Origin of the sequence: Halobacillus sp. Marseille-P3879 (assembly GCF_900240285.1) — a bacterium.
GTDB lineage: Bacteria > Bacillota > Bacilli > Bacillales > Halobacillaceae > Halobacillus_A.
Window position 1 is genome coordinate 346,029 of the sequence record NZ_OESS01000003.1, and the last position, 57,671, is coordinate 403,699.

Annotated in this window: 49 protein-coding genes and 1 riboswitch (2 of these 50 cut by a window edge); of the genes, 45 read left to right on the forward strand and 4 right to left on the reverse strand. The window is 43.6% G+C overall.

The window, feature by feature from the left end; genetic code table 11:
- From C1A12_RS16200 to C1A12_RS16230, 7 genes are all read left to right on the forward strand, one after another.
- On the forward strand, positions 1 to 693 hold the 3' portion of the coding sequence (locus C1A12_RS16200) for a sigma-54-dependent Fis family transcriptional regulator (RefSeq protein WP_101845476.1). The gene continues 1,125 nt to the left of window position 1, outside the view; only the last 693 of its 1,818 coding nucleotides appear in the window; the start codon falls outside the window, past its left edge; its stop codon occupies positions 691 to 693.
- Between the two features lie 136 nt (positions 694 to 829).
- Positions 830 to 2,026 (forward strand): iron-containing alcohol dehydrogenase, encoded by a 1,197-nt coding sequence (locus C1A12_RS16205; protein WP_101845478.1) that lies wholly within the window; start codon positions 830 to 832, stop codon positions 2,024 to 2,026.
- A gap of 25 nt (positions 2,027 to 2,051) precedes the next feature.
- Complete coding sequence (locus tag C1A12_RS16210; protein ID WP_101845480.1) at positions 2,052 to 3,395, forward strand: GntP family permease; 1,344 nt, start codon at positions 2,052 to 2,054, stop codon at positions 3,393 to 3,395.
- Between the two features lie 21 nt (positions 3,396 to 3,416).
- Entirely contained in the window at positions 3,417 to 4,877 is a 1,461-nt protein-coding gene (locus C1A12_RS16215) for a CoA-acylating methylmalonate-semialdehyde dehydrogenase (RefSeq protein WP_101845482.1), read from the forward strand.
- A gap of 184 nt (positions 4,878 to 5,061) precedes the next feature.
- Entirely contained in the window at positions 5,062 to 5,997 is a 936-nt protein-coding gene (locus C1A12_RS16220) for a YafY family protein (RefSeq protein WP_235001637.1), read from the forward strand.
- A gap of 137 nt (positions 5,998 to 6,134) precedes the next feature.
- Entirely contained in the window at positions 6,135 to 6,455 is a 321-nt protein-coding gene (locus tag C1A12_RS16225; RefSeq protein WP_101845483.1) for a hypothetical protein, read from the forward strand.
- Between the two features lie 74 nt (positions 6,456 to 6,529).
- Complete coding sequence (locus C1A12_RS16230; protein WP_235001638.1) at positions 6,530 to 7,120, forward strand: DUF4352 domain-containing protein; 591 nt, start codon at positions 6,530 to 6,532, stop codon at positions 7,118 to 7,120.
- Positions 7,121 to 7,455: 335 nt separating this feature from the next.
- Here C1A12_RS16230 and C1A12_RS16235 read toward each other — a convergent pair whose 3' ends face one another.
- Positions 7,456 to 7,848 carry a (deoxy)nucleoside triphosphate pyrophosphohydrolase gene (locus tag C1A12_RS16235; protein ID WP_101845486.1) on the reverse strand — a complete coding sequence of 131 codons (393 nt, stop codon included), beginning with the start codon at positions 7,846 to 7,848 and terminating at the stop codon, positions 7,456 to 7,458.
- 114 nt (positions 7,849 to 7,962) lie between these two features.
- Here C1A12_RS16235 and C1A12_RS16240 point away from each other — a divergent pair, with 114 nt between their 5' ends.
- The 3 genes from C1A12_RS16240 (at position 7,963) to C1A12_RS16250 (ending at position 10,295) form a co-directional block, all read left to right on the forward strand.
- Positions 7,963 to 8,286 (forward strand): nucleoside triphosphate pyrophosphohydrolase, encoded by a 324-nt coding sequence (locus tag C1A12_RS16240; RefSeq protein WP_101845488.1) that lies wholly within the window; start codon positions 7,963 to 7,965, stop codon positions 8,284 to 8,286.
- 22 nt (positions 8,287 to 8,308) lie between these two features.
- Positions 8,309 to 9,292 carry an HNH endonuclease domain-containing protein gene (locus C1A12_RS16245; protein WP_101845490.1) on the forward strand — a complete coding sequence of 328 codons (984 nt, stop codon included), beginning with the start codon at positions 8,309 to 8,311 and terminating at the stop codon, positions 9,290 to 9,292.
- Between the two features lie 181 nt (positions 9,293 to 9,473).
- Entirely contained in the window at positions 9,474 to 10,295 is an 822-nt protein-coding gene (locus tag C1A12_RS16250; protein WP_101845493.1) for a carbonic anhydrase, read from the forward strand.
- 130 nt (positions 10,296 to 10,425) lie between these two features.
- Here the strand turns inward: C1A12_RS16250 and C1A12_RS16255 are convergent, their stop codons facing one another.
- Complete coding sequence (locus tag C1A12_RS16255) at positions 10,426 to 10,962, reverse strand: hypothetical protein (protein ID WP_101845495.1); 537 nt, start codon at positions 10,960 to 10,962, stop codon at positions 10,426 to 10,428.
- A 449-nt stretch (positions 10,963 to 11,411) separates the two neighbouring features.
- Here C1A12_RS16255 and C1A12_RS16260 point away from each other — a divergent pair, with 449 nt between their 5' ends.
- The 33 genes from C1A12_RS16260 (at position 11,412) to C1A12_RS16420 (ending at position 52,807) form a co-directional block, all read left to right on the forward strand.
- Complete coding sequence (locus tag C1A12_RS16260; protein ID WP_101845497.1) at positions 11,412 to 12,941, forward strand: response regulator transcription factor; 1,530 nt, start codon at positions 11,412 to 11,414, stop codon at positions 12,939 to 12,941.
- 11 nt (positions 12,942 to 12,952) lie between these two features.
- Complete coding sequence (locus C1A12_RS16265; RefSeq protein WP_101845499.1) at positions 12,953 to 14,773, forward strand: sensor histidine kinase; 1,821 nt, start codon at positions 12,953 to 12,955, stop codon at positions 14,771 to 14,773.
- Positions 14,774 to 14,882: 109 nt separating this feature from the next.
- On the forward strand, positions 14,883 to 16,187 hold the full coding sequence (locus C1A12_RS16270) for an ABC transporter substrate-binding protein (RefSeq protein ID WP_101845500.1): 1,305 nt from the start codon (positions 14,883 to 14,885) through the stop codon (positions 16,185 to 16,187).
- Between the two features lie 144 nt (positions 16,188 to 16,331).
- The gene (locus C1A12_RS16275; RefSeq protein WP_101845502.1) at positions 16,332 to 17,261 is read left to right on the forward strand and encodes a carbohydrate ABC transporter permease; all 930 of its coding nucleotides are present in this window, start codon (positions 16,332 to 16,334) and stop codon (positions 17,259 to 17,261) included.
- Positions 17,258 to 18,085 carry a carbohydrate ABC transporter permease gene (locus C1A12_RS16280; protein WP_101845503.1) on the forward strand — a complete coding sequence of 276 codons (828 nt, stop codon included), beginning with the start codon at positions 17,258 to 17,260 and terminating at the stop codon, positions 18,083 to 18,085. Before C1A12_RS16275 ends, C1A12_RS16280 begins: the two co-directional genes overlap by 4 nt.
- 18 nt (positions 18,086 to 18,103) lie before the next feature.
- Positions 18,104 to 21,208 carry a glycoside hydrolase family 2 TIM barrel-domain containing protein gene (locus C1A12_RS16285; RefSeq protein ID WP_101845505.1) on the forward strand — a complete coding sequence of 1,035 codons (3,105 nt, stop codon included), beginning with the start codon at positions 18,104 to 18,106 and terminating at the stop codon, positions 21,206 to 21,208.
- A 157-nt stretch (positions 21,209 to 21,365) separates the two neighbouring features.
- Positions 21,366 to 23,987, forward strand: a complete 2,622-nt coding sequence (locus tag C1A12_RS16290) for a glycosyl hydrolase 53 family protein (protein ID WP_101845507.1) — start codon at positions 21,366 to 21,368, stop codon at positions 23,985 to 23,987.
- 136 nt (positions 23,988 to 24,123) lie between these two features.
- Positions 24,124 to 26,193: a beta-galactosidase gene (locus C1A12_RS16295; RefSeq protein WP_101845509.1), complete on the forward strand. Its 2,070-nt coding sequence runs from the start codon at positions 24,124 to 24,126 to the stop codon at positions 26,191 to 26,193.
- The gene (locus C1A12_RS16300; RefSeq protein ID WP_306417015.1) at positions 26,193 to 27,953 is read left to right on the forward strand and encodes a glycoside hydrolase family 35 protein; all 1,761 of its coding nucleotides are present in this window, start codon (positions 26,193 to 26,195) and stop codon (positions 27,951 to 27,953) included. The genes C1A12_RS16295 and C1A12_RS16300 overlap by 1 nt, the downstream gene beginning before the upstream one ends.
- Before the next feature lie 124 nt (positions 27,954 to 28,077).
- Positions 28,078 to 28,821 carry an IclR family transcriptional regulator gene (locus C1A12_RS16305; protein WP_101845513.1) on the forward strand — a complete coding sequence of 248 codons (744 nt, stop codon included), beginning with the start codon at positions 28,078 to 28,080 and terminating at the stop codon, positions 28,819 to 28,821.
- A 14-nt stretch (positions 28,822 to 28,835) separates the two neighbouring features.
- Positions 28,836 to 29,789, forward strand: a complete 954-nt coding sequence (locus C1A12_RS16310) for a sugar kinase (RefSeq protein ID WP_101845515.1) — start codon at positions 28,836 to 28,838, stop codon at positions 29,787 to 29,789.
- A 33-nt stretch (positions 29,790 to 29,822) separates the two neighbouring features.
- Positions 29,823 to 30,455 (forward strand): bifunctional 4-hydroxy-2-oxoglutarate aldolase/2-dehydro-3-deoxy-phosphogluconate aldolase, encoded by a 633-nt coding sequence (locus C1A12_RS16315; RefSeq protein ID WP_101846503.1) that lies wholly within the window; start codon positions 29,823 to 29,825, stop codon positions 30,453 to 30,455.
- On the forward strand, positions 30,442 to 31,590 hold the full coding sequence (gene dgoD, locus C1A12_RS16320) for a galactonate dehydratase (RefSeq protein WP_101845517.1): 1,149 nt from the start codon (positions 30,442 to 30,444) through the stop codon (positions 31,588 to 31,590). The genes C1A12_RS16315 and dgoD overlap by 14 nt, the downstream gene beginning before the upstream one ends.
- A gap of 61 nt (positions 31,591 to 31,651) precedes the next feature.
- Positions 31,652 to 33,013 (forward strand): GntP family permease, encoded by a 1,362-nt coding sequence (locus C1A12_RS16325; protein ID WP_101845519.1) that lies wholly within the window; start codon positions 31,652 to 31,654, stop codon positions 33,011 to 33,013.
- A 436-nt stretch (positions 33,014 to 33,449) separates the two neighbouring features.
- Entirely contained in the window at positions 33,450 to 34,646 is a 1,197-nt protein-coding gene (locus tag C1A12_RS16330; RefSeq protein ID WP_101845521.1) for an ROK family transcriptional regulator, read from the forward strand.
- Between the two features lie 86 nt (positions 34,647 to 34,732).
- Positions 34,733 to 36,037: an extracellular solute-binding protein gene (locus C1A12_RS16335; RefSeq protein ID WP_101845523.1), complete on the forward strand. Its 1,305-nt coding sequence runs from the start codon at positions 34,733 to 34,735 to the stop codon at positions 36,035 to 36,037.
- On the forward strand, positions 36,034 to 36,972 hold the full coding sequence (locus C1A12_RS16340; RefSeq protein WP_235001639.1) for a carbohydrate ABC transporter permease: 939 nt from the start codon (positions 36,034 to 36,036) through the stop codon (positions 36,970 to 36,972). Before C1A12_RS16335 ends, C1A12_RS16340 begins: the two co-directional genes overlap by 4 nt.
- The gene (locus C1A12_RS16345) at positions 36,969 to 37,811 is read left to right on the forward strand and encodes a carbohydrate ABC transporter permease (protein WP_101845525.1); all 843 of its coding nucleotides are present in this window, start codon (positions 36,969 to 36,971) and stop codon (positions 37,809 to 37,811) included. The genes C1A12_RS16340 and C1A12_RS16345 overlap by 4 nt, the downstream gene beginning before the upstream one ends.
- A 37-nt stretch (positions 37,812 to 37,848) precedes the next feature.
- Complete coding sequence (locus tag C1A12_RS16350; protein ID WP_101845526.1) at positions 37,849 to 40,953, forward strand: alpha-mannosidase; 3,105 nt, start codon at positions 37,849 to 37,851, stop codon at positions 40,951 to 40,953.
- A gap of 354 nt (positions 40,954 to 41,307) precedes the next feature.
- Positions 41,308 to 42,324: a Gfo/Idh/MocA family protein gene (locus tag C1A12_RS16355; protein ID WP_101845528.1), complete on the forward strand. Its 1,017-nt coding sequence runs from the start codon at positions 41,308 to 41,310 to the stop codon at positions 42,322 to 42,324.
- Between the two features lie 189 nt (positions 42,325 to 42,513).
- Positions 42,514 to 43,776: an ammonium transporter gene (locus tag C1A12_RS16360; protein WP_101845530.1), complete on the forward strand. Its 1,263-nt coding sequence runs from the start codon at positions 42,514 to 42,516 to the stop codon at positions 43,774 to 43,776.
- A gap of 24 nt (positions 43,777 to 43,800) precedes the next feature.
- On the forward strand, positions 43,801 to 44,763 hold the full coding sequence (locus C1A12_RS16365; RefSeq protein ID WP_101845532.1) for a DUF294 nucleotidyltransferase-like domain-containing protein: 963 nt from the start codon (positions 43,801 to 43,803) through the stop codon (positions 44,761 to 44,763).
- Positions 44,760 to 45,482, forward strand: a complete 723-nt coding sequence (locus C1A12_RS16370) for an exonuclease domain-containing protein (protein ID WP_101845534.1) — start codon at positions 44,760 to 44,762, stop codon at positions 45,480 to 45,482. The genes C1A12_RS16365 and C1A12_RS16370 overlap by 4 nt, the downstream gene beginning before the upstream one ends.
- Before the next feature lie 264 nt (positions 45,483 to 45,746).
- On the forward strand, positions 45,747 to 46,283 hold the full coding sequence (locus tag C1A12_RS16375; RefSeq protein WP_101845536.1) for a 3-dehydroquinate synthase II: 537 nt from the start codon (positions 45,747 to 45,749) through the stop codon (positions 46,281 to 46,283).
- An 86-nt stretch (positions 46,284 to 46,369) separates the two neighbouring features.
- Positions 46,370 to 46,816 (forward strand): YueI family protein, encoded by a 447-nt coding sequence (locus tag C1A12_RS16380; protein WP_101845538.1) that lies wholly within the window; start codon positions 46,370 to 46,372, stop codon positions 46,814 to 46,816.
- A 121-nt stretch (positions 46,817 to 46,937) separates the two neighbouring features.
- Positions 46,938 to 47,048, forward strand: a riboswitch (TPP riboswitch).
- A 170-nt stretch (positions 47,049 to 47,218) separates the two neighbouring features.
- Positions 47,219 to 47,830 carry a thiamine phosphate synthase gene (locus C1A12_RS16385; protein ID WP_159462215.1) on the forward strand — a complete coding sequence of 204 codons (612 nt, stop codon included), beginning with the start codon at positions 47,219 to 47,221 and terminating at the stop codon, positions 47,828 to 47,830.
- Complete coding sequence (gene thiO / locus C1A12_RS16390; protein WP_101845542.1) at positions 47,814 to 48,947, forward strand: glycine oxidase ThiO; 1,134 nt, start codon at positions 47,814 to 47,816, stop codon at positions 48,945 to 48,947. The genes C1A12_RS16385 and thiO overlap by 17 nt, the downstream gene beginning before the upstream one ends.
- Positions 48,931 to 49,134, forward strand: a complete 204-nt coding sequence (gene thiS, locus C1A12_RS16395; protein WP_101845544.1) for a sulfur carrier protein ThiS — start codon at positions 48,931 to 48,933, stop codon at positions 49,132 to 49,134. Before thiO ends, thiS begins: the two co-directional genes overlap by 17 nt.
- Before the next feature lie 2 nt (positions 49,135 to 49,136).
- Positions 49,137 to 49,901 carry a thiazole synthase gene (locus C1A12_RS16400; protein ID WP_101846507.1) on the forward strand — a complete coding sequence of 255 codons (765 nt, stop codon included), beginning with the start codon at positions 49,137 to 49,139 and terminating at the stop codon, positions 49,899 to 49,901.
- Positions 49,901 to 50,917, forward strand: a complete 1,017-nt coding sequence (locus C1A12_RS16405; protein WP_101845546.1) for a ThiF family adenylyltransferase — start codon at positions 49,901 to 49,903, stop codon at positions 50,915 to 50,917. Before C1A12_RS16400 ends, C1A12_RS16405 begins: the two co-directional genes overlap by 1 nt.
- Before the next feature lie 127 nt (positions 50,918 to 51,044).
- Positions 51,045 to 51,494, forward strand: coding sequence for a MarR family winged helix-turn-helix transcriptional regulator (locus C1A12_RS16410; RefSeq protein ID WP_101845548.1), 450 nt, complete (start codon positions 51,045 to 51,047; stop codon positions 51,492 to 51,494).
- A gap of 5 nt (positions 51,495 to 51,499) precedes the next feature.
- Positions 51,500 to 52,117 (forward strand): class I SAM-dependent methyltransferase, encoded by a 618-nt coding sequence (locus C1A12_RS16415; protein ID WP_101845549.1) that lies wholly within the window; start codon positions 51,500 to 51,502, stop codon positions 52,115 to 52,117.
- Between the two features lie 66 nt (positions 52,118 to 52,183).
- A complete protein-coding gene (locus tag C1A12_RS16420) occupies positions 52,184 to 52,807 on the forward strand; it encodes an SGNH/GDSL hydrolase family protein (RefSeq protein WP_101845551.1) in 624 nt (207 codons plus the stop codon).
- 52 nt (positions 52,808 to 52,859) lie between these two features.
- Here the strand turns inward: C1A12_RS16420 and C1A12_RS16425 are convergent, their stop codons facing one another.
- Together C1A12_RS16425 and C1A12_RS16430 are read right to left on the reverse strand one after the other, a co-directional pair.
- Entirely contained in the window at positions 52,860 to 53,513 is a 654-nt protein-coding gene (locus tag C1A12_RS16425) for a hypothetical protein (protein ID WP_101845553.1), read from the reverse strand.
- A gap of 373 nt (positions 53,514 to 53,886) precedes the next feature.
- The gene (locus C1A12_RS16430; protein ID WP_159462216.1) at positions 53,887 to 55,011 is read right to left on the reverse strand and encodes a polysaccharide pyruvyl transferase family protein; all 1,125 of its coding nucleotides are present in this window, start codon (positions 55,009 to 55,011) and stop codon (positions 53,887 to 53,889) included.
- Between the two features lie 218 nt (positions 55,012 to 55,229).
- Between C1A12_RS16430 and C1A12_RS16435 the strand changes: the two genes are divergently transcribed.
- Positions 55,230 to 56,198, forward strand: coding sequence for a LacI family DNA-binding transcriptional regulator (locus C1A12_RS16435; protein WP_101845556.1), 969 nt, complete (start codon positions 55,230 to 55,232; stop codon positions 56,196 to 56,198).
- A gap of 38 nt (positions 56,199 to 56,236) precedes the next feature.
- Positions 56,237 to 57,671, forward strand: partial view of a beta-galactosidase gene (locus tag C1A12_RS16440; protein WP_200816608.1) — the 5' portion only. The gene runs 866 nt beyond the window's last position; 1,435 of the gene's 2,301 nt are visible here — the first part of the coding sequence; it begins with the start codon at positions 56,237 to 56,239; its stop codon lies off the right edge, out of view.

The window sequence follows — 57,671 nt, forward strand, 5'->3', positions numbered from 1 at the left end:
CCGGGAAAATTTGAAATGGCAGCCAATGGTACGCTGTTTCTAGATGAAATAGGAGAAATGCCGCTGATGATGCAGACGAAGTTACTCCGAGTGCTTCAAGAAAAGGAAGTGGGTCGTGTAGGAGGCGTACAGGAACAGGCTGTTGAAATGCGGATTATTGCCGCAACTAACAAAGATTTGCAGAGGATGGTGGCAGACGGGGAATTCAGAGAGGATCTCTATTACCGGATTAACGTAATTGAAATGCCGATCCCGCCGCTTCGTGAACGGTCGGAAGATATTCCTGAGTTAGTCTCTTCTTATTTAAATGTTATCTGTACAAGACATGGGATGAAAGAGAAAACTTTAACGTCTGACGCAATGGCCAATTTCATCCACTACAAATGGCCGGGAAATATACGAGAGTTGATCAATACTTTAGAGAAACTCGTGGTGTTAGTCGACAAAGACATTATTGGTTCAGCGGACCTGCCAGAATTCATGACGAATCAATTAAACTTCCAAACAGAGCAGGCAGGGACCCAGGGGTTGATTGATCAAGCAAAAATCTTAGGCAGTGAGAGGGAAAAAGAGCTCATTCGATCAATGTTACGCAAAACGGCAGGAAATAAATCTCAAGCAGCTAAACAACTGGGCATTCATCGAACCACACTCTATCAAAAATTAAAAAAATATCACTTGAATGAAGTGTAGTGTAGGGGTGTCGCGACAAAACGTAGCGACACCCCTACACTTAATTTTCGTAGAAAGCGCTGTCATAGCGTTTTAATTTTGGCATGGTTTTTGCATCTATATAAGTGAACACATTAAAAAGGGGTGGAAAGGTTACATGGAAAGTTATGCTGTTTTACGAATGCCGCAAACGATCAATTATGGTCGTCATGCGTTTGAAAGAGTAGGGGAAGAAGCTGCTGAAAGAGGACAGAAAGCATTGATCATTACTGATAAAGTAATGCAGGAACTTGGTTACGTCAGTGAAGGACGTGATTATCTCACCAAAGCGGGTGTAGAAAGTATTATTTACACCGGTGTTGACTCGGAGCCGACGGACACTTATGTCGCTGAAGCCCTGGAAATGTTTCGCCACCATAGGTGCGATATCGTCATTTCTATTGGGGGCGGAAGCTGTATTGATACAGCAAAGGCTGTAGCTGTACTGGCAAAGAACGGGGGATATATTGGAGATTACATGGGCGGTAAAAATACAGCTCAGTTTGCCCCGGCTCCTCACATTGCAATTCCAACGACTGCGGGTACCGGTTCGGAAGCGACAGATGTAACGATTATTACAAACATTTCAAATGACGTAAAAATGATGATCAAGCAGCCTGCCTTTATGCCGGATGCAGCAATTGTAGATCCGTTATTAACTTTGTCGTCACCTAAGCATGTTACGGCAGCCACAGGGATTGATGCGCTCAGCCATGCAATTGAAGCTTACATTTCCCGTAAAGCTCACCCAATGACAGACATGATCGCACTGTCAGCTATGCGGTTGATTGTTACTACTATCGAAACAGCATATGATACCGGAGAAAACCTGGATGCAAGAGAGTCCATGTCACTCGGTTCTATGCAGGCAGGAATTGCCTTTTCTAACTCATCCGTATGTCTTGTTCACGGGATGTCGAGACCAATCGGTGCCTTATTTCACGTGCCGCACGGGTATTCAAATGCGATGCTGCTTCCTGTAATATTGGAGTACAGCAAGGAATATTCAATAGAAAGACTAGCTGATCTCGGCAGGATTTTCGCTAAAGAAGAGGAGAATCTCACAGATGAAGATGCCGCACAATTAGCAGTAGATTCTGTCAAAAAGCTTTGCTTGAAACTGAATATACCGAATCTATGTGGATGGGGTATTGATAAACAGGAATTTGAAAGCGTTATCAGCAAAATGGCATCTGATGCACTGGCAAGCGGAAGTCCAGCGAACAACCCTCGTATACCTGAACAAGCTGAAATTGAAGAGCTTTATAAGGATTGTTTTGAATACGATTTTTCGTCAAAAAGCAAAGTAGGCTGACGAGTTAACAGAGGGAGAGAGGTATATGGACTTCATCGGAATGTTGGGACTGCTTGCGTCCCTTGTATTGCTAATCTATCTAACTATGAAAGGGATAAACATTATCATCGCTGCCCTTTTAAGTTCAATCGTGATAGCGGTGAGTGGAGGAATGAATTTGGAAACCGCCATAACAGAAGATTATATGGACGGTTTCACTGGCTATTTTGCTTCCTGGTTCCTCGTCTTTTTACTTGGAGCGATATTTGGGAAGATCATGCAAGAAACAAAGTCGGCTGAAAGTATAGCCCAATGGATCAAAAGGACCTTTGGCGCCAAACGAGCTGTTTTCGCAGTAGTAACAGCTGCAGCAATTATGACGTATGGCGGTGTAAGCTTGTTTGTTGTCGGCTTCGCCGTTTACCCGATCGCTGTGTCGTTGTTTCGGACAGCTGATTTACCACATCGCTTCATTCCGGCGGCATTAGTTTTCGGATCAATATCATTTACGATGACGGCACCAGGTTCCCCTGAAATCCAAAATATTATTCCAACAGATTTCTTTGAAACCACTCCTACTGCCGGTGGCTTTATTGGTGTACTTATTGCTCTCCTCATCATGACTTCCGGAGGTTTATGGCTGGGAAGAATGGTGAAAAAAGCTTCCGCATCGGGGGAGACGTTTATGCACCCATCAGAAGTGGCGGCTGCGAAGAACGAAATGGCATCTGCTGCAGAAGCAACAACGCCTGAGCCGGAAATTGCCGTTGATTTACCCAATGTCATTATCTCCGTGCTGCCTCTAGTGAGCGTGATTGTACTGTTAAATATTATTGGGCAGTTCATGAACCCGACAACAGCCTTGCTGATCGCATTAACTGTGGGAATCATCCTGGCGTCTACTACGATGAAAGCTTTTCTGACCGAATTTTGGGGGGCAATGGCCAAAGGAACTCAAAATGCGCTGATTGCTCTTGCCAACACTTGTGCTGTTGTTGGATTTGGAAGTGTGGCTGCTAAGATTTCCGCTTTTGATTCTTTAGTAGAGGGACTTGTAAATATGCCTGGTCCCCCGCTGTTAGGCCTTGCGATAGGAGTAACGGTCGTTTGTGGTATTACCGGATCAGCTTCTGGAGGGCTTGGAATTGCCCTGCCCATCCTGTCTCCCATTTATATGGCACAGGGACTTGATCCAGGATCGATGCACCGGATTTCCGCTTTAGCTTCCGGCGGTATTGATTCCCTCCCGCATAACGGGTATGTAGTGACTACGGTACGCGCCATTTGTGGAGAAACACACAAGCGGGCCTATAAACCTATCTTTATGTTAAGTGTAGTGATACCGCTGACTGCTATGTTCTTAGCTGTAATTCTATATTCCATTTTTTAATATATATTAGGAGGATTCAAAATGACTCAAACAACAGTAAAAACGCTTCAAAATTATATTGGCGGCGAATGGATCGATGCCCGTACTGATGAAAAGGAAGAGGTATATAACCCGGCGACTGGAGAAGTAATTGCCTATGTGCCGATTTCTTCAAAAGAAGATGTAGATCATGCTGTTAAGACAGCTGGTGCTGCCTATCAAGAATGGAAGGAAGTATCCGTTCCTAAACGAGCACGCATCCTGTTTAAGTATCAGCAGCTTTTAGTTGATCACTGGGATGAACTGGCGGAAATTGTTACCATCGAAAACGGAAAAAGTTTTAAAGAAGCGAAAGGAGAGGTGCAGCGTGGTATTGAGAACGTTGAATTTGCAGCGGGTGCTCCATCCTTAATGATGGGCGAGCAGTTGCCTTCCATTGCGGAGGGACTGGAATCTGGTGTCTATCGTTATCCAATCGGTGTCGTCGGTGGGATCACGCCGTTTAATTTTCCAATGATGGTCCCTGCCTGGATGTTCCCGATGGCTATCGTTACAGGCAACAGCTTCATATTAAAGCCGTCAGAGCGTACGCCATTGCTGGCAAATCGCTTGGCAGAATTATTGGAAGAAGCAGGACTGCCGAAGGGCGTTTTCAATATTGTACATGGCGCACATGATGTAGTGAACGGCTTGCTGGATAACAAAGGGGTCGCTGCCATTTCCTTTGTTGGCTCTCAACCCGTAGCAGAATACGTGTACAAGCGAGGCACCGAAAATCTTAAACGAGTTCAAGCGCTTGCCGGAGCAAAAAACCATTCCATCGTCTTAAGCGATGCTAATATGGATAATGCGGCCACTCAGATTCTAAATGCAGCTTTCGGTTCTGCTGGGGAACGTTGTATGGCGGCATCAGTAGTAGCAGTCGAAGAATCCGTAGCCGATGAATTTATTGATCTTCTCAAGCAGAAAGCAGATGAAATCAAAATCGGAAACGGTCTCGATGAAGGTGTGTTTCTTGGACCGGTCATTCGCGATAATCATAAAGAGCGGACTTTGAATTATATCGAAACAGGCGAACAAGAAGGAGCTAAGCTTGTACGTGACGGCCGTACTGATGAAGATGCCCGCAGGGAAGGGTATTTCGTCGGACCAACCATCTTTGATCACGTTACAACGGAAATGAAAATCTGGCAGGATGAAATTTTCGCTCCTGTATTATCTATTGCTCGCGTTAAAGATTTAGAAGCTGCTGTGGAATTAACCAATCAATCACGCTTTGCAAACGGCGCATGCTTGTTTACGAAAGACGGCGGCAGTGTTCGTCAATTCCGTGAAACGATTGATGCAGGCATGCTCGGTGTTAATATCGGTGTTCCAGCGCCAATGGCATTCTTTCCTTTCTCAGGATGGAAAGATTCCTTCTACGGTGATCTGCACGCTAATGGAAAAGACGGATTGAAGTTCTATACACGTCAAAAAGTATTGACGTCACGCTGGGTGTAAACTTCCTATAATAAGGGTCTGGCTCTACTTGGGCCAGACCTCTTTTATTAAAAACGCCGGCTTAATTCCTCAGCGTGGACCTGATTTGTTATAAAAATAGTAGCAGAATTTTGGAAGTTTTTGTTACAGTGATAATAGACGCAGGGGTATCTATCCGAAATGTCTGGCAGGAGGTTTTTACATAATGGAATTAAACAGTAATACACGACTGCTTAAGCTGCGTGATATTTTATTTGAAGAAACAGATGAATTTCATGAATTAAGCATGGATGAAATAGTGGAAAAGATGAAGCTGACGTTTGGCCCGGAGGCTTCCTTTGATCCCAGGACGCTGAAACGGGACATGGAGATCCTGGAGGATACAGGCTTCGAAGTCATCAAGAATACAGGCTGTTACGGGAAGGTGTTCTACAGCTTTCAAGACCGTGTGTTTGAGACATATCAGCTCCGCCTTATCAATGACGCACTCTTATCGGCTAAATTCATCACAGAAAAAGAAAAGAAAGAACTTATAGAAAAGACGAAGCAGCTCACGAGCAAACACATTGCCAAAACACTGCCTGATCCGATGCTGTTTTCCCAGTCAGCCAACGACGACTACCAGCTGGTCAAGCTGAGCATTGATCACGTGCACAGGGCTATTTCCGAGCGGAAAGTGCTCCACTACCAATATGGTAAATATAATATGAAGAAAGAATTCGAATACCACAGGGATGGAAGTACATATGAGGTGGAACCCTACGCCCTCATTTGGCAGAACGATTTTTACTATTTGATCGGGCGCTTTAAGGAAACAGGTGAGATGCGTCATTACCGTCTGGACCGCATGCGGAACATCCGCCTGTCAGAAGAGCGATTCCAGCGTGGTCAAGATTTTAACACACAAGATTATGTGAATCAGAGCTTTCATATGTTTGCGGGAGAGAACGTATGGATGAAAATCGAATTCGATCAGTCGCTGATCAATGTGGTTCTCGACCGATTCGGTCACGACGTCTCCATCCAGCCTTCAGGGGATCATCGCTTCATCCTATCCACCAAAGCAAAAATGAGCACAGGCCTCGTTAACTGGATCAGACCTGGGGAAGAAAAGCCAAAGTGCTCTCTCCCGAGTCCTTAGCGGAGGAAGTAAAAGAAGAAATCGAAGCCATGTATGAAAGGTACAAAAGTGAATAGAGAACATGCGTTGGGTGCACAAATTTTTGTGCACCTTTTTCTTTATTCTATAGATAACAAGAAATTAAGGGGGTAACACAAATGAAAATTTGGGTAGCTGTTTTAGCTATACTCGGTGGAATGGCAGGGATTATAAGTGGATTCCTGGTCACGGCAGGAGGTGAAATGTTCGGGGAAAGTCAAATGTCCGATGATGGAGCAGCCGTATTCTGGCTGTCGGCGCTCGCCATCTTCTTAGGATTTATCGCGTGGAAATTTAAGAAAGTCGGAGGCATAGGGCTCATCGCCATTTCACTCTACGGATTCTACGCCAACGGATTATTCTTCATCTTCGCGTTTATATTTCTGTTGATCGCAGGAATTCTGGCATTAAATATTAAGAAAAAAGAAGCTGCAGTTTAGAAAATAAGGGAGGAATTAAACATGATTAAGAGAAAATACTCAAGTGGGGTTTAATTGCCATTGTAGGATTAGTCGTGATAGGTGCGTTCATCGGGGACGATGAAGACGAGGCGACAGGGGAAGAAAATACGGAACAAAGTGAAAACGAACAAACTAGTGAAGAAAAAGAAAGCAGCGATGAAAAAGAAGCAGAAGAAGCTGCTGCAGAGAAAGAAACAGAATCAAACGATGAAGAAGAAGTCAAGAATGTAGGAGTAGGTGAAGGTGCTGAAATTGCAAATACTACATTTACAGTTAACGACGTCGAAGAAACAAGTGAGATCGACAGCGGCAATGAATTTATCGAAAACGCAACAACAGATGGAAAATATGTAATAGCTGATGTAACGATTCAGAATGACAAAGATGAATCTCTTACAATCGATTCTAGTTTCTTTTCGATTAGCGCTGATGGAGCGGAATACGACCCTGTTACTGATGGAGATGTAATAATGGCAATGTCTGAAGAAGATGATTTCTTCCTGGAACAGATCAATCCTGGCTTATCTAAGAGTGGTAAAGTGGTCTTTGAAGTGTCTGCTGATGTGGAGTTAGCTGATACTACTCTTCATGCGCAGACTGGGTTCTTTGGGACTGAATCGATCGAGATTGATCTTAATAAGTAAATAATTTGAATCTGTGCTCCATATTCAATGGGGTACAGATTTTTATCCAAATATGATCAATTTTTGTAAGGATTTCATTTAAGTTATAATTCTACTAATACATAAGTTTGTCGATATAAATAGCCATTCAACATATTTCGAAGGTAGGGTTTAACTAAATGGAACAAGCAAAGAAGTTAATTGTGAACACTGAATCTACTAACCTAAAGCAAACACTCTGGCTTATAAAGGTGAGCGTCCCATAGAAGTTCAACTAAAGCTAGAACAGGGCATCCCGCATCAGCTTTATGTAGAGCTTACTGAAAAAGTATAGTATTCTTTTACGTAAAAGAATACTATTCCTTAATGAGTTCGTCCACAGCAGGTATATCAGCAGGGGCCCAAACTAGAGACTTTAAGTTTTCTCTACCCATCCAAATAAGTTTAGAATGCTCACTTAAAGTGGGCTCACCCTCTAAAAGTTTGGCTTTTAGAGCAATAAGATGAATGATAAATGTTTCATACTCATGAATATTCTCATTGAATATTTCTTTCGCAGCAATGTCACAAGATAGTTCTTCCTTTATTTCTCTTTCTAAAGCTGTATGTAAATCCTCTCCATCTTTTACCTTCCCGCCAGGAAATTCCCACATATTCGGAATGGTCATTTCCGGGGAACGCAAAGTGCAAAGTACTTCCTGTTCATTGTTTTCAATTATAGCTGCTACTACTTTTACTGTTTTCTTCATGATTGATTTCCTTTCTTGCTTTTTTGTTTATGATAGCATAACTATTTTAATTTACTAAAGTAATTAAAAGTGAATTGGAAAAGCCTAAAGGGAAAAAGATAGGAGGTTGTTTCTTTGCCGATTCATCATAAACTTGTTCGCGACAGAATTCCTGAAATTATTGAAAAGACCGGAAAAAGCTATGAAACTCGCGTATTAGATCAAGACGAATACATACAATCACTGAAAACAAAACTCCAGGAAGAACTTCAAGAATACCTGACCTCGGTAAACGATAAAGAAGCTACAGTGGAATTAGCAGATCTATTAGAAATAATACATGTCTTATCGCAAATACATGGCAATTCTATTGAGGAAGTTGAAGCTATCCGCAAGCAAAAAGCTGAAGAGCGAGGATCCTTTAAAGAAAAGATATTCTTAATAAGTGTCGATGACTGAGCGAAGCTATTGGAGTGAGTAAATGAGTCACAAATTAAGAGTGGGAGAATTAAAAGCTCTCTATTTAACTGAAGAAGAGGTATGGCGCATCTTTACGATAGTGTTAACGACAAAATCAAAAAAATCAGCAACTTATAAGTTTGGATTGTTAAAAGCGATGATCGAAAACCTTTATCAGGTAAATGAAGAGGGGAAAGTTACCTACGATCAGTTGGCTTATTCTTTTACAAAAGTCTACTGGAACCTGGTGATCCATCACGAACTTGAACAGGGAACAAGAGGGTCTGCCGTTGTAACTAAGTTAATGGAGGTCAAGCGAGCTTATAATATTCCTAAAGAAATGACTTTTGATAAATTAGACGCATCTATTCAGCTAGTGGCAGCAAAACGGGTGAAAGCTGTTATGAAGGCAAATGTATTTGGTGCTCTTTATGGAGATACTCAGGGCTCGTTTTATGCATTTGACCATAAAACAGAACAGTTCAAGTTTAACAAGGCTGTGTTAACATTTATGAGAAAATATCAGCGTTTGTTAATAGACTTAGTGAATTATCATATGGCGAAAATGATTGAGCAACTAAATGACGTACCTCATATTAATTATTTGCTGGATAAAGTAGAAAGTATTGCAAAACGCTCGACGCTAAAACCGTTTGAGAAAGTGTTAGTGCAGTACTTTGAGAAAACCTGTTTTTATTGTGGAAAAGAACTTCACAAAAGCTCGATTCAAACCCATGTGGATCACTTTATACCATGGTCATTTGTTCAGTCCGGTCAACTTTGGAACCTGGTTTTAACATGCAGTAAGTGTAACACTTCTAAAAATGATAAGTTGGCTGTCCGGAGTTATTTAGATGATATGATTGATAGAAATGAACGTATGATAAATCAACCAGAACTAATTGCAAGCAAGAACGAATTAGTAACTTACAATAAAGAAAAAATAATCCATTTGTATGATTACTCGATACAGAACGGCTATGAGAACATCTGGGTTCCAAGTTAAGAGAGAAACAATAAGGAAAAGACAGAATCACTCTACGTGGTTCTGTTTTTTATTTAGAAGATTTCACAAAAACTTTTAGTAGTATGGCCTAGATTTACCCCAAAGAAAAAGGGAAAACTCACTATCGGTTGGATATTTATGTACATATAAGATAATTTTTCAAGAAGGAGAGAGGAACACAATGTCAGTAAAATTACTCACTTATCCCGTATTCACTGCACTAATAGCCCTGACTATAGGAGGCTGCCAGGAGCAGACGAGGGAAACAGGAGCACCGGAAGAAGAAGAGCAGACTACCAGGGAAAATAATGAAGAGAGGCCTGGATGGTCATATAAAGGGGAGACTGGGCCTGACAACTGGGGAGAGCTCGACGAGGCCTATGCTGCTTGTGCCAATGGAAAGGAGCAGTCTCCTGTGAATATAGACTCTGCTCAAGTGGAGGAAAAGGAAGAGAGGGAAGACCTTGAGATTAACTATCAATCCTCATCTTTTTCTCTAGCGAACAACGGACATAGTATTCAAGCAAACTCGGCAGGTTCCGAGAATCATCTTGTCATAAATGACGAGGAATATGAACTTGCGCAATTTCATTTTCATCAACCTAGTGAGCATTTGTTTAATAGTGAACGTTATGAGATGGAACTCCATCTTGTCCATGAATCGGAAAACGGAGACGCTGCTGTGTTAGGTGTTATGATCGAAGAGGGCGAAGAAAATGATACATTATCGGGTCTTTGGGACGAATTGCCTTCAGAAGAAACGGAAGACGATGTCAACTTGAAGAGTCCCGTGGATCTTCCAGAGCTTCTTCCGGAGGATCAAACGACCTTCCATTATGAAGGCTCTCTTACTACGCCTCCTTGTACGGAAGAAGTGAAGTGGATGCTTTTTGAAGAACCGATTGAAATGTCAGAAGACCAAATTCAGGACTTTAAAGAGATCTATCATGAGAACCATCGTCCGGTACAACCCTTAGAAGACCGCGAAGTTATTAAAAATTAAGAGATTCATTAGAAGCTTTAAAATGGTCTTCTGATTGTTAAGCTTAAAATCAAAAAAGCCTTCTCTGATGGGAGAAGGCTTTTTATAATGATAAAGTGTGAACTTTCGATCATTAGGTGGAGCTTTTTTATTACCAATAGTAAATAGGGACGGGGTAAAAGAAGTATGGCGGCCCTGGATAGGGGCTGCCTCCAATGGTACGTGATTGCCCTTGACCGCCTCCCATTCCTGGAAAGCCCGGCATTCCACCTTGCCCCTGCCCATTGCCCTGGCCTGGGAAACCTGGCATTCCACCCTGCCCATTACCCTGACCTGGAAAAGGGAATTCGGGCATCATGCCGCCTTGACCGTTTCCATTTCCATTACCCTGACCGGGGAAAGGCAGCTCGGGTAACATATCCATGCCTGGCATGCCTTCTTGGCCATTCTCTCCATTCCCGTTCCCATTGCCGCCGTCGTCCTCTTCTTCCTGTCCTTGAGGGGCTCCTGGCTGACCGGGTCCTTGAGGGAGAGGGAAACATACAACAGAGAGTTCTTCATCCTCCTCAGTGGTTATTGTTCCTTCCATTCCGCCTTCGAATTCGGACTGATCCTCCGGAATACAGATATAGCCTTCCTGCTGACGCGGGCCCCAATGTGGGGGGTGGTAAGGATTGTAGTAATACATAAATTATTCGCCTCCTTGATATACATTCTCATCCTATTCATTTAATTAAGTTTGGGCACCATCATCTATAAATTAGTTTTAATGAGCTGTGAGATATTCAAGGAATAGAAAGGGTTGTCGAAGTTATAAACCTCTATGTTGTGGAGAGATAAAGGGGTTATGGGATAAGGTGTCCGATGGCTTCCTTAGGGAATTTTTTAGATAGCTGTTCTGTGCCGCGTTAGCGAACCTTAGGATAGAATCTATTACCACCTTGTCATCAAATAGAATACTAGTTTACGACCTATAAGAAAGCCATTACAATAAAAGTATCAGAAAATTTTAAAATTCAGTTGAGACCTGTAACACTTTCTGAATAGATCACTAAAAATTATGTACACCTGTTTTTTTGAAAGGCGTGGATCCTGATTCTCAAAAAGACAAGGCGCTACCTTAAGGGAGAGATTGTTATGAGCGGTCTGTACAAGGTTTTAGTTGTAGATGATGAAATGCTGATCAGGCAAGGAGTGATCAATTATATTGATTGGGAAAAAGAAGGTTTTCAAATAATTGGGGAGGCTTCAAATGGAAATGAGGCCCTTCAACTAATCGAGGAATTACGTCCTCACCTGGTCATTACGGATGTAGTTATGCCTGGGATGGATGGGATTGAATTAGTGCGGGACGTCAAAGAGCAGTATCTAGATATTGAGATTGTGGTGTTAAGCAGCTTTGAAGACTTTGAGTATGTCCGTTCGACGTTTCAGTGTGGAGCGGCCGATTATATTCTGAAACCGAAGCTGAATGGAGAGGAATTAATAAAGACGCTGCGTAAGGTGATGCCTGAGTCCAGGCGCACGGAGAAAGTGATTCAAAGTGCCCCTTCGATAGATGTAGTTTTGCAGAAGTGCCTGGCTGGCTCTTCGTTAATGGTCAGCGAGGAGGAGCTGCTTGAAGATCTTTCATATAGTCACTACAGCCTGATCGCTGTCTGCGGACGGGATGATGAAAGCGAATTTTTCAAAGAATTGAGTGGGATATTCGAGGAGCAGCTCTCTGCCTGTGAAACTTTTTTTGTCCCTGCTGATGTAAGCGGTATCAATGCAGTGCTGGTGAATTTTAATAGGGAACACCTCCAGTCTGTGAAGCAATGTGTAACCTGGCTGGCTGAGGCTGAACGTGAGCTCCGGGCAAGCTGGATAATGAGTGTTCCATTCTCTTCGATTCTAGAATTGAAAACTATCTTTGAAGATCAATTATTAAAGATGAAGGATTATTTATTCTATCTAACGGAGGAGCCGGTTTTAATCTATGATGATCTTCCTGAGATTCCGGAAGCAGGGAAACCTTTTGATTTAGGGAGGTTTCTAAGTCTATTTAAGCAGAAGAAATTCGAGGTTGCGATTACTTCTTTAAACGAGCATGTTGACGTTCTTAGGCGTCAATATACGAAAGATATCTTTGAATTTAAGTCTTGGCTTGAGAACATTATGTTCAATGTCATTGTACTGCTGGACAATATGAATTACGATGTGGACGAAATTGAGACGATGAAATATCAGTATTTCTCAGATATTAATGAAGCATCTCATGCAAATAAGGCGGTGACTGTCTTTCATACCTTTATTGATGAGGTAAGACGTATTGTGCAGATTGAAGACAGTAAGAGCTGCCCTCCTGATATGAAACGGCTGCTGCAATTTATTGAGGATCATTATGCTGAGCCGCTTTCACTGACGACCTTATCTGAATCATTCCACTTCAACCCCTCGTATCTATCCAGTTATTTCAGCACTCATCTGAACATTGGTTTCAGCGATTATTTAAATCAAGTGAGAATTGTCAAAGCGAAGCAGATTCTTGAGACGAGCTCTGTCTCGGTCAGTATGGTCAGTGAAATGGTCGGTTACTCAGATCCGAGCTACTTCTGCAAAGTCTTTAAGCGAATGGAAGGATCATCACCTGGGAGTTATCGTAAGCAGGCCCCAGCACTGAATTGAGGATCAGTCGAATGAAAAAAATACTGAACATTCTTCAACATAATAATTTATTTATTAAAATGTTTCTCGTCATGGTTATTAGTATTATTTCTGTCTCTCTTCTAATTACCTTTAGTACAATCCGGATGTCGAACAATCTGTTTATGGAGACGTTCAGCATTACAAATACGAAGGTGCTGAATCAGATTAAGCAGCAGTTCGAACAGTTCAGCTACTCTGTGGTTGTTACTTCAATGGACGTAGAGAACAACGCTACAATTAAGCGGATGTTAACGGAAGAGTATGTCAGTTCGGTTGATGCGTCTACTTCCTTTTACTCAATAAAAGAGCAGATGGAAAAGCTGTACTCCGACCGCCCGAACGAAGCGAACATGATCATCCTCGGAGAAAATGAGCGTCTGTTTAATATGAAATATATGAATTGGTCTGTTACCGGGGATGACTTAATTGATCATCGAATCACGAAAAACACAAAAGAGAATCCCAATCAGATTCTTTATCAATTCGTTGATGGCGGTGAGATTACGAATGGCAGCCCGATGGTAGTAGCGACAAAGGCGCTTACGGAGAGGTCTACTAATAACATTTATGGATATTTGTATATCCCGATTCGTGAGCAGGATTTAAGAGGATTCTATGAAGACTACACAAGTCAGGGAAATAGCGTCATGTTAGTGAATGGCAGCGGGAAAATCATCTCGAGTGACGATGAGCAATTGATCGGTCAGGACTCTCCTGATCTCCTTCAACTTGCTGAAGAAACCGAAGAACAGAGCCTGGAGTACCAGGAAGCCAACGTTTTGGGAAAAGACCAGCTGGTGCTGACCTCGGCTTTACCGGCACTGGATTTGTATATCGTCAATCTCGTGGATCAGGAGCTTGTCATTAATAACCTTGTAAATACTAAAGAGATCGCTTTAATCAGTACCGTGATTGTGCTGCTGGCCTTAGTGGTCGTATTTATTATCTCCAGGAGAGTAACGAATTCAATCAGCCGCCTGGTTAAGCAGATTTCCAACATGGCCAAATATGATTTCAGTAAACCAGTGAAAGAGAGTGGGGGCTATGAGGCGAGAAAGATCGCGGATGCCTTTAACTATATGCTTAATGAATTGCAGGAGCATGTTGATGTGCTGATGAGGTCGCAGCGGAAGCAGCGCAAATCGGAGCTTGAGGCCCTGCAGCATCAGATTAATCCACATTTTCTTTATAACACGTTAACGTCGGTGAAACTGCTGGTGAAGGATGGAAAAAAAGAGGCCGCTTTTGAGACGATTGATGCGTTAATCCCGCTGCTTCAGAATGCACTTGGCAATGTGGATGAGACAATTACTGTAGAGCAGGAAGTAGCCAATATTAAGAACTATGTATTGATCAACCAGACGAGATATGGAGATCGGATTAAAGTAAATTCGCTCATCTCTCCCGACTGTCTTCATTATCATCTGCCGAAGCTTGTTATTCAGCCATTTATTGAAAACGCCTTTTTCCATGCTTTTACAGATAAGAAACAGGGCTTTATTCAAATCATGATAGCACAGCGAAACGATAAACTTGTATGTGAAGTGATTGATACGGGAGATGGCATGCGAATCGACAGGATCGACAGCAAAGAAGGGAAGAGGCAGCTGTTCAGCGGGATTGGCGTCCGTAATGTTCATGAGCGGATTCAATTATTGTTTGGTGAAGAGTATGGGGTGGAAATATCGAGTGAGCTGAAGAAAGGAACCAAAGTAAAAATTATTCTGCCTCTGCTGGATGAAGATTCTAAAGATAGTACCATAACTAAAAATAGTACCAAAAAACATTATCTTGATGGAGGAAACTTCTAAAAATAATTAAATGATTTTCTAAAGATCGTTCTAACGGTCTTTTTTTTTCGATGATATGCTTTAATTAAGCGTAATGATAACGCTTACATTTAAGGAGGGGGTAGAAGTTATGAAGGAGTTTCAATGGAAGAAGAGCTGGTTGTTTGCTTTTGCTTTACTAACACTTTTCGTTTTGGCAGCTTGTTCTTCTGATGAAGAGAGCGGAGCTTCAGGTGAGGGAGATCCAGAGGATGACCCGGATACAATTACGGCCTGGGCGTGGGATCCGAACTTTAACATTGCAGCACTAGAGATTGCTGAGGAATCATACGACGAAGATATTGACTTTGAAATCATTGAAAATGCACAGGATGATATTGTTTCGAAGTTAAATACGGGCCTCAGCTCCGGTACGATGAAGGGGATGCCGAACATTGTATTAATCGAGGACCAGCGGGCGCAAAGCTTCCTGCAGTCCTACCCGGATGCGTTCTTCCCGATTGATGATTACATTAATCCGGACGACTTCGCTGCGTACAAGCTGGCCCCGACGAGTCTTGACGATAAGCAGTATGGGCTTCCTTTTGACACTGGAGTGACTGGATTGTTCTTCCGTACAGACTACCTGGGAGAAGCGGGGTATTCGATGGAAGACTTAACAGATATTACTTGGGAGGAATATATCGAGATTGGGAGAGACGTGAAAGAGACGACAGGGAAAGATATGATCTCTCTTGATCCAAATGACTTAGGGATTATTCGTGTCATGATTCAAAGTGCAGGCGAATGGTACGTTGATGAAGACGGAACAACGGTCAATATTGAAGGGAATGAACCGTTAAGGCAAGCGTTTGAAAATTATAAAGCGATGATGGAAGCCGATTTCGTGAAAGCCAATTCTGATTGGAGTCAATTCATCGCAGCTTTTAACAGCGGCGATGTGGCCACTGTTCCAAGCGGGAACTGGATAGGGGCCAGTATCGAGGCTGAAGAATCTCAAGCTGGAGACTGGGCTGTAGCACCGATTCCGCGCTTGGACATGGAGGGTGCGGTCAACGCATCGAACCAGGGCGGGAGTTCCTTCTACGTATTAAACGTACCTGGAAAGGAAAAAGCAGCTGAGTTTCTTGGTAAAACATTTGGCGAAAGTGAAGAGTTCTATCAGGAACTAGTGACTGACGTTGGGGCTCTTGGCACGTACACGCCAGCATCTGACGGAGAAGCGTACCAGGAAGAAAATGACTTCTTTGGCGGTCAGTCTCTTATTTCAGATTTCTCTACATGGGTGGAAGATATTCCGAGTGTAAACTATGGCATGCACACGTATTCGATTGAAGACATTTTAGCTGCTGAAATGCAGAACTATTTAAAAGGCAAGAGTCTGGATGACGCATTAGCTGATGCGCAGGCCCAGGCGGAAGCACAGTTGAAGTAACTTCAACTCAATCTTAAATTACAGGTTAAATGAGAAACGATTCGTTTCCTAACATAAGGGATTCTGCGAAAGATGCTAGAACTTTCAAAGAATCCCTTTCTTTCAAACCTGGCTTGTCGTATGGCGTAAGGAGGAGTCGAAAACATGAGTAAAGCGATAGATAATGCAAGTACCCCCTATGCCGGCAGCAGCAAGAAATCAGCCGGTGCCCGGTTTAAAAAGAATTACATTGGATGGCTGTTTATTCTGCTGGCTGTGGCGGGCATTGGGTTATTTTATTTCTATCCCATGATCAGGGCCCTGCTGCTTTCCTTTCAGTCAGGAATGGGGTCAAACCTTGAATATGTTGGTTTAGATAACTATGTACGTCTATTCAGTGATCCTACCTTTATTGCAGCATTGACGAATACATTCATTTATCTGCTCGTTCAAGTTCCCGTAATGATTCTTTTGGCTTTATTTTTTTCTGTACTGCTGAACGATGCCACGTTGAAATTTAAAGGATTCTTCCGGACGGCGATCTTTCTGCCGTGTGTAACCTCGCTTGTAGCCTACGCGGTTATTTTTAAATATTTATTCGGAGTGGATGGTTTAATTAATCAGTTTCTGCTTGATTTATCATTGATCTCCCAGCCACTCAACTGGTTGTCTGATCCTGTCCTGGCCAAAGTTACGATTATTGCCGCGATTACGTGGAGATGGACGGGCTACAATATGATTTTCTATTTATCTGCCTTACAGAATATCGATCGTTCGATGTATGAAGCGGCGAAGATTGATGGAGCGACATCTTTTCAGCAATTTTTCTATATTACTGTGCCGATGTTGAAGCCGATTATCTTATTTACTTCAATTATTTCCACGATCGGCACGCTGCAGATCTTTGATGAGATTATGAATATTACCAATGGCGGGCCCGGGAATGCAACACTGTCGATATCGATGTACATTTATAACCTTTCGTTTGAATACAGTCCTGATTTCGGTTACGCGGCTACTGTATCTTACGTCATTGTGATATTGATCGTTATATTATCGCTCATTCAGTTTAAAGTGGCAGGTGATGATAAATGAGAAAGTTAAGAAGAATCGGAGTGTATACCTTTTTAAGCATTGCTTCGCTGATATCTATTTTTCCATTCTTATGGATGCTCGTCAGTATGACCAACAAATCCGTCGATGTAACGCAGGGCCGGCTGCTGCCGGGAGGGCATTTATTCGAAAATCTAACAGTTCTGTTTGAGTCTGTTAATATGGTAACAGCATTAGTCAATTCGACCATTATTGCTGTCATTACTACCTTTTTAACTCTATTGATCGGGTCTCTTGCCGGCTATGGATTTGAAATCTACCGGACGCCGGGCAAGGATCGCATCTTTAATGTTCTTCTGTTGTCGATGATGATTCCATTCGCCGCAATTATGATTCCTCTCTATCGTATGTTTGGCGGCGTCTCTGGAACGATTCCGTTCTTAGGGATTGATACGCTGGCTGCAGCGATTCTCCCAACGATTATTACAGCGTTTTTTATCTTTTTCTTCCGGCAGAATACGAAGATGTTTGCGAAGGAATTGGTGGAAGCGGGCAGGATTGACGGCTTAAGTGAACTGGGAATCTTTTTCCGTGTGTACCTGCCGACGATGAAGACGACGTATGCAGCTGCAGCGATTATTGCTTTCATGAACAGCTGGAATAACTATTTATGGCCGCTGGTCGTGCTGCAGTCTCCGGAAAACCAAACGATTCCATTATTAATCTCGAATCTTGGGGCTGGGTATTCGCCTGATTATGGCGTCATCATGACGGCCATTGTCATCGCGACGCTTCCAACGGCGCTGGTGTTCTTCATCATGCAGAGACATTTCGTAGCGGGCATGATGGGATCGGTGAAAGGATAACTTGAGGAGGTTGAAAACATGTCAGTGAATGATTGGGAAAATATCCAGGTATTGCAGCGAAATCGCAGGAAGGAGCGAGCTCACTTTATTCCATTTGCGGACAAAGCAAGTGCGTTAACGTTCCAGAGGGAGAAGTCGCCCTCTTTTAAACTATTAAATGGATTATGGAAGTTTCAATACGCAGAGAATCCGGATCTTGCGCCGGAATGGTTTTACAAAGAAGACTATGACACAGGGGATTGGGAGGAGTTGTATGTCCCATCTTCCTGGCAGATGCACGGCTATGGCAGGCCGGCTTACACGAATGTTGTCTATCCATTTCCAGTCGATCCGCCGTTCGTTCCAACTAAGAATCCGACGGGGTCATACGTGCGTGATTTCTGGGTGACGGAGGAGTGGCTCGGTCAACTAGTAACCTTACGCTTTGAAGGGGTGGACAGTGCTTTTTACGTCTGGGTAAACGGCGAGCGCGTCGGCTACAGCCAGGGAAGCCGGATCCCCTCTGAATTTGATCTTTCTCCTTATTTAAAGGAAGGGAAAAACCGGCTGGCTGTCCAGGTTTATCAATGGTCGGACGGCTCCTATATTGAGGATCAGGATATGTGGTGGCTGAGTGGGATTTTTCGTGATGTATATTTACTGGCGGTCCCTAAGGTGCACATCGAGGATTATTTTGTAAAAACCAGTTTTGATGACAACTATGAGCATGGCACGCTGCGTGTAGAGACTGTTATTGAAAACAGCAGTAATGATGATGTTTCTCGCTATACCCTTAAGTATGATTTACAAGATGCGGACGGGCAGGACGTGATAAATGAACGCGAAACTGTTTCCATTGCTGCCAACAGTACGAAAACAGTGGTCCGTAAGTTTTCCATTCAGAGTCCATGTAAATGGTCAGCAGAAAATCCTTATTTGTATAAGCTGCTGCTTTCATTAAAAAAAGGGGAAGCAGCCGAAGTAATTCCAGTCAATGTGGGGTTCCGTTCCATAGAGCTGAAGGATGGATTGTTCTTAGTAAACGGCAGGGCAATTAAGCTAAAGGGGGTCAATCGCCACGATCACCATCCTGACTTCGGGCGGGCAGTGCCCCTGGAGTGGATGGAGGAAGACGTCAAGCTGATGAAGCAGCACAATATTAACGCTGTACGGACGGCTCATTATCCGAATGATCCACGGTTTTACGACTTATGCGACCGGTACGGCCTTTATGTCATTGATGAGGCAGATCTGGAAACGCACGGTTTTGAAGTGATCGGCAATTGGGATCAGCTCAGTGACGACCCCGATTGGGAAGAGGCTTATATCGACCGGATGAAGCGGATGGTCGCAAGGGATAAAAATCATCCTTCCATCATCATGTGGTCGCTTGGAAATGAGTCCGGTTTTGGAAGAAATCATGAGGCAATGGCAGCCTGGGCGAAGGATTATGACGATACGAGGCTCATTCATTATGAAGGAGAGTGCCGGGCAATCACGAGATCTGAAAGCACCTATGACCCCAAAAGGGACCCGGAAGCTTCAGATGTGTTTACGACGATGTATACCTCGGTTGAAGTTATGGATGCTTTAGGAGCAAGAGATGATTTAAGCAAGCCGCACATTTTGTGTGAATATGCGCATGCGATGGGGAACGGTCCAGGCGGGTTGAAAGAATATTGGGAGACGTTTTATAAATACGACCGGCTCCAAGGCGGCTTTGTCTGGGAGTGGCTCGATCATGGTATCCGCCGGGTAACCGAAGACGGGGAGGCATACTTTGCGTACGGAGGGGACTTTGGGGAGGATGTACACGATTCGAACTTTGTTATCGACGGTCTCGTGATGGCTGACCATACCCCTTCTCCAGCGCTTAAAGAATACAAAAAAGTGATCGAACCTGTGCTCATAGAATCGGTGGATTTGGAAAAAGGGAAAGTAAAGATAACGAACCGTTATGACTTTGTTTCACTCGATCATCTGCATGCGGCCTGGACCGTTACTGCAGGAGAAGAAGTGATCGAGGGCGGCACTATCTTATGCGAAGGAATCGAAGCGAATTCCACTGACCAGGTGACTTTGCCTTATAACATTGACCAATATCATGGAGCGGCAGAAGACTATTGGTTAAATGTTGAATTTACACTTGCCCGTGACATGGCCTGGGCAGAAACTGGACATCAGGTGGCCTGGGCTCAGTACGAACTCCCTGTTCAAAAGGCAGAGTCTATAGAAATCGGTTCGGCCCGCGAGCCTTTATCAGTGGAAGAGTCAAATCACGTGCTTACTGTTCAAGGTGAGGATTTTATTGTCCGCTTCAATAAAGTATTCGGAAGCTTGAGTGAATGGAAGCATCAAGGGATCGATTTAATTCAAACAGGTCCCGTCTTAAATCTATGGCGGTCCCCAATTGATAATGACCTGTGGGCTCAGGCTCACTGGAAGGATACACCTTCCTTTACAGATTGGAAGAAGCACGGTCTTCACACGCTGCGGCATCGAATAAGTTCCGTCAGTTACCACGAAAATGGAGACCATGAAACGGAAATTATAGTGTCTGCCCGCGTGGCTCCGCCTGTTTTAAACTGGGGGTTAAACGTGACTTATACGTATACAATTGATTCGAGCGGAAGGATCGGTATTGATGTAAAAGGCGAGCCTTCTGGTGAACTGCCGCAAACTTTTCCACGCCTTGGACTGAAGCTGGAATTGCCTTCAGTGCTGGATGAAGTGAAGTGGTATGGCTGCGGGCCTGGTGAGTCGTACATTGACAGTAAACAGGCGGCTCGATTTGGCGTCTGGGAGAAGAAGGCAGAAGAATTCTATACCCCTTACGTCTATCCTCAGGAAAACGGCAATCGGCACGACGTTCGCTGGGCTGAAGTAAAGAGCGGGAAGGGGATCGGAATTACCTTTGAGGCTAAGCCTTCGTTTAATTTTAACTGTCAGTACTATACAATCGAAAACCTGGAAAAAGCGCAGCATACCTATGATTTAGTCAAACAGGATTTTCTGACCATTTTAATTGATCACAAGCACCATGGTCTAGGCTCATCAAGCTGTGGGCCGGATGTGCTTGAGAAGCACCGGTTAAGCAGCGGAGCTTTTCAATTTGGCATAGGTATGAAGCCAGCCTTTCATTAATCCCGGCTAAAAAGACATAGATACTGCATCAAGACTACCTGCTCCTTATCCTGCCGCGAGGACAGGTAGTTTTATTTTTGATCAAGGAAGGAGGAGAACAGCCGGACGTATAGAGAAAGGGGAGTTACAAATTTAAAAGAAGGAGATTAAAGCAAATATGAGATTGAAAAAACTCAGTTTTGCCATCATGACGGTTATGTTCCTTTCGCTTGCTTCAGCTGCTTCAGCTGATTCCTCTCCTGTAGAAATTAAAGGCGGAGATTTTACGATGGAGCCGGGTGAGTTTTCTATGCTGCAGTTCAATGCGGAAGACGGTATAGAAATCGAGGATTATTCCTGGAAAGCAAGCAATCACCATGTCGTGGGTTTAGATGCAGATACAGGAAGAATGGATGCTGTAGGCACGGGAGAAGCGACTATTACATTGAAGGCAGTGGACAAGAGTGGCGAAGAGCATCGGGTAAGCAGTGATGTGGTTGTTCAAGGAAGAGAAGCGCCCCTCGTTGAGCCAATCCCCGAGCTTCAAAACAATAACAGACCTGACTTTATGATGGGCGCCGACGTGTCTTCTTTACATCAAATGATGGAAGAGGAGAAAAGCTTTTATCATTTAGACGGACAGGAAGCTCATTTGTTGGATGTGCTGGAAGAAAACGGGGTGAACTGGGTCCGGTTAAGAGTATGGAATGATCCATACGACGAATATGGAAATCCTTATGGAGGGGGGAATAGTAATTTAGATACGACCATTGAACTGGCCAAACAGGCAAAGGAAAGAGGAATGAACCTGTTTGTAACTTTTCACTACAGTGACTTCTGGGCGCATCCCGGACAGCAGATCGTACCAAAGGAGTGGGCCGATTTACCAGGAGATGAGCTGGCGGAGGCGGTTGGGGATTTTACGACCGAATCCTTAGAGAGAATGAAAGAGGAAAACGTTTATCCGAACATGGTTGGTATCGGGAATGAAACCAACAGCGATATTTTAGAACAGTCCTTTAATCTCACTTCAGACGGTGATATGAACCCGGCAGCCGTCGATATTTTTAAAGCGGGTACAGAAGCCGTCCGCAGCACGGATCCTCACGCCGATGATCCAGAAAACAAAGCATTAATTTCTTTTCATCTGGCGAATGGGAATAATTCATGGCTTTATAACAGCTTTGCTTCCGCTATGGAGAAGAACAATGTAGACTATGATGCTCTTGGTGCCTCCTACTATCCATCCTGGCACGGGAGTTATGATGAAGTGTTAAATAACTTAAATGATATCACGCAGTCTTATGGAAAGGATGCCTTTATTGCGGAAACCGCATATCCGTGGACCGTTAATGAAAATGCCGGGGATGATACTCCGCAGAATTTTAAGCACGGCGATATCAGCACCGTGGGCTTAGCTGCATCGGTCCAGGGACAAGCTACGGCTTTGCGGGAAGTCCTTAACGTAGCGGCATCCATTAATGATGAAAAAGGACTCGGTGCCTTTTATTGGGAGCCTGCCTGGCTGCCTGGGAACACGACAGGATGGGCTGCTCCTTATGGAACCGGATGGGAAGTAGCGGGCTTATTTGATATTAACGGTCATTCCCTTCCCTCTGTGGAGACGTTCAACCTGGTGAGAGGGGATCAGATCATGCCTGAGGAGGCGGACGAATATGCTTACGGCTGGGAAACGGAGGTTGTTATAGAAAAAGGACAGGACCTTGAGATGCCTGAAGAGATCAATGCCGTGAAAAACAACGGCATGATGGGGGAAGGCAAGCGTACGATTGATAAGCAGCCGGTGGAATGGAACGAAGAGGGTGAAGCCGAGGTAGACATTAATGTACCTGGGGAATACATCGTGTTTGGCAGCGTTGCTGGTAAAGAGGAGAATGCCTTTGCCCATGTGATTGTAAAAGACAACGAATCTTCTGCCGCAGCAGAACCTGTCTTTAGTGTACCGGATGGCAGCGAGATCGATGTAGTGGACGGGGACGGCTATTCTTACTCAACTAGACATGTTGTCGAAGAAGGCAGCTATATCGAGCTCGATACGGAGACCGCAAATGCCGGAATTTCCTTTACTCTGGACGGATCTAGTCCAATTGATGGGTCAGGTTCCACAAAACAATTGGCAGGTGCCCCATACATTAAGGATTATGATTCGATTCGCACGTATGCCGGACCTATTCAAATCTCTCAAAATGTTACCATTCAGGCCGTCGCTAAGCGGAGTGGACACAACTATGTATCTGGCCAGTGGGGTTCAGAACGGACAATATTAGAAAACAGTCCAATTGCGAGGGCCAGCTACAAAGCGATCTACGACTACAGTGACGACTTATTGGCGAACGGCGGCTTTGAAAGTGGAGATCTCAGCGGCTGGAAATTAAAAAGCAAGGCCTCAAACTCTGCCGTCATGACAGCAGAAGAGGATGTGACGGAAGCTTATGCCGGGGATCACTACTTTAAATTCTCTATTAATAAAGGAGAAAGCCTGAACCTGAGGCAGAAAGCGAAAAAGCTTCCTAAAGGGGATTACAAGTTGTCTCTATACGCCAGAGGAGACAACCAGACATCTGAGGAAACAGACATGAAACTCTCTGCTTTTACTCAAGGAAAGAAATACAGCGGAACTGTAGAAACGATTGCGGTCCCTGAAGGCGAAATGATATGGAGAAAGTATTCAGTTGACGATATTCAAGTTAAAAACGGGAACCTGGAAATTAATTTTGATGCAGAAACAATCGGGTCATATACAGGCAGCATTGATCATGTGGTTTTAGAAAAACAGTAAGTGAACGTACCTGCGGGGCAAGGACGTGCAAAAGCGTTGTTTGATGTAGAACAAGGAAGAAGACAGTCCGCCATTCCAGCGGCAGGCGGACTGTTCTTCATTTCAATCATTCTATAATGATAAGAAAGGTGATTAGATGAAGGAAAAATACAATCCAGTCAGTGCAAAAATTCCAAAAATGCTTCATGGAGCAGATTATAATCCTGAACAATGGGAGCGATACCCTGGAATAGTGGAAGAAGATATCAGATTAATGAAACAAGCGAAATGTAACGTAATGTCGGTTGGAATATTTTCCTGGGCCAAGCTTGAGCCTGAGGAAGGAGTATTTCATTTCGATTGGCTGGACCAAGTGCTTGACCAATTAGTCGAGAACGGAATTTACGTGTTTCTAGCTACCCCAAGCGGGGCAAGGCCGGCATGGATGTCTGAAAAATATGAAGAAGTGCTTCGAGTCAGCGATAACCGGGTGAGAAATCTGCACGGGCTCAGGCACAATCATTGTTATACCTCTCCGGTGTACCGTGAAAAAGTCTCCCTCATGAACCGTAAACTGGCTGAAAGGTATTCTGAGCATCCGGCCGTCATTGGCTGGCACATTTCCAATGAATTCGGAGGAGGGTGTCATTGTGACTTATGCCAGGAGGCCTTCCGTCACTGGCTGAAGGAAAAATATAAAACGCTTGATGAGTTAAATCACAGCTGGTGGACGACGTTCTGGAGTCATACATATACCTCGTGGGCTCAGATTGAATCCCCGGCTCCACACGGTGAAACGATGGTGCACGGTCTGAATCTGGACTGGAAGCGTTTTGTGACCGATCAGACGCTTGATTTCTATAAGCATGAGGTGAAACCTTTAAAGACCAAAAACCCGGACTTACCCGTAACCACCAATTTTATGGAAGCTTTTGAAGGATTAAATTATGCCAAATTTGCACAAGAACTCGACTTTGTCTGCTGGGATTCTTACCCTACGTGGCACGACCTGGAGGGTGATGTTCAACAGGCCGCCTGGGTGGCGATGAATCATGATATGTTCCGATCGATTAAAGACGGACAGCCGTTTTTATTAATGGAAAGCACACCAAGCCTGACAAACTGGCAGCCGATCAGCAAGCTGAAGCGCCCGGGTATGCATTTGCTGGCTTCGATACAGGCGGTGGCCCATGGTTCAGATTCGGTTCAATACTTTCAGTGGCGAAAAAGCCGTGGGTCGAGTGAGAAGTTCCATGGCGCTGTTGTGGATCACTCCGGAAGTGAGCATACCCGCGTGTTTAAGGATGTCACCAAAGTCGGTGAGACGCTGGATCAGCTGGATGATGTAGTCGGAACAAGGGTGGAAGCTGAAGTTGCTGTTATCTTTGACACCGAAAATCGATGGGCGGTGAAGGATGCTCAAGGACCGAGAAACGAAGGAGTGAATTATGAAAAAACGGTAGCCGCTCATTACGAGGCATTTTGGAAACAAGGAGTGGCTGTTGATGTTATCGATATGGACAAGGATTTCTCCGGCTATAAAATAGTGGTGGCACCAATGCTGTATATGGTCAGACCGGGAGTCGGTGAGAGGATTGAGGAGTTTGTGAAGCAGGGCGGGACATTTGTTGCGACGTATTGGTCAGGGATTGTGAATGAAAATGATTTAACTTTTCTCGGAGGCTTCCCTGGTCCACTCCGCACCACCCTCGGCATCTGGTCTGAAGAAATAGATGGGCTTTATGACGGCCAGACGAATGGAGTCACAATCGGCACAAATAACTTAGGACTCAGTGGCGAATATACGGCATATGAGTTATGTGATTTAATTCATTTAGAAGGAGCAGAAGCCTTAGCATTCTACAAGGATAACTTTTACGCCGGACGCCCTGCTCTTACAGTTAATCAACTTGAAAAGGGGAAAGCTTACTATATCGCTTCCCGCAATAAACAGCCGTTTCATTATGACTTTTACGCGGCCATTATTGAAGAAGCTGGGATTAGAAAAACGATACCAGGCACGCTGCCGGAAGGAGTATCGGCACAGCAGAGGACGGACGGCAAATACGACTATATTTTCCTGATGAACTTTGGGGATGCCGAAAAGAATTTAGAGATTCCAGGTAGTGGCTTCACTTATTTGATGGACGGGAAATCAGTGGAGGGGCAAGTAAACCTGTCTCCTTTTGGACTTTCAATTTTAAAAAGGGAAAAAGGTGGATTATGATGCTGCAAGCTAAAGACGGACAATTTTATTTAGATCAGGAACCCTTTCAAATTCTTTCCGGCGCCATGCATTATTTCCGCACGGTCCCGGAACACTGGGAAGACAGGCTGCAGAAGCTTAAAGCGTTAGGATTAAATACAGTAGAGACTTATATCGCCTGGAATGTGCATGAACCGAAGAAAGGAGATTTTCATTTTTCCGGTCTGGCCGATATCGAGCAGTTCATCCAGCTGGCCCAGGAGTTGGGATTGTATGTCATCATCCGCCCTTCTCCTTATATTTGTGCAGAGTGGGAAATGGGCGGGCTGCCCTCCTGGCTGCTGAAGGATCATTCGGTCGTGCTGCGCAGCAGTGACACTCGTTTCTTAACCCACGTAGAAGATTATTATGATGTGCTGCTTCCTAAGTTCCGCCCTTACCTCTTTCAAAATGGCGGGCCTGTCATAGCGATGCAAATTGAAAATGAATACGGAGCTTACGGAGATGATCAAAGCTACCTTGATTTTTTCAAACAGCAGTATGAAAAACATGGAATCGATACGTTTCTTTTTACCTCAGATGGTCCTGAATTTATTACTCAAGGCTCCCTGCCCGACGTAACAACCACGTTAAACTTTGGATCTAAGATGGAGGCTGCTTTTGAACAATTAGAAAAAATGAAGCCGGGTTCCCCTAAGATGGCAGCTGAATTCTGGATCGGCTGGTTTGACTATTGGACGGGGAAGCATCATACAAGAGAAGCAGAAGATGCAGCTGCTGTTTTTAAAGAGCTGATGGAGAAGAAGAGTTCGGTGAATTTTTATATGTTTCATGGAGGAACGAACTTCGGTTTCATGAATGGAGCAAATCATTACGATCTCTATTACCCTACGATTACAAGCTATGACTATGATAGTCTTCTGACGGAAAATGGAGACATTACAGAAAAGTACCGTGCAGTTAAACGAACCTTAAGCAACTATATAGACGTTCCTGAAGATTATATCAGTACAGTTTCAGCAAAAAGTTACGGAACGGTCTCATTGCAGGAGTCTCTCAGTTTATTTGATACACTTGATCAGATCAGCCGTCGAGTGGAGAATGTTACGCCCCTTCCTATGGAAGCGATTGATCAGTCGTATGGTTATACACTTTATCGTACGACAGTCAACAGGCAGGGTGATTTAAGTATGGGAATCGACGCGTTCCATGACCGGGCTTACGTTTATATTAATGGAAAATATGAGACCATTATTTATAAAAACGACTCAGAGCGGAAGGTGGTACTGACTTTTCCATCCGAAAGCAATACGCTCGAAATCTTAGTAGAAAACATGGGCAGAGCGAATTATGGAGAACACCTTTCAGACAGGAAAGGGATTACACACAACATTTGGCTTGGGGAGCAGTACTTTTTTCATTGGGAAATGTTTGTGATTGAATTAGACATTCTTCCTGACAGCTATGAAGGAGATGGAGATGCAAGGTATCCGAAGTTTTTCAGGGGAACCTTCGATGCTGAAGGCTTACACGACACATTTATTGACAGTGCCGGCTTTACGAAAGGAAATGTGTTTATCAATGGATTTAATTTGGGAAGGTATTGGAATACAGCCGGTCCCCAGCAAAGACTTTATCTTCCCGGCCCTTTATTAAAAGAAAAGGGGAATGAATTGGTCATTCTGGAGTTAGAGCAGACTTGCACCCAAGAAGTTCAGCTGCTTAAGCACCATAAGCTTAACTCAGAAAATTTAACAGTAAAAGGCAGTTCCATGGATTAATGAGGAACTGCTTTTTTTCTTGCTGTTTTCTATTGATGAAAGCGTTTTATTATGATAGAGTTATGGACAATTATTCATATATGAAAATTCATTTTACATATGTGAATTTAGGAGGGGGTGCGGGATGACGGTTAAATCAGCTGACCGTGTGATAGATATTATAAATTTATTAAAAGATTACCCGGGCGGACTCTCTTTAAAGGAAATTGCTGCTAAGCTCTCACTGCCGCAGAGCAGTACGTTTCATTTAATTCAGACGCTCCACAACAGACAGGTGCTGGCTGCGACAGAACGAAAAATGTACAAGCTGGGTCCGAAGCTGATTCAAATTGGAACAAAGGCACTGGAGACGCTCGACGTCAATGCGGAGGCTCAGCCTCATCTCCGCGAGTTAATGGAAAAGGTGGAAGAAACCGTCTTTATGGCTGTGCTGCTGGAGAAGGAGCTTGTCTACGTGGCCAAAGTAGATAACCACCGATCAGTGAGGACGAGCGCTCAAATCGGGATGAGGAAGCCGTTGTACTGTACTGGACTTGGTAAGGCGTTTTTAGCGTTTTTGCCGGATCGGGTAAGTGAAAATTTGCTCTCTTCTATTAATATGGAAGCAATCACGAATAACACGATTACAGATCCTGAAGTTCTTCAAGCTCAGTTTCCTAAGTTCCGGGAACAGGGATACGCAATTGATGATGAAGAAAATGAAAGCGGTTTATTCTGTCTCGCGGCTCCAATTTACAATGCAGCAGGTGAGATGATTGCCGCTGTCAGTGTGGCTGGGCCGAAGAGCAGAATGTCCCCTCGGCATTCGTTCATAGCAGAAGAACTGCTGCACACAGCGAAGGTCATCTCACAACGCAATGGATACTAGAAAGGAAGGGTAATGTGGATGTGATCACACTGGGGGAGACGATGGTTTTATTCACCTCAAAGTCATCAGGGTTGATGCGCTATGCAGGTGATTTTTCTACAAAAATTGCCGGAGCCGAGTCGAATGTCGCGATTGCTTTATCGAGACTTGGCCACAAGTCAGGCTGGATCAGCAGGCTGGGAAAGGACGAGTTTGGAGAAAAGGTGCGCGCCTTTATCCGCGGGGAAGGAGTGGATGTTAGTCAGGTGACCTTAGATGAAGAAGCCGACACAGGGATTTTTTTCAAAGAAAGACTGACACCTGAGGAAATCAGGGTGAAGTATTACCGGCGACATTCGGCTGCGAGCCGTATGAGAGCTGAAGACATCGATGAAGAGTACATTGCAGGTGCGAAATATTTACATGTTACGGGCATTACTCCGGCACTTAGTGACAGCTGTTATGAAACCGTTTTAAAAGCGGTGAATTGCGCGAAACGAAATGGAGTTCCGGTAATTTTTGATCCGAATCTGCGCCGTAAACTGTGGACAGAAGCGAAAGCACGCGAAGTTTTGCTTAAGCTGTCGGGTCTTGCAGACATCGTGCTGCCGGGAATTGACGAAGCTGAATTTTTATTTGGGCGAGCAAGTCATGAGCAATTAGCGCAGCAGTTTGTTGAAAATGGAGCCGCTGCCGTCGTTATGAAGCTTGGTGAAAAGGGTGCTTATGTGTACGAGAAGCAAAGTTCTGGCTACGTCGAAGGGTTCCCTGTAGAGCAAGTAGTAGATCCGGTCGGAGCCGGGGATGGATTTGCTGCCGGCTGCATCTCGGGTCTGCTTGACGGTTTAGAACTACAGGAAGCTGCCAGACGTGGAAATGCTGTTGGGGCAATGGTAACGATGGTCGATGGAGATGTCGAAGGGCTGCCGGATAAGAAGAGACTTATTGATTTTCAGAACCAGACTAGTAAAGAAGATGTAGACCGATAGGAGGGAGCATGTGTGGAAAACACTTTTCAAAAAATGCTGAATCATAAACTGGTTGCCGTTGTTCGGGGAGCGGCAGGGGAAGATGTGTTATCGATCGCCCGCGCGCTGAATGAAGGCGGAATTCACATTATGGAAATCACTGCAGACACCCCCGGGTGCAACGATTTAATCAGACAGGTAAGCGATGAATTCGGTGAAGAGATGGTGGTTGGCGCAGGTACAGTGCTGGACCCTGAAACAGCGAAAGCAGCGATTACGGCGGGAGCCGACTTTATTTTTTCACCAACTGTTGATAAGGAAACCATCCGGATCACGAAGCGGTACGGTGTTGTCAGCATTCCGGGTGCGATGACTCCGACTGAAATTTTAACTGCTTATGAACAAGGTGCTGATTTAATTAAAGTTTTTCCGGCAGGAGTTATGGGTCCGGGCTACATGAAGGATGTTCACGGGCCGCTTCCTCATATTCCCTTAATGCCGACCGGCGGAGTGAATTTGTCTAATGTACGGGAGTATTTTGCTAAAGGTGCGGTTGCTGCAGGACTTGGGAGTGCCCTGGTAAATACAAATCAAACGATAGATAACGAGGCACTGAAGGATATAACGATGAAGGCTCAACAATTCGTAGAAGCGATAAAGGATGTGGAAAGTTATGAAAATAATTGATTTTAAGCTTTATCAGGTACCGCCGCGCTGGTTATTTTTAAAAATCGAAACGGATGTAGGAATCAGCGGCTGGGGAGAACCTGTGGTTGAAGGACGTTCTCATACAGTGGAGGCTTGTGTCACGGAATTGATGGATTATTTGGTGGGCAAAGATCCCCGTCAAATAGAAGATCACTTTCAAGTATTGTATCGTGGGGGATTCTATCGAGGCGGCCCCATTCTCATGAGCGCCATTTCAGGGATTGAACAGGCCCTCTGGGATATTAAAGGAAAGTATCACGATATGCCTGTTTATGAAATGCTGGGCGGAGCGGTACGCGACAATATTCAGGTGTATTCCTGGATCGGCGGTGACCGCCCGAGTGATGTCGGCGCAGCTGCTAAAGAAAAAGCAGATGCCGGATTTACCGCGATTAAAATGAATGGCACGGAAGAAATGAATTATATTGACACTTACACGAAGGTCGATGCAGCTGTCGAGCGTGTGGCGGCGATCCGCGAAGCTGTTGGTAATAATTTTGGAATTGGAATTGATTTTCACGGTCGTGTGCATAAAGGAATGGCGAAGATTCTTGTGAAAGAATTAGAACCTTATCGTCCGATGTTTATCGAAGAGCCTGTTCTCGTAGAAAACCTTGAAGCCTTTAAGGACGTCGCCAATCATACAACGACCCCTATTGCGACGGGTGAACGAAATTATACGCGCTGGGGATTTAAACAAATGCTGATGGATGGAGTAGTGGATATCGTCCAGCCAGATCTTTCCCATGCCGGCGGTATATTAGAGACTAAGAAAATCGCAGCCATGGCTGAGACATTTGATGTGGCAGTGGCCCCTCATGCCCCGCTCGGTCCGATCAACCTTGCTGCTTCCCTGCAGGTGGATGCGTGCACACCTAACTGTATTATTCAGGAGCAGAGCCTGGGAATCCACTACAACAAAGGAAGTGACCTTTTGGATTATCTTGTAGACCAGGAAGTATTCCACTATCAATCTGGAGCGGTCAACATGCCTGAAGGGCCCGGGCTTGGAATTGAAATCGATGAAGAACGAGTGAAAGAAGCATCGAAAGAAGCCCATCAATGGAAGAATCCGATTTGGCGTCATGCCGATGGCACAGTCGCTGAATGGTAGAAAATGTACGTTAGCAGATTATGAAACTAGTTCCATTAATTAATGAAAGGAGCGCGTTATAATGTCTACTGCAGGTTTAATATTGCTTGCCGCTTTCGGTGTAGCTTTATTACTTTTTCTTGTCATACGAACAAAATTGCAAGCATTTCTAGCCTTAATCCTCGTCAGTTATATCGTAGGACTTCTCTCTGGAATGAGTTCTGGAGAAGTATTGGAGGCGGTCTCCGAAGGAATGGGAGGCACGGTCGCTGAAGTTGCTATTATTATCGGGATTGGCGCTATGTTCGGTGAGATCCTGAAAGCCTCCGGCGGTGCAGAACGTTTAGCTTTGACGCTTATGAATAAATTTGGAGAAAAGCGTGTGAACTGGGCAATGGTGCTGACAGGGTTTATCATTTCTATTCCTGTTTTTCTTGATGTCGCTTTTGTTATTTTAGTACCTATCCTGTACAGCCTCGCTCAGAAAACAGGTAAATCACTCTTATACTACGGAATTCCATTGCTGGCCGGTTTAGCTGTTACCCACAGCTTCATACCTCCTACACCAGGGCCTATTTCAGTGGCCTCCCTGCTGGGTGCTAATCTTGGCTGGGTTATCCTGTTCGGTTTCTTAGCGGGAATACCGTCAGCGATTCTTGCGGGGCCGGTCTTTGGTACGTATATTGCTAAGAAAATTCATGCTACCGTTCCAAAAGAAATGATGAGAAATATGGCGGAAGAAGCGAAAGGAAAGCAATACGATAAAGACTTACCGAGCTTTCGAATGATTGCAGGCCTGATTTTGCTTCCGTTGTTTCTTATTCTATTAAATACATTTGGTTCTCTATTATTGCCGGAAGACAGTACTTGGGTGGCCGTTTTCACCTTCATCGGTGATCCGGGTGTGGCATTAACGATCACTGCGTTAGTCACGTTCTATCTATTAGGTACACGCCGTGGTTATTCGAAAGAAGAGATTCAGGAAATTGCCACTAAATCCCTGGAGCCTGCAGGTGTTATTATCCTGATTACCGGGGCCGGTGGTGTATTTGGAACTGTACTGGTTGAAACCGGAATCGGCGATGTTCTCGCCAACACAATGAGTGACTTGAATATGCCGATCGTAGTATTTGCCTTCCTTGTAGCTTCAGCCGTACGGATTGCTCAAGGGTCGGCCACAGTAGCGATGGTGACAGCGGCCAGTCTTATTTCACCAATTATTGATTCACTCGGTATTGAAGGTCCAATGCTGGCTCTGCTCGTAATTACAATAGCCTCTGGTGCGACAATTGCTTCCCATGTAAACGATTCAGGCTTCTGGATGGTGAACCGATTCTTCGGACTATCTGAGAAGGACACGTTAAAGTCCTGGACGGTGATGGAGACGATTATCGCCCTTGTCGGATTTAGTATCACTCTCGTTATAAGCTTCTTTATTTCATAAAAAGGAAGCAGCATGGGTCCTCTTCTTTAGGGGGCCCTATTCTTTTTAGTTTTTGAGAATATACACTTTAAATATTTTTCGACTGTCAGGTTGTTATTGTTATCAATTAGAAATGGAGGGTTAAAAGAGGCGAGCCCTGGATTAATAGGACGAGTAACAAAGAAACATCCAAATTGCTGAAGCTCCTAAGGAAAGATTTACACTATAGGAGCAAATAAATTAATAGATTGAGTATGCACAAGAGGGAACATCGATAACAAGGTGTTCTTTTTTTGTGAAGAAAAAGAACGAGACTTCCATGAAATACGTAACAGAGCATGAAACTCCTATTATTATCTGTTTTTTAAAATGTTTAGTGTTTGAGCGTAGGAAAAAACGTAGAGAAACTGGTTGACTTCATCTAAATGAAAGCGTTAACATGTAGATACTTATTAAAATGAATTTAAAAAGTATAGGTGACATGATGGGGATAACAAATGCAAACATGTTGAAAACTGCGAATCGCAGACGAATTTTTGATTTACTGCATCGCAGCCATTCGCCGATGACGAAGCAGGAAATGGCAAAAAAAACGGGTCTTACAATTGCTTCTGTTGGAAATATATTGAACCATTTAGAAAAGGCCCGCCTTGTTCAAGAAGCAGGACAGGCATTATCAAATGGAGGAAGAAAGCCAACTTTATACACCCTTGACACCGAATGCCACTATGTGGTTGGTGTCAGTATTGCAATACGAGAAATTATCGTTCTCATTACTAACTTGAAAGGGGAGATAAAGTATCAAAGAAAGGAATTCTTTTCTCTAGAAGAGAGACCAGAGAATGTGATGGATAGAATACTACATTACCTGGAGGAGGTGGTACATCATCCTTCATTTATCTCAAAAGCAATGGTGGGAATAGGAGTCAGTGCTCCGGGTCCGATTGATTCTGACAATGGGATCATCTTATCTCCTCCTCACCTACCTTTATGGAACAACGTGCCTATTGTTGAGGTTTTCCAACAATTCTTTCAAACGAAAGTAGAATTAGAAAAAGATTCGAATTGTATGTTACTTGGGGAGCGGTACTATGGGCAGGCAAGAGAAGTCCAACACGCTTTATATTTTATGGTGGATGCCGGTATAGGAAGCAGCTACATTGTGAACGGCGAATTATACAGGGGTGCTACTCAATTAGCCGGGGAAGTTGGCTTTGGTAATCATTCTCTGTATCAGAGAGGAAACCTTTCACGAAAAGCGTTAAATTCTATTCTGCCTATTGTGGAAGAAACCAAAGAGCGAATACAACAAGGTGCTCTTACTTCACTTCCGAAAGACCTCGATACTTTCGAAGACTTTGTGGAGGGTTATTACGAACAGGACAAGCTTGCACAGGAATTGGTTCAACTTAGTATTGAAGAAGTCAGTTATGCTATCGCTGACAAAGTAAATTTTTTAAACCCAGAGCTAGTAATAATTGGAGGGAGGTTGATTACGGCTATTCCTGAAATTAAAGAAAGAGTAGAACAAATCGTTTTAGATTGCGTCTACCCAGAAACGGCTGAAGCTATGACGTTTATTACGTCTACTTTCAAGCAAGAAGCAGAAGCGATTGGGGCGACTACATTAATTTTGAAGCAAGTGATGCGTTGATTAAGAATCGTACTTTCTTTAGCCTCTTTTTAAAAGAGTTTTAATAAGGGGGCACATTTCACACTGGGGATTGGAGGCCGGGCTCCATGAAAAAAACAATAATAACGGGAATAACCTGTCTCATGCTTGCAGGAGCAGCAGGGTGCAGTGGAGAGGATTCATCTGCAAAAGATCAAGATACGCTTACATGGCTGACAACTTCGGGATATTCTCCAGACGCACCCTCTGAAGGGACTGCTGATTATATTTCCGAAAAAGTGCAGAAGTTTGAAGAGACTCATCCTGACATGAATATGAAAATAAGCCTGCAGTCGAGTAATATTGATGAAGCAATGGCGCGATTGTTAGAGCAGGCTAATACCGGAAGAGCTCCAGATATGGCAGCAATTGATGGGTATATGCTCGACCGTTATATGGAATATTTACAGCCTTTAGATGAGCTCATGGAAGAGAGGGGATTGGAGCCGAATGATTTCTTACCATTTGCAGAAGAGGTCATTCGAGGAGAAGATGGACAGATTTACGGACTCTACATGAGTACAGATACAAGGATGCTTTACTATAACAAAGAAGTGATTGAAGAACCGCCTGAAACGTGGGAGGAAGTAATAGAGGTTTCTAAAGAGGTTCAGAAAGAAGGCTATCAAGGGCTGGTACTGCCTGTCGGTATAGGAGAAGGTACCACTGTTACCTCCATCCTGCCTTTGTTTTGGTCTCAAGGTGGAGAATTAGTCGATGAAGCTGGCAATCCAAGCTTTGGAAAAGGCAAAAACAGAGAAGCCATGATAAAAACCTTTGATACACTATACCGTGCCCGGGAGGAAGGGGCAATTTCTAAAAGGATGGCAAGCTCTGGTCAGGAGAACGATGCTAATGGAGAAGTAGCCGCTGGCAATACAGCGATGTTTCTTGGGGGAAGCTGGCAGGCAGCAACGATTGAAGAGACGTTAGGAGACGACTTTGAAAACTGGGAGGTTGCTTCTTTGCCAATGATTGAAGAAGGAGATGAAACGGCATCCAGCGCAGGGGGATGGGCGTGGGGAATATTTGCAGAGGATCCCGAAAAACAGGAGGCAGCTTTTGATTTTCTAATGGATTCCTTTATTAGTGAGCAAGGTATGGGAGAGTTTACGTCTCTGCAAGGTTCGCTGCCAGCAAGAGAATCTGTGTATGATTCAGAGTATTATGACCCGGGTCCGTTCAATGATGAGTTTTTAGAATCATTGGAAACGGAAGCACGGGCAAGACCTGGGGCACCATCCTACAATGAGATTTCAGTACAGCTGCAAACGTCGATTTCTCAAGTGATTTCTGGAAGCAAAGAGCCTGAACAAGCAGTAGATGATGCTTGGGAAATTGTCACTTTCGGAGAAAGCGAGGATGACAAATGAGCGTACATGATACTGCTGTAAGTCAGGATAAAATGGATAGACCACTTAAAAAGAAGAAAACAGTATGGGATACACCTTATCCGTGGCTTATTCCGCTGCTGGTCATTTTAACAGCGGTTTTTCTTTATCCTATTATTCAGATTGTTCATTTAAGCTTTACAGACGCCAACATGATCCAAATTGGTCATGATTACACCTTTGAATCGTACTTGCGTATGTTCACACTGCCCGGATTCATCCCTATGATTTCGGCCACAGGCTTCTTTGTGTTTTTTAGTGTAATATTTCAGCTCATTTGCGGATTCATTATTGCCCTGTTGATTGTGCAGGGAGAAAAAATGAAACTGAGGGGCACGGTTGTTGTGCGTACGTCAGTGTTAGTGGCCTGGGCCATACCTGGCGTCATCATAGGTGTAATATGGGGGATGCTTTATAATGAAACAGATGCTGGCATCATTAACTATATGCTTGGAATAGCTGGTATAGGGCCGATTCCGTTTTTATCTGATCCAACAATGGCATTACTATCTGTTACTCTTGCAAATATCTGGCGCGGAACTGCATTTAGCATGATTTTAATGTACGCAGGTTTGAAAACGGTTTCAAAGGATTTAATAGAAGCTGCTATCATTGATGGGGCTAATGGGTTCCAGCGAATGAAGAGTATTATTTTACCAGCGATGGCGCCGATTATGCTAGTGAACCTTATCATTATCTCCATCGATACTTTTAACACCTTTGACATGGTAATGGCCTTAACAAGCGGCGGACCGGGAAATAGTACGGAAGTTATCGCGCTAAGCATTTACACAGCAATTTTTCGGGAATTTAATTTAGGTGAAGGTGCAGCTACGGCTGTGATGTTATTAATCATAAATGTTGTGATGACAATTATTTACTTGAAAGTGCTCGGCAGAAGGGGGCAGGTGGAATGAGTAAAGAAAACAAGAGAACATGGACAAAAGCTGGCTTATACTTCAGTTTTTTTCTAGTAGTGATTAGTTTTTTGTTCCCGCTTCTATGGGTGCTGTCTCTCTCCTTGCAGACACCGTTTGAAGTGTTACAAGTGCCTCCAAATATTATCCCTACAAGCTTTGCTATTGAAAATTATCGAGACGTGCTTGATTCAGCTCCGGTGTTGCAATATTTATGGAACTCTTTTCGAATTGTTGTTTCAACAGTTGTATTAACCTTGTTAATCGCGATACCAGCTGCATTTGCTTTATCCAGGTACCAAATGAAATTTAAAAATCACTTGCTTATTGCTATATTAATGACCCAAATGATGTCAGCAGTCGTCATTACAATCCCGATTTATCGTTTATTTGCCAGCTGGGGGTTATTAAACCAGCTTGGACTGGTTGTTATTGTTTATGTAGCGGCAGTTCTTCCGTTTTCTACGTGGTTCTTAAAAAATTATATTGATACAATTCCAAAGGATATAGATGAAGCAGCTATTATTGACGGCTGCAATAAATGGCAGATGCTAAGACGTGTTCTGCTTCCGGTTAGTCTGCCTGGCATCGTCTCTGTTGTAATTATTGTGGCGGTACAAAGCTGGTCTCAATTTGTCATACCATTTATTTTAATTGATGATTCATCTTTATATCCTGTTTCGGTCGGAGTCGTTAATCTGCAGTCTACTCAAACTCAAATTACGACTCACCTATTAGCGGCGGGAAGCATTATGTCCATCATTCCGGTGGTTATATTGTTTGTGGTACTGCAGCGTTATATCGTAGGGGCTCTTACAAACGGGGCTGTAAAAGGATAACTGTAATTATCTTCAGTTTGAGAAAGGGTTGATAGATATGTTTTGGAAACAAGAGAAGCTGGCGCAGAGAGTAATAGAATTAGAGCCGTATCGTTATAAAGATCACATTCCTGTAGAGCGTTTTGACGCTATTGAAGAATCTCACAGCGAGGAAATAACCAAAGCCGTTCCTCAGGGAGAACGAAAACCAATGCTTCTAGGGGACCGCTGGGAAGGCAGAGACAAATATATTTGGTTAACCGCAAAGGTTCACATCCCTGAAAACTGGGAACACGAAACAGTCGTGGGAGTGTTTGACTTTGGGAAAACAGGAGGTGGGCACAACTCTGGTTTTGAATCTCTCTTGTATGTAAACGGTGAACCTCTGCAGGCTGTAGACGGCAATCATAAGGAAGTATTTTTCCCCGAAAAGGTGATTGGACAATCACTTCAGTTAGAGTTTCGATTATGGTCAGGACTAGAAGGAATAAAAGGGAATCACGAGCTGCAGGAGCACCGGCTTCAAACAAGTTTTATTGCCTGCCTTGATAAACAAACGGATGATCTTTACTATACAGCAAAGGCAGCGCTAGAAACAATAGAAGTGCTGAGCGAATATCACGAAAAACGAGAGCCATTATTACAGGCAGTAGATCGTTCTTTTATTGAAGTTGACTGGCGCGATCCCGGAAAAGAGGAATTCTACCATTCTATAGAAACTGCGAATAATCTGCTTCAAAAAGAAATACTTGAATTGAAGGACGAACATCCATTAACCGTTAGAGCTGTAGGGCACACACATATTGACGTTGCCTGGTTATGGCGGCTGAAACATACTAGGGAAAAAGCCGGTCGTTCTTTTACAACCGTTTTGAAATTAATGGAACAATACCCCGATTACTGGTTTGTACAAACGCAGCCCCAGTTATATGAATATATTCAACAAGATTACCCGGAGATTTTTAAAAAAATAAAAAATAATATTCACGATGGCCGTTGGGAAGCAGGCGGTGCGATGTGGTTAGAAGCAGATTGCAATATTCCATCAGGGGAGTCTCTCACCCGGCAGATTTTATACGGGCAGCAGTTTTTAACAGACGAATTAGAAGTATCCCCATGCCGGTATCTTTGGCTTCCGGACGTTTTTGGTTACTCGTGGGCACTTCCACAAATCTTAAAGAAATCAGGTATCGATACCTTTATTACGACAAAAATAAGCTGGAATCAATATAACCGTATGCCACATGACACGTTTGTGTGGAAAGGGATCGATGGAAGTGAAGTATTAGCTCATTTTATTACTACTCCGGACGGGTCTGAGAAATATACCTATAACGGAGAGATAGAAGCAAGAAGCATTCAGGGCATATGGGATCAGTACAGGGATCGTGCCTTTAACGATGAACTGCTGCTATCGTATGGATACGGAGACGGTGGAGGAGGGGTGAACCGTGATATGCTGGAAAATATCCGTCGTCTAGATGCCATGCCCGGCATTCCAAATGTAAAAACCGGGAGGGTCGATGACTTTCTTGAAGGTTTACATCAACGCGTCAAGGAGACCGATCAGTACGTACACAAGTGGGACGGGGAACTCTATTTAGAATATCATCGGGGCACATATACGAGCCAGGCCTATAATAAAAAAATGAACAGAACAGCAGAACTGCAGTATCGCAGGGCAGAATGGCTGGATACCCTGGCTTTTTTGAAAACTAAAGAATGGAATAAGGCAAGATTTCACCGTTTCCATGAAGGGTGGAAAATTATCCTTAGAAATCAGTTTCACGATATCATTCCAGGTTCCTCCATTAAAGAAGTGTACGAAGACAGTACAAGGGAATATGCAGAGGCGCTGGAGCTTGCATCTACCAATGAACGGGAAGTGCTGGAAGAACTGCTTCATGATAACGAAAATACATGGACTGTTTTTAATCCTGCTTCTCATCAAAGGTCGGTTCTGGTGGAAATACCAGCTAGGGAAGGAAGCTGGAAGGACAGTGACGGAAAAGAGTTAATAGTCCAGAAAGAAACAGGAGGGGAAAAGGATTTACTCCTTGTTCCTGCCGTACCAGCATTAGGGTATAAAACGATTGGTTTACATTCAACTAAAACCTACCCAGAACGTTCTCCCTTTCAATATTCCAGTGGTCGTCTATCAACACCATTTTATGATATTGAGTGGAACGAGCAGGGGCAGCTCAGCAGCATTTATGATAAGGATCATGCCAAGGAGGTATTATCCGCTCCTGCAAATGTTTTGGAGGTATTTGAGGATAAGCCAATGGCGTATGACGCATGGGATATTGATATATTTTATAAGGAAAAATGTTATCCGGTAACAGAGTTAGAGAAGATGGAACTGGTGGAGGCAGGAAGACTTCGAGCAGTGATAGAGATGCGCTGGCGCTATCAAACTTCTACAATTCGACAACGATTTATAGTATATTCTCATTCTCGTCGGTTGGATTTTGAAACCGTACTAGATTGGCATGAACAGCAGCAATTATTAAAAGCTGCGTTTCCGGTAAACATTCGCTCCAACGAAGCTACGTATGATATTCAGTACGGTAACGTAAAACGCCCTACGCACTGGAACACGAGCTGGGATATGGCAAGATTTGAGACCGTAGGGCATCAATGGGCGGATATCTCAGAAAGAGCCTATGGAGTAAGTCTTTTAAATAATTGCAAATACGGTTATGACATTAAGGATAATATTATGAAATTGACATTGCTGAAGTCAGCTATTCAACCTGATCCGACTCAAGATCAAGGAGAGCACCTCTTCTCTTACAGTCTCTATCCTCATAAAGGCGATTGGTTTGAAGGGAATACGGTCCAGGAAGGTATGGATTTAAACATTCCTCCTATTATAACGAAGGGCACTACGGAAAAAAGCCCATACTGCTTCCTCCAGCCCGAAGCCTCTAATATTACGGTGGATGCAGTGAAACAATCAGAAGAAGGAAATGCCGTCATAGTACGATGTCATGAACATGGAGGGATCAGAGGCCCCGTTACGTTTAAGAGTGATCACCCTCTTGAGGGCATCATAGAGTGTAACCTTCTGGAACAAGAACTTGAGGAAGAGAAACATGTAGATGGTCAGCTTGTACTTGAATTTCATCCTTATGAAATAAAGACTATAAAGCTAAAGTAAAAGATCAAGAATTTCAATAGGCTTTCCTTGGGAGCCTTTAAGAAGTAAGAGGCTAGTAACGTCGTCTCTTGCTTCTTAAATTATCTGGAGCGATTGTTAACTGGAGGGCTCCCTTCATTTTAGTTGAAGTACTTTTTATAAGATTTTTTAATTATATAAATGTTGAGTTTAAGGTTCCAGAGTGCAAGAAGTAGAAAAGCAATACGATGTGGAGCTTTCAATAAGCGGACTTAAAAAGAAGACAAACGTGATTTTAAACCTAATATCAACAGCATCATTTCACATAGCCTTCTTTGTAGTGGGAAAGATGTTCCCTCGACTGTATGCTAAGCTAATGAAAAAAGGAGGCAGTTTATGAAAAATCATAAAATCATTCTGGCGGGATGCGGAACGATGGCTCATACATGGTTAGACTACGCTTCTAATCGTAATAGCGCAGAGATTGTAGGGTTTGTTGATGTAAATGCAGCAACAGCAAAAGCATTAGCTGAGAGACGAAGCTTACAAGTCCCTGTTTTCACTGATCTTTCCGACGCCCTTGACCAGACGGATGCCAGCCTTGTTTTTGATGTGACTATACCAGCTGCTCACAAACAAGTGGTGACGACAGCACTTGAAAGAGGCTGTCATGTATTTGGAGAGAAACCGATGGCTGAATCTTTGAAAGATGCAAGAGAAGTAGTAAAGACAGCCCAGCGAACCGGATTGAACTATTTTGTAATGCAAAACCGCAGATACCAAAAAGAAATACGAGCGTTTAAACAACTGTTAGCCACCCAGACGATCGGTCAGGTAGGGTCGATCCACGCTGACTTTTTCCTGGGACCTCACTTTGGAGGTTTTCGTGAAGCTATGGAAAGCCCGCTCATTATGGATATGGCCATACATACATTCGACCAGGCACGATTTCTTACGGGAGCTGATGCGGTTTCTGTGTATTGTCACGAATATAATCCGCCCGGCTCTTGGTATGAAGGCAATTCATCGGCTGTCTGTATTTTTGAGATGAGTGACGGCTCCGTATTTACCTATCGTGGCTCGTGGTCGGCTGTTGGTCACTCAACTTCGTGGGAATCGGACTGGCGAGTGACAGGAAGTAAAGGGACGGCCCGGTGGAATGGCAGCGACAATCCTGTTTGTGAGGTTATCGATAAGTCTCGTGATCACGGTTTTATGGATCACGTGAAAGTGATAGAACCAGCGAGTACATGGCCAGGGCAAGAAGGGCATTTCGGCTGCCTGGATGAAATGTTCTCCGCTCTCGAAGAAGAGCGGCTAGCAGAAACGGATTGCCAGGATAACTTTAAAAGTATGTCAATGGTGTTTAAGGCAATGGAAAGTGCAGGGTCTGGAAAGAAAATTTTCTTTTAATTCAGAGCAGCAAAGCCTCTTATACGTTCATTTAGAACGTTTGAGAGGCTTTTTATTTTCGGTCAATTATGTAACATGCATCCATTATATAAATTTTCAAAAAAATTATTGTGTTCATCTCCAGGCTTTGATAGTATATTAATTAACATACAATGTTAGAAAATATAACATGAAGGAGACGGAAATAATATGGATGCTGCTTTTTTGATGAACAACTTATGGATTATTGTCTGTACGGTACTTGTTTTGCTGATGCAGGGTGGATTTATTTTACTTGAGGCTGGTTCGACGAGAATGAAGAACGCTGGTCATATCGCAGGTAAGACGGTATTTACAGTGGGCATTGTATCGCTTGTATTCTGGGCGGTAGGCTATGGGCTAATCTATGGTGAAGGTAATGCTGTTATAGGTTTTTCTGATTTCTTTTATGGTGATGCTTCTACGATGGGAGAAGGGCTGGCAGGATCAGTTGATTTCATGTTCCAGCTTGCATTTGCGGCAATTGCGATGACCGTTGCTTTTGGTGGTTTTGCTGAGCGGGCGAAATTGATTGCTTATGTGATTTTTGCTTTATTGTTTTCGGTTGTCATTTACCCGGTGATTGCTCACTGGATCTGGGGAGGCGGCTGGCTGGCTGATCACGGGAAGCAGGATTTTGCGGGATCTACAGTCGTTCATTTAACAGGTGCAATGGCTGCGCTTGCGGCGACGATTATACTTAAACCGCGTATTGGGAAATACAATAAAGATGGTTCCTCGAATGAAATTGCAGGCCACAACCAGGTATTTACAGCGTTAGGTGTGCTGCTCTTATGGGTCGGCTGGTTCGGATTTAACGCAGGGAGTACCTTTGGCGTGGAAGATGCGTTCTTTGGTTACGTTGCTCTCAATACGCAATTAGCAGCTGGTGCCGGGGCTATTGGTGCGATGCTGATGGTATGGGCGGTATCTGGTAAAGCCGATGTACCGACAACGTTGAATGGAGCGTTGGCGGGACTTGTGGCCATTACAGCGTCTTGTGCATTTGTAGAGCCTTGGGCAGCTGTACTTATAGGGTTAATTGGTGGAGCTTTCGTATTCTTTAGTATGAGATTCTTTGATAAGAAAAAAATTGACGACCCGATTTTTGCGCTTTCTGTTCACGGAACCGTGGGTATATGGGGAACGTTATCCAATGGACTGTTTGCTACGCCGGAATTAGCTTCTGTCGGAAGGCCGGGATTGTTTTACGGCGGTGGCTTTGAGCAGCTTGGTGTGCAGCTATTAGGAGTGGTGGCCTGCGGACTTTATGCGTTTATTGTTTCCTGGATTATCCTGAAGGTGATGGATAAAACAATGGGAAGCATCCGTGTCACGGAAGAAGAAGAAATTATGGGTCTTGATATTAGTGAACACGGGGGATATGGTTACCCGGAAAACCTCACCTCATCTCATAGTAAAACGGGAGCTTAAACACGTGAAAAGGAATGGATAGGTATGTTTCAAACTTATGAAGAAATTAGGCAATGGCGGAATGAAACGATGCCCTCCGTTGCAGCTGATCACTTCCAATTGAATGCCTTTCACGATCAGGTAATGAATCATACCGTTCAACTGGCAAAGGAGAAAACAGCAAAAGAGCAGGGGATACCACCTGCTCCTTTTGCGTTTTTTTTAATGGGTAGCGCAGGGCGATATGAGCAATCGGTATGGAGTGATCAGGACCATGGCATTGTCTTTAAGGGAGCAGATCAGAAGTATTTTTTACACCTGGGTGAAGAAATAAGCCGCGGACTGGAGATCACTGGTTATGAGTTATGTGAAGGCAGAGTAATGGCTTCTAATCCGTTATGGTGTCAGTCCATTGACTCGTTTAAAAAGCAAATTACGAAATGGCTTGAGGAAGCAAGCTGGCAGTCGCTTCGTAATTTTTCTATTCTTTTGGACTCCAGGGTTTTAAATGGTAAGGAAGAGTTATTGCTTGAAACAAAGCGATACGCTTTCTCCAGGCTGGAGGAGGAACCTCGTCTATATTCCCGGCTGGTTGAAAATTTCGAGTTTATCAAAAAAGGCATTGGAGTCTTTGGGCAGCTGCTTCCGGATCAACGGCAGGGTTTAAGGGGCGAGATTCATCTTAAGGAAACGGCTTATTTTCCATACGTGAATGCGTTGCGAATCTTGGCCATGAGAAAGGGAGTAAGTGCCGCTTCTACATTGAATCGGTTCATATCGCTTGCCGATACGCTTCCTTTTCTTAAAGATTATGAGCAGGATTTCCTTCAGTTGCTTGAGTTCCGGCTCAGATTTCAAAATGATGCGGACAACTACGGGAAAGTGCACTTACTTTCAATTGAACAGTTATCCAGAAATGAAAAGCAGGAGCTTAAATACTTGATCAAACGAGGCAATCAGCTTTTTGACAAAGTAAGATGCCTCCTTAAAGAAGAAGGTGCCTTATGAATCCATTTTTCCAATTTGTTAAAGATTTGTCTGATCGGCTCGGCAGCGGTTTCTCTTCTTTAAATCAGAACGATCCATCTAAAATTGCTTATATGCGTAACCTGGAACGTGAAATGAAATACAGGGAGGTCCTCGATATTCCGTTTGATGAACTAAATGTTGTCGTATTTGATTTAGAAACGACAGGATTCTATCCGTATAAAGGGGATGAGATCCTTTCGATAGGAGCTGTTAAGGTACAAGGAACAAATATATTAGACGAGGAAACCTTTTATTCCCTGGTATATAGCGATACAGGTCCGTCACAAGAGGTGGAGGAATTAACCGGAATTACCCAGGAAATGCTCAAAGAGGCTGATTCTCTGCGCGATGTGCTTAAGGGTTTTTATTCTTTTATCCGAAGTGATGTGCTTGTAGCACATCACGCCAATCATGAGAAGCAATTCATGAACCACGCCACTTGGCTGGCGTTGAGGAAGAAGTTCCAACACCGGATTGTCGATACAAATTTTTTAACAAAAATTGCTCATCAGGAACTGAGCAGCCTTGATGAATGCTGTGCGCATTACGATATTTCTATTGAGCAGCGTCACCATGCATTGGACGATGCAAAGGCAACAGCTAAGCTGTGGGTAGAATGTATTCGGGAAATCAAATCGCTGAATTTTATGAACCTGCAGGATGTGTATACTTACCTAGCCACGTCCTCCTCACGTTAGACTAAAAATACTAAAATGTGATTTCCCGGGAAATATTACTCGATTTCTCGACAATAACCGCTTTTCTTTAAAAGGAGAGCGGTTTTATTTTTTATACTTTATGAAGGTTTAACTTTGTTAAAGGACTAATGTATAACAAAAACTACGACTTCAGTGATTGGACTAGGCGGTAGGCCGTGTTATCTTAATAGTTCTTAGTGGACACGTATGACACTAAACCATCAAAATATAAACAGAATCGAAATAATAAAGGTGATGAATACAATGAGCAAAGATTATGCAGAAGTAATCAATATAGAAGAAATCGGGGAAGGGATGAGGGTATGCCTCGACTTTATTGATGTGCTGCAGCCTACAGACGGGTTGTATATCGGTAATACAGGACACGGATATCTTAAAGTCCTTGCTGAGAACCGGGAGTCAAGAGATTATCCTGCTCGTCCGTTTCGTATCAATTGCGGCGCTTTTCATCAGTATTTATATCAAGAAAAGAAAACACACTATCTTCACGAACTGTCTCCAGGGGAAAAGCTGGTACTGACAGATGAAGGTTCAGAGCGTGAAATTGCCATTGGCCGAGTAAAGATTGAAAAGCGGCCGTTTGTTAGAGTGGAATGTAGAATTGAAGGTCACATAGTTTCTGCTACTCTGCAAAAATCCTCCAGTGTTTATTTAGTAGAAGAGAATGAAGGGGAGATTTCCATCCTGGATCTTAAAGAAGGACATCATGTTCTAGGGCTTATGGACAAGCCGGGGCGTCATTTAGGTGAGCAGATTGATGAAGTGATTGTGGAAAAATAAGAAAGGGCCTCTTCTTTGATGGTTTTTACTGAATGTGGGAGGATATAAGGTGAATAATAGGAGCAGCACAGAATGAGGTGGATGACATGAAAAAAGCAAACGTTGATGATTACTTGCAGGAAGGAATATACGGAAGCCGTCAGACAAAACCTGCTGAACGAAAGAAATACCTTGGTACTTTACGTGAGCGTGTTGTGCTTGTTTTAACAAAGGGCCAGGTGATGCAGGAAGAAGGGATTGAAGAGTTTGCGGGTCAGATGAAACAGCACAAGGATGCCAGTTTATTACTAAACGGGGAGATCAGCTACCGGTTTCGAAAACCCTACCGGAGCCTGGCGGACGAACACAATATCCATCACACAACGGTCTCCGATCAGGAGACGGATACTGATATCGGAGCGGTGTTGACGGTGGATTATGCGATAGAAAAAGAACAAATACATGTTCAACCGAAAGAAGCACGTAAAGAAGATCATGAGGAAAGCGGCGGAATTAAAGGTTTCCTAAAATCGCTGTTTAAACCTTTGAACTAGTTTTTTACCGTTTTTTGTAATGAGTCCTTAGGCCTAATGGTTAAAAAATTTTAAGTTTTTAATAGACCTGGTTTAATAAATAAGGTAAAGTAGATGATAAATCAATGCCAAAATTTAATAGTAGATTCACTAGGGGTGCCTTTACTTAAGGGCTGAGATCAAAGTGCAACTTTGGGACTCTTTGAACCTGAACTGGCTTTACACCAGCGGAGGAAAGTGACGGACGACTAATAGGATATAGAAGTGATCTATATTCTGTATCGTGTACATTCAAAGACATGCCACTTTCCTTTCTGGAGAGTGGTATTTTTTTATACTTAAAAAATGTTTACCTGTGTTAAAGTGCCGCCATTGGACTTGGCGGTAAGCCAGGTTTTTCTAATGGACAAGGAGGAGGGTATTATGAAGCTTATCGCAGTGACTAACGGCGCTATGAAGGAGGAGGTTCTGAGTGCCGTCATTCAGGAAGTCGTATCGTTCGTAGATGCCGTTATATTACGGGAAAAGCAAAAATCAGCTCAAGCCTACCTGGAGTTTGTCAAAGAACTATTGAATGCAGGAGTATCCAGGGAAAAGCTATGGATCCATGATCGCGCCGATATTGCCTGGCTTACAGGAGTGGATAACCTCCACCTTCCTGAAGCAGGACTTCCGGTAGAGGAGGTGAAAAAGCATTTTCCTTTTATGAAAGTTGGCAAATCTGTTCATTCGCTGAAGTCTGCGCACCAGGCACAGAATCAGGGGGCAGATTACGTAATGTTCGGTCACGTTTTTCCTACAGCCAGCAAGCAGGGATTGAACGCAAGGGGGATTGATCAGCTGAAAGAATTGACCTCTACTCTTCATATTCCAGTCATCGCTATCGGAGGAATTACAAGCGGGAGAATGGGTGATATATCTGCTTCAGGAGCAGAGGGGGCGGCTGTCATGTCTGGAATTTTCAACGCCGCCACCCCGCTTGAGGCAGCTCGGCAGTACCAAAAGGAGGCTGTGACTAATGACTCGGCATTATGAAACAGTAATTATAGGCGGCGGTATTATCGGTCATTCGATTTCCTATTATTTAAATAAAAGCGGTGTTCATACAGCAGTTGTAGAGAAACAGACGAGCGGCAGGAAATCCACACGTGCCGCAGCCGGGATGCTTGGAGTGCATACGGAAAATGAAGGGAGTGGTACCTATCATCAATTTTGCGAGACAAGCCGTTCTTTATACGATGAATTAAACGAGCAATTAAGAGAGCTTACTTCAATTGATATAGGTTTATCCAAATTTGGCATGGTGGAATTGGCTGGCAGTCAGGAGGAGAAGGAAAGGTTACTAGTGAAAAAAACAGCTTTCCCTAATTTGGAATGGGTAGAAAGCCCGACGTTAAGGGAAATGGTCCCGTCTCTTTCCACCAAAGCATTAGGGGGTCTCTATATGAAAAGGGATGGCCATGTTGAGCCCCGAAATGCTTGTGAAGCTTTTAAAAGAGCTGCCTTACGTTATGGAGGAGAATTAGTGGAGGATTGTACAGTGTTAGAGGTGAAAAAGAACCGTGAAATTTTCACTGTATACCTGGATAGTCATTTGCTTACAGCGGATCATGTGGTAATTGCGTCCGGTGCTGAAAGCGGCAGATGGTTTGAAACCACGGGTCTCACCAATCCAATTGTCCCAACAAAAGGGGAATGCTTTTCGATCAAGTTAAGAGAGAACCCCTTTAAAGAGGCGTTGTTTTTCAGTGATTTCTACATCGTCCCTAAGCCTGACGGGCGGTACATTGTCGGAGCGACTTCAAAGGCAGGTGATCAAACCTCCCATACGACGGCAGGGGGGATAGCTGAAATCATGAAAAGGCTGTTTTCCTTTTTTCCAGAGTGGAGGTCGGCGGAATTACACGATTTCTGGTCCGGAGTCCGGCCGGGTACAAAGGATGGTGTCCCTGTGATAGGAGAGCATCCAACAACCTCAGGCCTTTATTTTGCCACGGGCCATTACCGAAATGGGATCTTACTGGCTCCGGCCACCGGGCACCTGGTCGCTAACATGATCACAAAGAAACCAATTGAGCCTTCCGTTCAGAAGTTATTTTCTCCAGGACGCTTAACTAAGAAAGGAGAGGAGATCTATGAATATTCAAATTAACGGCCGTCCGATTGATTTTCCGAAAAATGAAGCCACGATTGCAGAGCTGCTCGAAAGCTACAATATCCAGAAGAAAATTTCGATCGTTGAGCATAACAAGGAAATTGTGAAAAAAACAGACTACGAGTATACGAAGTTGAACGACGGTGATCATCTGGAAATCGTCCACTTCGTAGGAGGAGGATAATGATGTTAAAAATTGGAGAACACAGCTTTCAGTCTCGATTAATGTTAGGAACAGGCAAATACCCGGACTTTGGGAGTCAAAAGGAAGCGGTAAATGTGTCAGGAACGGAGATTCTAACGTTTGCTGTCCGCCGCATGGATATTTTCGATTCAAATGAACCTAATCTGCTGGAGGAGCTTGATTTAGAGAAGTACTCGCTGCTTCCGAATACTGCCGGTGCAAAAACGGCAGAGGAAGCGGTGCGGATCGCCCGACTAGCCAAAGCTTCAGAGCTATGCGACATGATTAAAGTAGAAGTCATTGGCTGTGATAAGACACTTCTTCCTGATCCTTTCGAAACGATGAAGGCCTCAGTCCAGCTTCTTGAAGAAGGATTTACCGTTCTGACGTATACGTCTGATGATGTGGTGCTGGCACGGCGTTTAGAGGAAGAAGGAGTCCATGCAATTATGCCGGGAGCTTCACCGATCGGCTCCGGGCAGGGGATTGTGAACCCGTTAAATCTTAAATTTATTATTGAACAGTCGAACGTCCCGGTGATTGTAGACGCAGGAATTGGATCCCCAAGCGATGCTTCCTGTGCGATGGAAATGGGCGCGGATGGAATTTTGTTAAATACGGCCGTTTCAGGAGCGGAGGATCCGGTGAAAATGGCAAAAGCGATGAAGCTTGCCATCGAGTCAGGCCGCTTAGGTTATGAAGCCGGCCGAATTCCGAAGAAAACATTTGCAGTAAAAAGCAGTCCGGAAAGCGGGATGATTGGCTGATGAGCGAGCGATATTCCCGCCAGGAGCGCTTTGCTCCAATTGGACGGGAGGGACAGGCCCAGCTTAAGCATAAGAACGTATTTATTGTCGGGGCCGGGGCTTTAGGCAGCGCCAATGCCGAAATGTTAGTTCGGGCTGGTGTTGGCAAAATTACGATCATTGACCGTGATTATATCGAATGGAGCAACCTGGGACGCCAGCAGCTTTATATTGAGGAAGATGCCAATTCGTTACGAACGAAAGCATCAGCAGCAGAAGAGCGGCTGCGCGCAATTAACTCGGACATTGAAATTCGCGGCCTAGCCCGGGAATTTGATGCCGAAAATGCAGAGGAGCTCCTGAAAGGCGTTGATTTTCTAATCGATGGCACCGATAATTTTCAAACACGCTTCATCATAAATGATATTACAGCAAAGCTTAAAGTGCCCTGGGTGTACGGTGGGTGCCTGAAAAGTTATGGACTTGTCCTTCCTGTGGTTCCTGGAAAAACCCCTTGCTTACAGTGTTTAATCAATCATATACCGCAGGAAGGAGGCACGTGTGATACTGTTGGAATCATTGGCCCGGCTGTTCAAATGACTGCTGCTTATCAGACCAGCGAATGTTTGAAATACCTGACCGGACATGCCATGTGTGAAGAGCTCATATATGTTGACGTATGGAGCCGTGAGTATTCGTCCATCAACGTTAGTAAGCTTCTCGATCCAGAGTGTCCCTCCTGCTCCCGTGAGCCGGTTTTTCCGTATATGAGAAAGGAAAAAGGCTTGAAGACGGCGATGCTGTGCGGAAGAAACACCGTACAAGTAAGACCAGACCAATTATCAGCACTTTCCTTGTCAGAGTTAAGCAGCCACTTAGCCCCTGTCACAGAAAAAGTGAAAGAAAATGGAGAATTACTTACGTTTCATGTGGAAAATGTTCGATTTGTCGTCTTCAAGGATGGACGAACGTTGATTCATGGAACGGAAGATGTTCAAGAAGCGAAGAAACTGTATCAGCGCTATATTGGAGCTTAACTTTTAATGAAGCTTCTAATTTAAAACAGGAATCCCCGGGTCTGATGGGATTTCTGTTTTTTATTTTTTGATTTTTTTGACAACTTTATTGTCAAAGTTATAAAATTATAGAAGAGGAGGGCTGAATATGGGTGCGGATGGAAGAGAGAAGCAAGCCTTTGATCTGCTCATTGAAGAGACAGGTGCCATGTACCACTGCTTTAAAACAATGGTAGAAGACACACATACAGGGAGCGCACTGAGTACCAATGAGCTGGGAGTTCTTTTGTGCTTATCGAACGGTCCTCTGACCATACCCCAGATTGTCAAAAGGTCTCCCTTTTCCCGGCAGTATGTGCAAAAGGTAGTGCAGCAGTTAAAGGACAAGGCCTTCATTCAGCGACTGGAGAATCCAAAACACAAACGGTCTTTCCTTATCAAGCTTACGGAAGATGGGGAAAACCAAATGAACCAAGTCAGACAAGAAGGCTATCATACTTTAGAACGGATGAGGAATAACGTTAATATTGAACAAGTTTTCGAATTGGCTTACTCATTAAGGAATTTTCGCAAGAACCTGGAAAGAATAAAGGAGTAATATAGATGGGATTGCTAAATAAATTTTCTCAACAATTCAGGCTTCCGTCGGGAGTATTGGGAGAAGCAGCTGGCTATTTGATGGCAGCTACGACAAAAGGAAGAAACCAATGGACCATTTCTCAGTTAGACATAAAGCCGGAAGATATCCTTTTAGAAATTGGTTATGGACCTGGAGTTGGAATAAAGGAGTGCAGTGCCCTAATTGAAAGTGGAAAAATAGAAGGAATTGATATTTCAACCACAATGAAGAAGCAGGCAGAGCGAAAGAATAAGCAGTTTATCAAACAAGGCAAAGTAAAGCTCCTTTCAGGGACAGTAAACGATCTACCGTCAGAAGAGAATACCTATGATAAAATTTTCTCCGTAAATTCCGTTATGTTCTGGGAGGATCAAGCAGAGGCTTTCAATAAGCTGTATACTCTTTTGAACGAAGGCGGGAAAATAGCTGTCACCTATCAGCCGATGTTTAAAGGAGCCAAAGAAAAAGACGCTGTTCATTACGGCGAAGAACTTCAAGGGATTATGAAATCGGCCGGGTTTAGAGATATCAGGACAGAATTAAAGCAATTTAAGCCTGTTGCGGCGATATGTGTGATTGGTTGTAAAGGTAGGGAAGGCTAAGCATAAAAAACAAACGGTGATGTTAATTCTGTTATTCTAGTAACAAAGAAAGGAGACAGTAAATAAATGGTGGCTCACAAAATTGTTATGATTGGCGATAGTATTACAGATTCCAACAGATTGGAAGACCCAGAAGGAATGGGAGGAGGCTACGTACGGTTACTGCGGGATTATTACATAACAGAGGACCCGGAAGCCAGGGTCGAGTTCGTGAATAAAGGGGTGTCGGCGAATCGAATCACTGATCTTGAAGAAAGATGGCAGCGGGACGTGATGGATGAGAAGCCGGAGTGGGTTTCAATATCGATTGGAATTAATGACGTTTGGCGTCAGCTGGACAACCAGGAGATGGACCAGGTGCTCCCGGATCGCTTTCTATCAATCTATCGCAGACTCCTGAACTGGACGAGCGAAGAAACGGGAAGCAATCTTATTCTCATGCAGCCCACGATTATTGAAGAAGAGGTGTTCTCTCGAGGCAATCAAATGTTAAAAAGCTATGTTGAAATTGTCAATCAGCTGGCGGGAGAGTTCGACGCAATTCTAGTACCTGCTCACGAAGCATTTCTTAAACATTTAAAGAAAAATTCAAAATCTAACTTAACGACAGATGGAGTTCATATGACGTCGACCGGGAATATGCTGATGGCGAAGACCTGGATACGGGCAGTTGAGAGGTCGATCATTTAATTCTATTAAATACTCTCTTGTAAATTTATTGTATACGACGCACAAAACTAAGTCATTCCCTAAACCTTTCTTCTTCACTCTCCATAAAAATATTAATTTTAATTTTGCTTTCTGGATTTCCTTTTTGGAATTTGTCATAATCAGTCTTTCCTTGGACCTTATGCGTATTCCCCTGCTGAATCGCTTTGTATCTCCACCACAAGAATTTAAGATAGGTAGGGTGTAACATCCATAATTGCTTAGCTGGTTGGACAAATCTTAGATGATCATCTATGTTAGGTGCTGCTTCTCCTTCTGTTACTCCATTTGAAGTATATTTTTTGCCGAAATAATCCACATACACGAGCAGAAATTCTGCATTTTCATCCCAGTCAGGTCCTTTACTAACGGTGAATTCTATTACTTCCTCAGAATTAATTTCTCTAATTGGTTCGGAGAGGTAATAGTTTATTCTAGTATCCTTCCCTTTTTCTCGTAGTAATAGAAAAGAGTCAATGCACACTCCATTTCCTATATTTTTTACTGTGATTGTAAAAGTGTTCTTCTTCTCCCCGTTTGATATACGATACTTTCTGTTCTGTATCGCAATAATTGGCGCATGACTTGCTCTGTAATTAAGCCTGGATAACATAAAGGTAATGATGGAGACAATTAGGAGTAATAAACTGATGACTTCAGATGTACTTAAAGAAAAATCTAAATTCATCTTAACTAACCTCCTCATTTTTCTATTTATTGAAACACTTCTACAGCGTTTATTAAAACCCTTTAAAAACATATAGTGTGATAAGATTGATCAAATTCAAAGAAGCTGAGACATAAGTCCAGCAATGAACGACAATAAAAATGGAATTATATAAACTCAGCTCATTAGCGTAGTCAAAATGCCTAGACTCCTCTGGGTACAGCACGAGTCCGAGGAAGCTTAGGCCGTCCCCGCGAAAAAGCGAAGTGTTTTGACGGAGCGATGTTAAAAATCTTTTCTTGGCAATAAATAATCCGAACTGATTTCAACAAAATCGTTCGGATTATTTTATGCTTTATTCTTTTTTGTCCTAACCTTTTAATTCAATAAATAATCAAGGAAGTTGTTCGAGTAAAGGACGCATTTTCTCCTTCCAGAGCTGGTCAATCTTTGCGAGCGATTCCACTGTAACTGGATATCCCGATTCCTGCTCTTTTCTAAACATTTGAACCGCTTTACTAATAGGAGGCGTATTCTGCTTTTCCTTTACCATTTCCTCTTTTGTAAATGTAATTTGCTCTTTTGCTTTCTGCCGTGTGGTTTTAGAAGCGGCTGAGTAACCGAGTCCGTTTAATGTTAATAGATATCCCATTCCGCGTCCATCTTCGGCGATCAGTAGGCTTGGTTTTCTATTGCGCAGAAACCATATATGGGCGTGTAAGCGAAAGCCGATATGCACATCGATCGTTTCATAAAAGCTGAGATTCCTGGCTCCTCCTGATAAGTCCATGATCATAAAGTGATTGTGATTCCAATTTGAATTCACGATATTGGAAAATTCACCATAGTATCCATGCACCGTTAAGTAGATCGGACAGGAGTAGGTCTTCTTTAGTTCAAGGGCCAGTTGATAGGTGGCTTCCCAGTGCTGCTGATTATGAGGCAGGGATACAGCGATGCTTTTGATCACTTTAGGCAGCTTTGCCTTTCTGCCGATCTTATTAACATCAAACAATGCACAGTCTCCTGTGGTTCCTTTGCACTGGATGCCGTTGTTTTTCAATAAGATCTCCGTTGTTAGATCTCTACACGAAATCCACCCTTTTGCTGCTGTGCCGGGTTGCCCGAAGTGGTAAAGAAGCTGAGCTTTGTCCTTCTGATCGAGCGTCTGATGTTTTGCCTGCTTAATAATGCCGGGATAGCTTCCCCAGCCTGCACCGATTGCAAATACAGGAATATTGTGATTCCTTGCTTTGTCTAAGAGGAGGGGTCTTTTCAAAGGGAAGATCGTTTGATCCTGCCGTTCTACGCTGGGACGTAATGCGGGAGCCAGGACGGCTTTATATTGATGCATATCGGTTAAGTCAGCTAATTGATTATCCCTGTAGCTGAACACGTCATAAGTAATTTCTTCCCCTTTTAGTTTCTTAAGCATATCGATAAGACTTTTGTTTATTAAATCGTCTCCTGAATTTCTTGAACCTGTTTTTGCATGAGAAGATAGAATTAAGTAAGACATCGACTCCCTCCTGAATTCATAGTACATTGTTATCATTTTATGCGGAGGGTCGCCTCTTAAGAATAAAAGGATCCTCAGAATTATGGTTTACAAACTACATTTTTTAAAATTTCAGAAAAATATATTGTAATCGCTTTCACACTTCGTTATAATTTTATTGAAACGTTTCAACCAGAAAGAAAAATTGGCGCCGTTAAGGTAAGAGAAGAGGAAAAAGCTTGGCTACGTTAAAGGATGTTGCAAAGAAAGCGAATGTGAGTGTGGCGACTGCCTCTTATGTTATGAATGGCAGTGAGCTGATCACGAAACCGACGAAGGACAAAGTGATGCTGGCAGCTAAAGAGCTTGGATACCGACCGAATGGAAATGCAAAGAATTTAAAGAAAAACAAAAGTAATATCATTGGGTTTTTCTTAAGTGGCTTTACAGGTCCGTTCTTCAATGAGCTGCTGGAAGGAATTCAGCGTACGGTGATCAAGAGAGGGTATGAGATGGTAGTATGTGCCTCGGATCATAAGCATCGTCTGCTGCTTGAGCAATATGTGGACGGGGCGATTATTCTTAACTACCACATTGGTGACGAGTTATTAGACAGCCTGGCAAATGATAAGTTTCCGATTGTTGTGCTGGATAGAGAGTTAGAGAATCCGCATATTAATCAAATATTACTGCCAAATAAGCTTGGTATGGAGCAGGCGGTTAACCATCTCGTCGATCAGGGTCATCAGCGTATCGGCTTTATTGCTGGGTCAATTGAATCCTTTGATGGGGAGAGTCGGCTAGAAGGTTTTAAAGAGTCTCTGGCAGAGAAAGGTCTGACGTTATATGATGGTGACTTGATCAGGGCTGACTTTACTGAAATCAGCGGCCTGCTCAGCATGAATAAGTTTCTGGAGGAGAACTCGGACTATCCGACGGCTTTTGTGTCAGCCAACGATGAAATGGCGATGGGAGCAATTAAGGCCATTCAGCAAAAAGGACGAAAGGTGCCCGAAGATATAGCGCTGGTCGGTTTTGATGATATTGATTTAGCTCGTTATGCTCAGCCATCCCTAACAACCATTCGCGTTCAAAAAAAACAATGGGGGCAGACGGCCGCTGAAACCCTTTTTGACATGCTGGAGAATAAAGAGGAGTTTAAAGAGGCGGAAATTCCGATTGAATTTATTCACCGGCACTCAAGCTAAAGAGAGGTGTAATTATCGAAGTAAAAGATGAAAAATTAATGATTAATGGAAAGGAAACGTGTGTATTTGGAGCTGAGCTTCATTACTTTCGGATTCCTAAAGAACAGTGGAGAACACGTATTCAACAGGTGAAGGAAGCCGGGATCAATATGATCAGTACTTATGTTCCATGGACTTTTCATGAATATGAAGAAGGATTCATCGACTTAACGGGCGAGACGCGGGCAGAGCGTGATTTTCAAAGCTTTTTGCAGATCGTTTCTGAAGAAGAGATGTATTGCCTCGTACGTCCTGGACCTTACGTCATGGCTGAAATTAAGGATCACGGAGTCCCGCCCTGGTTGATTGAACGTTATCCTGAAGCTCTGGCAAAGACGGAGAAGGGAGCCAATCATCCAACCCGAGTGGTCAGTTACATGCACCCGACTTTTCTGGAAAAAGCGGAAAACTGGTATCACTCGGTCTGTAGAATCATTGAGCCCTTCCAGATTGAGCACGGTGGTCCGGTGATCATGTTTCAGGTCGATAATGAAGTCGGAATGTTCCACTGGGTGACAAACGAAGGTGATTTTAATGAAGTGACGAAGCAGCAATTTCAGACGTACTTAGAAGAAAATAAGATTGAGATTGATAACCCCTTTAATTACATGAAGGACAATCCAGGAGAGCATGAGGCAGAGATTCTCAAGCATGAATACTATTTATTTATGCGGGAGCATTACCGTGACTATCTGGAACATGTGAAGAAGATGGCCCGGCAAGGGGGGATTTCTATTCCATTTATTATTAATATTCATGGCTTTCATACAATTGACTACTTAAAACGAGGAACGAGATATCCTATTGGAATTGGCCAGCTGATCGAAGCAGCAAAAATGGAGGATACGCTTGTAGCGGGAGACTATTACATCGGCAATATTGATTTTGATAACTATGTCGATATTGTTCTTGCGAATGCATTTACAAAAGCAATCCAGTCTCCGGAACAGCCATTGTTTTCTGCTGAATTCCAGGGCGGATCGGCCTCGGACAAGCCGAGACTGCAGCCGAGTACCTTCGATCTGACAACCCGGCTCTGCTTCGCGAATGGGATGAATGCGGTAAATTATTACATGTTTGCCGGAGGAGAGAATTATGAACAGATCGGTTTAAACGGGAGAAGACATGAATGGCAGGCACCATTATCTTCTTCAGGGGAAAAGAGGCCTCATTTTCACGTGATTCAGCATTTAGGTCACATGTACCGCACGTTTGAAAAACCGCTAATGAATGCGAAGCAGAAGACGCAGACATGCTTTGCTTTTTATCCGGATTACTACAAGACAGAGTATAGTAATCTCTTTTCTTCACCTTTAATTGAAACGTTTCAAAAAGAGCGTGATATGAACATATATAATGGTGTTGCCAAAGGGCTTCGTGTTAATCGAATCGTTTATGATAGTTTAAACATTCAAAATGGCGAACGTATCGATG

Excerpts from the sequence above, each read along its gene's own strand:
- C1A12_RS16205 (WP_101845478.1), top strand. The coding sequence starts at position 830 with ATGGAAAGTTATGCTGTTTTACGAATGCCGCAAACGATCAATTATGGT.
- C1A12_RS16210 (WP_101845480.1), top strand. The coding sequence starts at position 2,052 with ATGGACTTCATCGGAATGTTGGGACTGCTTGCGTCCCTTGTATTGCTA.
- C1A12_RS16215 (WP_101845482.1), top strand. The coding sequence starts at position 3,417 with ATGACTCAAACAACAGTAAAAACGCTTCAAAATTATATTGGCGGCGAA.
- C1A12_RS16220 (WP_235001637.1), top strand. The coding sequence starts at position 5,062 with ATGGAATTAAACAGTAATACACGACTGCTTAAGCTGCGTGATATTTTA.
- C1A12_RS16225 (WP_101845483.1), top strand. The coding sequence starts at position 6,135 with ATGAAAATTTGGGTAGCTGTTTTAGCTATACTCGGTGGAATGGCAGGG.
- C1A12_RS16235 (WP_101845486.1), bottom strand. The coding sequence starts at position 7,848 with ATGAAGAAAACAGTAAAAGTAGTAGCAGCTATAATTGAAAACAATGAA.
- C1A12_RS16245 (WP_101845490.1), top strand. The coding sequence starts at position 8,309 with ATGAGTCACAAATTAAGAGTGGGAGAATTAAAAGCTCTCTATTTAACT.
- C1A12_RS16250 (WP_101845493.1), top strand. The coding sequence starts at position 9,474 with ATGTCAGTAAAATTACTCACTTATCCCGTATTCACTGCACTAATAGCC.
- C1A12_RS16255 (WP_101845495.1), bottom strand. The coding sequence starts at position 10,962 with ATGTATTACTACAATCCTTACCACCCCCCACATTGGGGCCCGCGTCAG.
- C1A12_RS16260 (WP_101845497.1), top strand. The coding sequence starts at position 11,412 with ATGAGCGGTCTGTACAAGGTTTTAGTTGTAGATGATGAAATGCTGATC.
- C1A12_RS16265 (WP_101845499.1), top strand. The coding sequence starts at position 12,953 with ATGAAAAAAATACTGAACATTCTTCAACATAATAATTTATTTATTAAA.
- C1A12_RS16270 (WP_101845500.1), top strand. The coding sequence starts at position 14,883 with ATGAAGGAGTTTCAATGGAAGAAGAGCTGGTTGTTTGCTTTTGCTTTA.
- C1A12_RS16275 (WP_101845502.1), top strand. The coding sequence starts at position 16,332 with ATGAGTAAAGCGATAGATAATGCAAGTACCCCCTATGCCGGCAGCAGC.
- C1A12_RS16280 (WP_101845503.1), top strand. The coding sequence starts at position 17,258 with ATGAGAAAGTTAAGAAGAATCGGAGTGTATACCTTTTTAAGCATTGCT.
- C1A12_RS16285 (WP_101845505.1), top strand. The coding sequence starts at position 18,104 with ATGTCAGTGAATGATTGGGAAAATATCCAGGTATTGCAGCGAAATCGC.
- C1A12_RS16290 (WP_101845507.1), top strand. The coding sequence starts at position 21,366 with ATGAGATTGAAAAAACTCAGTTTTGCCATCATGACGGTTATGTTCCTT.
- C1A12_RS16295 (WP_101845509.1), top strand. The coding sequence starts at position 24,124 with ATGAAGGAAAAATACAATCCAGTCAGTGCAAAAATTCCAAAAATGCTT.
- C1A12_RS16300 (WP_306417015.1), top strand. The coding sequence starts at position 26,193 with ATGCTGCAAGCTAAAGACGGACAATTTTATTTAGATCAGGAACCCTTT.
- C1A12_RS16305 (WP_101845513.1), top strand. The coding sequence starts at position 28,078 with ATGACGGTTAAATCAGCTGACCGTGTGATAGATATTATAAATTTATTA.
- C1A12_RS16315 (WP_101846503.1), top strand. The coding sequence starts at position 29,823 with ATGCTGAATCATAAACTGGTTGCCGTTGTTCGGGGAGCGGCAGGGGAA.
- dgoD (WP_101845517.1), top strand. The coding sequence starts at position 30,442 with ATGAAAATAATTGATTTTAAGCTTTATCAGGTACCGCCGCGCTGGTTA.
- C1A12_RS16325 (WP_101845519.1), top strand. The coding sequence starts at position 31,652 with ATGTCTACTGCAGGTTTAATATTGCTTGCCGCTTTCGGTGTAGCTTTA.
- C1A12_RS16330 (WP_101845521.1), top strand. The coding sequence starts at position 33,450 with ATGAATTTAAAAAGTATAGGTGACATGATGGGGATAACAAATGCAAAC.
- C1A12_RS16335 (WP_101845523.1), top strand. The coding sequence starts at position 34,733 with ATGAAAAAAACAATAATAACGGGAATAACCTGTCTCATGCTTGCAGGA.
- C1A12_RS16340 (WP_235001639.1), top strand. The coding sequence starts at position 36,034 with ATGAGCGTACATGATACTGCTGTAAGTCAGGATAAAATGGATAGACCA.
- C1A12_RS16345 (WP_101845525.1), top strand. The coding sequence starts at position 36,969 with ATGAGTAAAGAAAACAAGAGAACATGGACAAAAGCTGGCTTATACTTC.
- C1A12_RS16350 (WP_101845526.1), top strand. The coding sequence starts at position 37,849 with ATGTTTTGGAAACAAGAGAAGCTGGCGCAGAGAGTAATAGAATTAGAG.
- C1A12_RS16355 (WP_101845528.1), top strand. The coding sequence starts at position 41,308 with ATGAAAAATCATAAAATCATTCTGGCGGGATGCGGAACGATGGCTCAT.
- C1A12_RS16360 (WP_101845530.1), top strand. The coding sequence starts at position 42,514 with ATGGATGCTGCTTTTTTGATGAACAACTTATGGATTATTGTCTGTACG.
- C1A12_RS16365 (WP_101845532.1), top strand. The coding sequence starts at position 43,801 with ATGTTTCAAACTTATGAAGAAATTAGGCAATGGCGGAATGAAACGATG.
- C1A12_RS16370 (WP_101845534.1), top strand. The coding sequence starts at position 44,760 with ATGAATCCATTTTTCCAATTTGTTAAAGATTTGTCTGATCGGCTCGGC.
- C1A12_RS16375 (WP_101845536.1), top strand. The coding sequence starts at position 45,747 with ATGAGCAAAGATTATGCAGAAGTAATCAATATAGAAGAAATCGGGGAA.
- C1A12_RS16380 (WP_101845538.1), top strand. The coding sequence starts at position 46,370 with ATGAAAAAAGCAAACGTTGATGATTACTTGCAGGAAGGAATATACGGA.
- C1A12_RS16385 (WP_159462215.1), top strand. The coding sequence starts at position 47,219 with ATGAAGCTTATCGCAGTGACTAACGGCGCTATGAAGGAGGAGGTTCTG.
- thiO (WP_101845542.1), top strand. The coding sequence starts at position 47,814 with ATGACTCGGCATTATGAAACAGTAATTATAGGCGGCGGTATTATCGGT.
- thiS (WP_101845544.1), top strand. The coding sequence starts at position 48,931 with ATGAATATTCAAATTAACGGCCGTCCGATTGATTTTCCGAAAAATGAA.
- C1A12_RS16400 (WP_101846507.1), top strand. The coding sequence starts at position 49,137 with ATGTTAAAAATTGGAGAACACAGCTTTCAGTCTCGATTAATGTTAGGA.
- C1A12_RS16405 (WP_101845546.1), top strand. The coding sequence starts at position 49,901 with ATGAGCGAGCGATATTCCCGCCAGGAGCGCTTTGCTCCAATTGGACGG.
- C1A12_RS16410 (WP_101845548.1), top strand. The coding sequence starts at position 51,045 with ATGGGTGCGGATGGAAGAGAGAAGCAAGCCTTTGATCTGCTCATTGAA.
- C1A12_RS16415 (WP_101845549.1), top strand. The coding sequence starts at position 51,500 with ATGGGATTGCTAAATAAATTTTCTCAACAATTCAGGCTTCCGTCGGGA.
- C1A12_RS16420 (WP_101845551.1), top strand. The coding sequence starts at position 52,184 with ATGGTGGCTCACAAAATTGTTATGATTGGCGATAGTATTACAGATTCC.
- C1A12_RS16425 (WP_101845553.1), bottom strand. The coding sequence starts at position 53,513 with ATGAATTTAGATTTTTCTTTAAGTACATCTGAAGTCATCAGTTTATTA.
- C1A12_RS16430 (WP_159462216.1), bottom strand. The coding sequence starts at position 55,011 with ATGTCTTACTTAATTCTATCTTCTCATGCAAAAACAGGTTCAAGAAAT.